At 31.4% G+C, this 57,671-nt stretch carries 46 protein-coding genes and 1 riboswitch (2 of these 47 running past the window's edge); of the genes, 26 read left to right on the top strand and 20 right to left on the bottom strand.

The window, feature by feature from the left end; translation table 11 throughout:
* Positions 1 to 1,087: the beginning of a putative LPS assembly protein LptD gene (locus V9L05_RS00695; RefSeq protein ID WP_338813975.1), read on the bottom strand. 1,586 nt of this gene lie to the left of the window's left edge; 1,087 of the gene's 2,673 nt are visible here — the first part of the coding sequence; its start codon is at positions 1,085 to 1,087; its stop codon lies beyond the left edge, outside the window.
* 367 nt (positions 1,088 to 1,454) lie between these two features.
* Here V9L05_RS00695 and V9L05_RS00690 point away from each other — a divergent pair, with 367 nt between their 5' ends.
* From V9L05_RS00690 to V9L05_RS00680, 3 genes are all read left to right on the top strand, one after another.
* Positions 1,455 to 2,480, top strand: coding sequence for a mechanosensitive ion channel (locus tag V9L05_RS00690; RefSeq protein WP_338791336.1), 1,026 nt, complete (start codon positions 1,455 to 1,457; stop codon positions 2,478 to 2,480).
* Positions 2,481 to 2,900: 420 nt separating this feature from the next.
* The gene (locus V9L05_RS00685) at positions 2,901 to 3,275 is read left to right on the top strand and encodes a hypothetical protein (RefSeq protein WP_338813974.1); all 375 of its coding nucleotides are present in this window, start codon (positions 2,901 to 2,903) and stop codon (positions 3,273 to 3,275) included.
* A 201-nt stretch (positions 3,276 to 3,476) separates the two neighbouring features.
* Positions 3,477 to 3,986 (top strand): hypothetical protein, encoded by a 510-nt coding sequence (locus tag V9L05_RS00680; RefSeq protein WP_338813973.1) that lies wholly within the window; start codon positions 3,477 to 3,479, stop codon positions 3,984 to 3,986.
* Between the two features lie 150 nt (positions 3,987 to 4,136).
* Here the strand turns inward: V9L05_RS00680 and V9L05_RS00675 are convergent, their stop codons facing one another.
* From V9L05_RS00675 to recO, 3 genes are all read right to left on the bottom strand, one after another.
* Positions 4,137 to 5,540, bottom strand: a complete 1,404-nt coding sequence (locus tag V9L05_RS00675) for a hypothetical protein (protein ID WP_338813972.1) — start codon at positions 5,538 to 5,540, stop codon at positions 4,137 to 4,139.
* Between the two features lie 40 nt (positions 5,541 to 5,580).
* Positions 5,581 to 6,597 (bottom strand): hypothetical protein, encoded by a 1,017-nt coding sequence (locus V9L05_RS00670; protein ID WP_338813971.1) that lies wholly within the window; start codon positions 6,595 to 6,597, stop codon positions 5,581 to 5,583.
* Positions 6,598 to 6,683: 86 nt separating this feature from the next.
* Positions 6,684 to 7,376 (bottom strand): DNA repair protein RecO, encoded by a 693-nt coding sequence (gene recO, locus V9L05_RS00665; RefSeq protein ID WP_338813970.1) that lies wholly within the window; start codon positions 7,374 to 7,376, stop codon positions 6,684 to 6,686.
* Positions 7,377 to 7,573: 197 nt separating this feature from the next.
* Here recO and V9L05_RS00660 point away from each other — a divergent pair, with 197 nt between their 5' ends.
* Entirely contained in the window at positions 7,574 to 8,830 is a 1,257-nt protein-coding gene (locus V9L05_RS00660) for a 7TM diverse intracellular signaling domain-containing protein (RefSeq protein ID WP_338813969.1), read from the top strand.
* Between the two features lie 68 nt (positions 8,831 to 8,898).
* Here the strand turns inward: V9L05_RS00660 and V9L05_RS00655 are convergent, their stop codons facing one another.
* The gene (locus V9L05_RS00655) at positions 8,899 to 10,539 is read right to left on the bottom strand and encodes an ATP-binding cassette domain-containing protein (protein WP_338791341.1); all 1,641 of its coding nucleotides are present in this window, start codon (positions 10,537 to 10,539) and stop codon (positions 8,899 to 8,901) included.
* A gap of 274 nt (positions 10,540 to 10,813) precedes the next feature.
* Positions 10,814 to 12,727 (bottom strand): GAF domain-containing protein, encoded by a 1,914-nt coding sequence (locus tag V9L05_RS00650; RefSeq protein WP_338813968.1) that lies wholly within the window; start codon positions 12,725 to 12,727, stop codon positions 10,814 to 10,816.
* 253 nt (positions 12,728 to 12,980) lie between these two features.
* Here V9L05_RS00650 and V9L05_RS00645 point away from each other — a divergent pair, with 253 nt between their 5' ends.
* Positions 12,981 to 13,325: a MazG nucleotide pyrophosphohydrolase domain-containing protein gene (locus V9L05_RS00645; RefSeq protein WP_338791343.1), complete on the top strand. Its 345-nt coding sequence runs from the start codon at positions 12,981 to 12,983 to the stop codon at positions 13,323 to 13,325.
* 12 nt (positions 13,326 to 13,337) lie between these two features.
* On the opposite strand, the gene V9L05_RS00640 is transcribed toward V9L05_RS00645, so the two are convergent.
* Both V9L05_RS00640 and rpsU read right to left on the bottom strand, forming a co-directional pair.
* Positions 13,338 to 14,114: a hypothetical protein gene (locus V9L05_RS00640; protein WP_338791344.1), complete on the bottom strand. Its 777-nt coding sequence runs from the start codon at positions 14,112 to 14,114 to the stop codon at positions 13,338 to 13,340.
* A gap of 162 nt (positions 14,115 to 14,276) precedes the next feature.
* Positions 14,277 to 14,474, bottom strand: a complete 198-nt coding sequence (gene rpsU, locus V9L05_RS00635) for a 30S ribosomal protein S21 (RefSeq protein WP_338791345.1) — start codon at positions 14,472 to 14,474, stop codon at positions 14,277 to 14,279.
* Positions 14,475 to 14,985: 511 nt separating this feature from the next.
* Here rpsU and V9L05_RS00630 point away from each other — a divergent pair.
* A complete protein-coding gene (locus tag V9L05_RS00630; protein WP_338791346.1) occupies positions 14,986 to 15,384 on the top strand; it encodes a DUF4296 domain-containing protein in 399 nt (132 codons plus the stop codon).
* A gap of 8 nt (positions 15,385 to 15,392) precedes the next feature.
* Here the strand turns inward: V9L05_RS00630 and V9L05_RS00625 are convergent, their stop codons facing one another.
* On the bottom strand, positions 15,393 to 16,082 hold the full coding sequence (locus V9L05_RS00625; protein ID WP_338813967.1) for a hypothetical protein: 690 nt from the start codon (positions 16,080 to 16,082) through the stop codon (positions 15,393 to 15,395).
* Positions 16,083 to 16,519: 437 nt separating this feature from the next.
* Between V9L05_RS00625 and rsgA the strand changes: the two genes are divergently transcribed.
* Both rsgA and V9L05_RS00615 read left to right on the top strand, forming a co-directional pair.
* Positions 16,520 to 17,443, top strand: a complete 924-nt coding sequence (rsgA, locus tag V9L05_RS00620) for a ribosome small subunit-dependent GTPase A (RefSeq protein ID WP_338791348.1) — start codon at positions 16,520 to 16,522, stop codon at positions 17,441 to 17,443.
* Between the two features lie 10 nt (positions 17,444 to 17,453).
* The gene (locus V9L05_RS00615; RefSeq protein WP_338813966.1) at positions 17,454 to 18,395 is read left to right on the top strand and encodes an aminotransferase class IV; all 942 of its coding nucleotides are present in this window, start codon (positions 17,454 to 17,456) and stop codon (positions 18,393 to 18,395) included.
* A 40-nt stretch (positions 18,396 to 18,435) separates the two neighbouring features.
* On the opposite strand, the gene V9L05_RS00610 is transcribed toward V9L05_RS00615, so the two are convergent.
* The gene (locus V9L05_RS00610; protein WP_338813965.1) at positions 18,436 to 18,942 is read right to left on the bottom strand and encodes a DUF4112 domain-containing protein; all 507 of its coding nucleotides are present in this window, start codon (positions 18,940 to 18,942) and stop codon (positions 18,436 to 18,438) included.
* Positions 18,943 to 19,056: 114 nt separating this feature from the next.
* Between V9L05_RS00610 and V9L05_RS00605 the strand changes: the two genes are divergently transcribed.
* Entirely contained in the window at positions 19,057 to 20,112 is a 1,056-nt protein-coding gene (locus V9L05_RS00605; RefSeq protein WP_338813964.1) for a saccharopine dehydrogenase NADP-binding domain-containing protein, read from the top strand.
* Positions 20,113 to 20,366: 254 nt separating this feature from the next.
* Here the strand turns inward: V9L05_RS00605 and V9L05_RS00600 are convergent, their stop codons facing one another.
* A complete protein-coding gene (locus tag V9L05_RS00600; protein WP_338813963.1) occupies positions 20,367 to 21,095 on the bottom strand; it encodes a LytTR family DNA-binding domain-containing protein in 729 nt (242 codons plus the stop codon).
* Between the two features lie 381 nt (positions 21,096 to 21,476).
* On the opposite strand from V9L05_RS00600, the gene V9L05_RS00595 reads away from it, so the two are divergent.
* Positions 21,477 to 22,520, top strand: a complete 1,044-nt coding sequence (locus tag V9L05_RS00595) for an IS630 family transposase (RefSeq protein ID WP_338813962.1) — start codon at positions 21,477 to 21,479, stop codon at positions 22,518 to 22,520.
* Here the strand turns inward: V9L05_RS00595 and V9L05_RS00590 are convergent.
* The 3 genes from V9L05_RS00590 to V9L05_RS00580 are packed head-to-tail and all read right to left on the bottom strand — an operon-like array spanning position 22,480 to position 24,633.
* Positions 22,480 to 23,415: a histidine kinase gene (locus V9L05_RS00590; RefSeq protein WP_338813961.1), complete on the bottom strand. Its 936-nt coding sequence runs from the start codon at positions 23,413 to 23,415 to the stop codon at positions 22,480 to 22,482. The genes V9L05_RS00595 and V9L05_RS00590 overlap by 41 nt on opposite strands.
* A gap of 3 nt (positions 23,416 to 23,418) precedes the next feature.
* On the bottom strand, positions 23,419 to 23,895 hold the full coding sequence (locus V9L05_RS00585) for a DUF2306 domain-containing protein (protein ID WP_338813960.1): 477 nt from the start codon (positions 23,893 to 23,895) through the stop codon (positions 23,419 to 23,421).
* Between the two features lie 54 nt (positions 23,896 to 23,949).
* On the bottom strand, positions 23,950 to 24,633 hold the full coding sequence (locus V9L05_RS00580) for a hypothetical protein (RefSeq protein WP_338813959.1): 684 nt from the start codon (positions 24,631 to 24,633) through the stop codon (positions 23,950 to 23,952).
* Between the two features lie 195 nt (positions 24,634 to 24,828).
* Here V9L05_RS00580 and V9L05_RS00575 point away from each other — a divergent pair, with 195 nt between their 5' ends.
* From V9L05_RS00575 to V9L05_RS00520, 12 genes are all read left to right on the top strand, one after another.
* The gene (locus tag V9L05_RS00575) at positions 24,829 to 25,656 is read left to right on the top strand and encodes a prohibitin family protein (protein ID WP_338791356.1); all 828 of its coding nucleotides are present in this window, start codon (positions 24,829 to 24,831) and stop codon (positions 25,654 to 25,656) included.
* 431 nt (positions 25,657 to 26,087) lie between these two features.
* A riboswitch (SAM riboswitch) is annotated at positions 26,088 to 26,197 on the top strand.
* 474 nt (positions 26,198 to 26,671) lie between these two features.
* Complete coding sequence (locus tag V9L05_RS00570; RefSeq protein ID WP_338813958.1) at positions 26,672 to 27,997, top strand: O-acetylhomoserine aminocarboxypropyltransferase/cysteine synthase; 1,326 nt, start codon at positions 26,672 to 26,674, stop codon at positions 27,995 to 27,997.
* Between the two features lie 159 nt (positions 27,998 to 28,156).
* Positions 28,157 to 28,618, top strand: a complete 462-nt coding sequence (locus tag V9L05_RS00565) for an OsmC family protein (RefSeq protein ID WP_338791358.1) — start codon at positions 28,157 to 28,159, stop codon at positions 28,616 to 28,618.
* Positions 28,619 to 28,869: 251 nt separating this feature from the next.
* Entirely contained in the window at positions 28,870 to 29,697 is an 828-nt protein-coding gene (cobA, locus tag V9L05_RS00560) for a uroporphyrinogen-III C-methyltransferase (protein WP_338813957.1), read from the top strand.
* On the top strand, positions 29,687 to 31,438 hold the full coding sequence (locus V9L05_RS00555) for a flavodoxin domain-containing protein (RefSeq protein WP_338813956.1): 1,752 nt from the start codon (positions 29,687 to 29,689) through the stop codon (positions 31,436 to 31,438). Before cobA ends, V9L05_RS00555 begins: the two co-directional genes overlap by 11 nt.
* Positions 31,439 to 31,586: 148 nt before the next feature.
* Positions 31,587 to 33,233, top strand: a complete 1,647-nt coding sequence (locus V9L05_RS00550; RefSeq protein WP_338813955.1) for an NADPH-dependent assimilatory sulfite reductase hemoprotein subunit — start codon at positions 31,587 to 31,589, stop codon at positions 33,231 to 33,233.
* A 134-nt stretch (positions 33,234 to 33,367) separates the two neighbouring features.
* Positions 33,368 to 34,885: a TSUP family transporter gene (locus V9L05_RS00545; RefSeq protein ID WP_338813953.1), complete on the top strand. Its 1,518-nt coding sequence runs from the start codon at positions 33,368 to 33,370 to the stop codon at positions 34,883 to 34,885.
* A gap of 118 nt (positions 34,886 to 35,003) precedes the next feature.
* A complete protein-coding gene (locus tag V9L05_RS00540) occupies positions 35,004 to 35,711 on the top strand; it encodes a phosphoadenylyl-sulfate reductase (RefSeq protein ID WP_338813952.1) in 708 nt (235 codons plus the stop codon).
* Positions 35,712 to 35,974: 263 nt separating this feature from the next.
* On the top strand, positions 35,975 to 36,871 hold the full coding sequence (gene cysD, locus V9L05_RS00535) for a sulfate adenylyltransferase subunit CysD (RefSeq protein WP_338813951.1): 897 nt from the start codon (positions 35,975 to 35,977) through the stop codon (positions 36,869 to 36,871).
* Positions 36,872 to 36,969: 98 nt separating this feature from the next.
* Complete coding sequence (locus V9L05_RS00530; RefSeq protein ID WP_338813950.1) at positions 36,970 to 38,214, top strand: GTP-binding protein; 1,245 nt, start codon at positions 36,970 to 36,972, stop codon at positions 38,212 to 38,214.
* A gap of 124 nt (positions 38,215 to 38,338) precedes the next feature.
* Entirely contained in the window at positions 38,339 to 39,397 is a 1,059-nt protein-coding gene (gene metX / locus V9L05_RS00525; protein ID WP_338813949.1) for a homoserine O-acetyltransferase, read from the top strand.
* An 11-nt stretch (positions 39,398 to 39,408) separates the two neighbouring features.
* A complete protein-coding gene (locus V9L05_RS00520; protein WP_338813948.1) occupies positions 39,409 to 40,740 on the top strand; it encodes a homoserine dehydrogenase in 1,332 nt (443 codons plus the stop codon).
* Positions 40,741 to 40,812: 72 nt separating this feature from the next.
* Here V9L05_RS00520 and V9L05_RS00515 read toward each other — a convergent pair whose 3' ends face one another.
* On the bottom strand, positions 40,813 to 43,116 hold the full coding sequence (locus V9L05_RS00515; protein ID WP_338813947.1) for a LysM peptidoglycan-binding domain-containing protein: 2,304 nt from the start codon (positions 43,114 to 43,116) through the stop codon (positions 40,813 to 40,815).
* 212 nt (positions 43,117 to 43,328) lie between these two features.
* On the opposite strand from V9L05_RS00515, the gene V9L05_RS00510 reads away from it, so the two are divergent.
* Complete coding sequence (locus V9L05_RS00510) at positions 43,329 to 43,937, top strand: ATP-binding protein (RefSeq protein WP_338813946.1); 609 nt, start codon at positions 43,329 to 43,331, stop codon at positions 43,935 to 43,937.
* Positions 43,938 to 44,183: 246 nt separating this feature from the next.
* Positions 44,184 to 45,704: a T9SS type A sorting domain-containing protein gene (locus V9L05_RS00505; RefSeq protein WP_338813945.1), complete on the top strand. Its 1,521-nt coding sequence runs from the start codon at positions 44,184 to 44,186 to the stop codon at positions 45,702 to 45,704.
* Positions 45,705 to 45,707: 3 nt separating this feature from the next.
* Here the strand turns inward: V9L05_RS00505 and V9L05_RS00500 are convergent, their stop codons facing one another.
* Entirely contained in the window at positions 45,708 to 46,814 is a 1,107-nt protein-coding gene (locus tag V9L05_RS00500; RefSeq protein WP_338791371.1) for a glucosaminidase domain-containing protein, read from the bottom strand.
* 400 nt (positions 46,815 to 47,214) lie between these two features.
* Here V9L05_RS00500 and V9L05_RS00495 point away from each other — a divergent pair, with 400 nt between their 5' ends.
* On the top strand, positions 47,215 to 52,380 hold the full coding sequence (locus tag V9L05_RS00495; RefSeq protein ID WP_338813944.1) for a hypothetical protein: 5,166 nt from the start codon (positions 47,215 to 47,217) through the stop codon (positions 52,378 to 52,380).
* A gap of 65 nt (positions 52,381 to 52,445) precedes the next feature.
* On the opposite strand, the gene V9L05_RS00490 is transcribed toward V9L05_RS00495, so the two are convergent.
* From V9L05_RS00490 to V9L05_RS00480, 3 genes are all read right to left on the bottom strand, one after another.
* A complete protein-coding gene (locus V9L05_RS00490; protein WP_338812234.1) occupies positions 52,446 to 54,116 on the bottom strand; it encodes an IS1182 family transposase in 1,671 nt (556 codons plus the stop codon).
* Between the two features lie 113 nt (positions 54,117 to 54,229).
* On the bottom strand, positions 54,230 to 54,808 hold the full coding sequence (locus V9L05_RS00485; RefSeq protein ID WP_338813943.1) for a hypothetical protein: 579 nt from the start codon (positions 54,806 to 54,808) through the stop codon (positions 54,230 to 54,232).
* Positions 54,809 to 54,979: 171 nt separating this feature from the next.
* Positions 54,980 to 55,696 (bottom strand): RDD family protein, encoded by a 717-nt coding sequence (locus tag V9L05_RS00480; protein ID WP_338813942.1) that lies wholly within the window; start codon positions 55,694 to 55,696, stop codon positions 54,980 to 54,982.
* A gap of 182 nt (positions 55,697 to 55,878) precedes the next feature.
* Between V9L05_RS00480 and V9L05_RS00475 the strand changes: the two genes are divergently transcribed.
* Entirely contained in the window at positions 55,879 to 56,811 is a 933-nt protein-coding gene (locus V9L05_RS00475; RefSeq protein WP_338813941.1) for a tryptophan 2,3-dioxygenase family protein, read from the top strand.
* 79 nt (positions 56,812 to 56,890) lie between these two features.
* Here V9L05_RS00475 and V9L05_RS00470 read toward each other — a convergent pair whose 3' ends face one another.
* A protein-coding gene (locus tag V9L05_RS00470; protein ID WP_338791376.1) for a cation diffusion facilitator family transporter crosses the window boundary here: on the bottom strand, positions 56,891 to 57,671 show its 3' portion. The gene runs 194 nt beyond the window's last position; the window shows 781 of its 975 coding nt (coding positions 195-975); its start codon lies off the right edge, out of view; the stop codon is at positions 56,891 to 56,893.

Genomic DNA, 57,671 nt, shown 5'->3' with positions numbered 1-57,671 from the left:
TTCGCTCATTAAATTGAGAAGTCATAATATTGACATTAGCAGAAAAAGAAGAAGAACCTCTTGATTTTGGATTGTGTGACCAAGTAAGACGAAAATCATTACTACTACTCTCATCAATTCCTCGTTCTTGCGCTCTAATAGTATTCATTCTAAAGTCAAAATTACCAGTATAATAATAGCGTTTTGCATAACGACTACGAAGAGAAGCACCATAAACACCCTTTGAATAGGCTTCTCCCAAGAAAGTAAGGTCAATATGGTCGCTAATGGCCCAATAATATCCACCATCTCTCAAATAAAAACCACGCTCTTGTGTTTCTCCATAACTAGGAATAATTATTCCCGAACTACGAGTTTTTGGAATAGGTAAAAGTCCAAATGGAAAACCAACTGGCGTTGGAATATCCATTATTTCTAGCTGAAAAGGACCTGTAATGATTTGTTTGTTTTCTATCACCTTTAATTTTTTCGAACGAATACGAAAGTGAGGATGAGAAGTATTAGTACAGGTTGTATACGAGCCTTCAACGCCATTAAAATTACCTTCAGCATCACGCTTTCCAGTTTCTAAAAGCAAGAAACCTTCTCCTTCTTTTTTTACAATATCAGTTACAATAGCTCTTTCGCTCACAAAATTATACCTTATTTTTTTTGCTTTATATTCGTCATCTCCTTGTTTGAAAATAGGTGTTTCGGTTAAACCTCCCAATGAATCTTTTAATCCTATGGCTGTCAGTTCGTTTGTATTCCAGTCTAAAGTAATATTATCTGATTTTAAATTAATGTTGGTATAATCAATTTCAGATTTTGTATAAAGAATAATTTTTTGGGTTTTGAAGTCATATTTTATCGAATCAGTAGCCGAATAAGTTACAATATCGGTAAAGTCTCCACTTGCAGCAGGACGATTTACTGTATCACTTTCTTCTAAGTCAATAGAATCAAGAGCAGCTTGTTGTTTCAATTCATTGAGTTTGTTTAAGCTATCCAATGAGATAGTAAGAGGTTTTATATCTTGACCATAAGCTGATGAGCCAAAAAATAAGGCAAGAAGGCAACAGAAAATAAATAAAATTCTAAAACGCATAAAACTGTAAAATAGATAAATCAGAAAGGAAAAAGATAATTTCTTTTGTTGTGTGAGTTTGAGTATGTAAAAATACATCAAAAAGACGGTGCAAAGGTAGCAAATGCAATCCTTTTACTCTATTTTAACTGCAATTTAATAGTATTTAATTCTTTAAAATTTATCCTTTTAGCTTTTTTAGATAAAAAAGCCTTTTATTTAAAAAATTTAAGGGGAAATCAACTCTATTTTCTTTGTGATTATTCATATCAAAATTACGATATAACATAGATGTAAAACAATTTACTTCAAAAACCCTTTATAAACTGTAAAATATATTTTCATAATTTAACTGTTCATTCATTTTTTAATCTTACCCTATTACTTTATGCTCTTACAATTTTTATTACAAGTTCAAGATACAACAGCTACAACTGCAAAAGGACAAATTGATTTATTGACAAAAGGTTATAACACACTTGTTGATAAACTTATAGGTTGGTTTGAAGCTCTTGCTGCTGCACTTCCAAATTTTATATTGGCAATTGTTGTTTTATTGGCTTTTTATTTTTTAGCTAAAGGGGCAAAATCATTAATCAATAAAGTACTTTCAAAATGGGTAGATAATAAAAATTTACTTGATTTAGCCTCACAGATTTTATTTACAATTATTATTTTAGTAGGAATGTTCTTTGCTTTGGGCGTTCTTAATCTTGATAAAACAGTTACTTCACTTTTGGCTGGTGCTGGTGTAATTGGTCTTGCGCTTAGTTTTGCTTTTCAAGATTTGGCTACTAATTTTGTTTCAGGTGTTTTTATCACAATTCAAAAACCATTGCGTGTTGGAGACTTGGTAGAAACAAATGATTATACAGGAATTGTAAAGAGAATTGGTTTGAGAGCGATTGATATTGAAGATTTTAATGGACGTTATATTATTATCCCTTCAAAAGAAGTTTTTCAAAATCCATTAGTCAATTATAACGAAACAAAATATAGAAGAATTAATCTTTCTGTAGGAGTATCGTATGGAGACAATATGAAGGAAGTCAGAAAACTTTTATATAACACTGTAAAAGCTGTAAAAGAAGTAAGTACCTCTCACGCTGATGTTAGAATTGATTTTGATGGTTTTGGAGATAGTTCTATCAATTTTATAGCTCGTTTTTTTATTGATAAAAGTGATGAAAAATCATATAAAATAGCTGAAGTAGAAGTTGCAACTGCCATAAAAGAAGCCTTTGATGCAAATGATATCATGATTCCATTTCCTATTCGTACATTGGATTTTGGAATACGTGGAGGCGAAAAGCTCAATGAAGTTTTTACACTCAATGATGAAAATAAAGAAAATGGCAAAGAACAGAAACAGAACGAGAATGAAAAACAAGCAAATAATAAAAATCAAAATTAATTTTTGATAAGTATAATAAAGTAATAATAGTTTATTTAGTTTTTGAGTTTATGCCATTGGTGACACACCAAAAATGGCAAGATGACTTCATAGATAAATTGAATTAATTCAAAAATAGTGTAAGCTCATCAATAAGTAATTCAATAGCGCATTAATTATTGAGCAACTGTAATTAAGTTCTCAAAACTACCCTAATTGACTATATAAAATGTTGATTAGGGTAGTTTTTTTCTAAAAAAATCAATCTAAACGTGTAAAAATATTTTTCCTTTTTTTTCGTGATTTAAAAGTTTTTTTGTTCAAAACATTTTCTACATTTGCAGCGTATTTATGATGTCTTTGAAGTTTTGAAGTTCTGAAAAGAATGATTGATTTGTATTTTTTCAAAATTTGTTTCCTTGTGCTTTATGCTTGTATAAAATGAAAAATAAGTATAGAATTTTAGGGGCAACATTTTTAGCAATCCTTTACAGCTTTGTACTTGGGTTTGTTGCTACTTCTACTATTGAGTACAATGTTCAGAGCAAAAAAACAACTGAACGAGAAAAGTATTTTTCAAGTATTTCGACAAATTATGCTTTTAGTTATGCTCCAGAATCGACAACTTCAGTAGATAGCATCACTACTTTTTCTGTTTTGAGCTTAAAAAACCTATTGCATCAACTTTGGGTAATCAGCAAGGCAACAGAACAACTTCTTGAAACTGAGTTTTCTCAATATACCAGTTTCTCTATAAATTTTCTGATTCACCATCGGAAAAAAGATATTATTTTTCCCTTCCATTATTTTTGGTAGTTCATTTTTTTAAGTTCTCAAAGTCATTTTTTAATAAACTGACTTTAACCTTTAACTTATTGGGTTTTGTTCTATTGAAGTTTTTTAAACTTTGTCAATAGTCTGTAATCAGACTTTGACAATAGTTTTGAGTACAAAAAAACAACTTCAATATACCTTGACCTAATCTAATAATTTATGGATTTTAAATAAACTAAAAATATGGAATTAGATTTTGGAACTATTGCGATTGGTGTTTTTTCATTACTTGCTTGTATATTGCCTTTTATTTTGGATTATAGAAGCCGAAAAAAGAAAGAAAATAAGTTGTTAGAACCTTTAAAAAAGATAGCTCAACAACAAAATTGTCAGATAAATGAGTACGAAGTAGGTAGAAATTTTGTCATTGGAATAGATAATATAGAGAAAAGTGTCTTTTTCTATAAGGAAGAACAAGGCAAAGTAATTTCGCAAGTTATTGACCTTGATATTATTCAGACTTGTAAAGTAATTACTTCGCATAAAACAATGAGCCATGCAAAGGGTAACTATAAAGTAGTTATTAAACTGGAATTGAGTTTTATTTCAAACACCAAAACAGAGCAAACATGGGAGTTTTACAATGCTGATGTTTTGCCTCAATTAAATGGAGAAGTTCAATTAACTGAAAAATGGTCTAAGCTCATCAATAAGCAACTTAATAATTCATTAGTTACTGAACACGACGTATAAGTAAGTCCTCAAAACTACCCTAATTGACTAGAAAAATGTTGATTAGGGGAGTTTTTTTAAGTAGAAATGACTGTCAAAAAGACCAAAAAATATCTACTTTTTTTTCTAAATTTTATTTACTGTTACTAACATCAAACTAGAGATAGTTATTTATCTGACATGCATCAACTCTCCTAAAACATACAAATCAGAAATAGATATTTCTTTTGTTGGTTGAGTAGATTTTACTAATTTAATTTCTATTATTTTGAAAAAAGTGTTATAATTTACACTTAGACCATCATACATACGAGAATAAAAAAAACTATATTTAGTTGGGCTTTCTAAAACTTCATAAATATCATTGCCTTCTAAAAAATAGTGTGAAGGAGGTAGATTCAATAATTTGCGATAAATACGTAATGTATCATTTTTCAAAAAACTGTTTGGTTCTTTGATTTGTATGTTATTAGCTTTCATATACATTGACTTTATTTTTCCACTTTCTTCAAATGCCTCTTTGGAAGAATAATCTCCGTTTAGAAAAACCACACCATTAGGAATAACATAATAACGATTATCTCTAACAAACCTTTTTTTAGTAAAAATTTTTATCCAATCTCCTTCTTTGCCTTTCCAAACTGTATTTGGGTCATTATCTATCAAATAATTTGTATTCGGAGCAGATGAAGCTATAGAATCTATTCCTGCTGTACCATAATGGTCCTTCCAAAAACGGACAATAAATCGACTAGTATTATCATAAGTAACTCCAATATAAGAGCGTTTTTTTAAATCAAAATTAGTTTGCTCAAAACTATAAATTTCATTTTCATTCTTATCAAGATTTTCTAAACCTTCTATTTTATATTCGCAATCATGTTTTTTGAGGTCTGATAAGTCAAGCTCTAAAGAAAATTTTCCCACAATTCCGTCTGACCAACTGCTTGAAGGAAATAAATCATAAACAAAATATCGTTTTGTAGTGGTAGGAACAAATCCCATTTGTCCTCCATAACTTCCTCTTTTTCTATTCAAAACAGCATATTTTATGGTTAGTTCCTGTATGCTATTTTTTTCAAAATCTAACTTCAAAACATACCATAACCTATCTACAGAAACGTCTTTTTCTATACTGTTTTTGTGTAGATACGTTTCATTGTAAATATTCGCTGTATATGCTTTTTCTTGTTTCCAAAAAACAATTTCTTTTTTCTCTCCATTTAGGTAAGGTTCAAAATAAGGAACATATTTTCTGAAATCATAATAAGGGACAATCTCAAATGGAACTCCATAATCATCTGCCCCCCAAGTACCATCATATAAGTCAATCGGAAATCCATAATGTACTTTTTGAGTTTTGCCTTTGTTTTTTAGAAAATAATGTACTTCTATATAGGTTGTATCATCAACTACTTTTATAAATAATTTTTCTTCTAAAAGCTCAATGTCAGCATTTTGTAATAATCTGATATTTCCTGTTTTTTTAAATCTACTTCCATCAATAGGTCCTCCATTTGCTAATGCAAAATTAGATATAGCCATAAAAAAAATGGATAAAATGATACGAATCATAGAATATAATTTTTGGTAACGTTACTAATAATTATTTTTTCTAAAAAAGCATTTCCAAACTAGTTTGCAAAACACTTCCCATGTTTCTTGCTTTCAAAAACTTATCATTTTTATAAAAATCGGCTAACTCTTCTCTAAGCTGAATTACGTTTTCTTTTGGCGAAATGGGTTCTTTTCGCATCGCTTTCAATAAATCTTTTACTGAATGTAACGATGCTTTTATTCGTTGTGCCATAAGCGAACGCTCTTCTTTTTGGTATTGCTGAACGGTAGCAGGTGTCATCATATCAATTCCCAACTGAATAATCGGATTATTTTCTTTGAAATATTGAGGCATATAGACAATTCTACGTCCTTCGAAAGACTGCTGGTCAAAATCTATGGCACGGATTCGATAATGTACTTCCTCAAAATCAGGTGTAATATCAATCACAAAATTATTGGAGTGCATATCTCCCAAAAGACGAACAAAACAACGCTCATTAAACTTTACAAACTCTTTTGCTAAACGAATTTTATTGAGTTCTGGGTCTTTTAATCCTTCTCTAATAAACTGATACCCAGGGATTCCTGCAATATGTTCTTCTATAAGTGTTTGATTATGAACCAAATAATTGATTCTATTTGGCGAAATCATATCTTCCAATTCCAATCCATACACACGAGAAGCATCAGCTTGTTTGATATAATAATAATCAAAATTATCATTGATTTGATTTACAATTCGGACACGAAATGGCTTTGTATTTCCATACGAACACAAATCTACTCTATCGATATACAAATGTTCCATAACCGAAAGGTCGCCATCTGCTTTGAGCATCGCATATATTTTCTTTAAGCCGTTATAAATTTCCTTCATGTCTTCAGAAGCATAAAAAATAGTTAGCCATAAAGTATCCTCACCTTTTTTGTCGTACAAATTTATCGAACTTGTAAAACGGGTAAGGTCAGAATAAGAAACAGGAATATCAATTTCTTTTTTATACTCTATCAAAAATTTACGCAACGGTTCATTGATAGGATAAATTATTTTTTTCTTTTTAATCAGAGTCATATAAATAAATTTAGAAGTCAGATTTTAGAAGGTAGAATGAATACAAATTTAGAGTCATTGAAATTTAATGCTCACTGGTTACTGATTCAATCCTCTTCAAATATTTCTTTCAGAACAGTCAGCGAACGAATATATCCAAAATCTTCTAAATGATTTCTGTAAAAAGCCAAAATCCAATATAAGAACATTCGACGCATTTTTCCATTCATGGGTAAATAATCGCTGTATTCTAGTTTCATAAGTGCATTTACATAATCAGTTGTCATTTTATTGACTTCAAATTGAGGAGGTTCTAATTCAAAAAATGCTTCTGCTGAATCCATTCCAAAACCCAAAAAAGGAATTAATTTTAATAAAAATTGAATGTGGAAATTTTCGTATTCTGTTTCTACATCATCTAAAAAAATCATGCTTTTTAATAGAAAATTAAACAGTTCTTCATTTGCTCCTTCTTCTTGTAAGGCTTTTCTAAGAATTTCTGTCAAAAATAAAGCAATACTAGATTTTTTTGGTTCAAAGGGAAGGCTTCTAAAAGGATAATCAATGGAAGAATCTGAAATACGCAATAATCCTTTATTTTCTTTGTAATAAATTACTAAATCTAAAATAGTGAGAGGTTGATAAAGAGCCATTTTTCGTGCGCTTGTTTTGCTTTTTTGTCGCACTCCATTTATGATATAAGAATTTAAGCCGAATTTTTTGGTGAATATTCGGCAAATGATAGAAGTTTCGCTATATCTTGTAAATCCTAAAACGATTCCTTGTGTTTTTTCTAACATGAAGCAAAATTATAAAATGATTTTTCTGATTTAATTATTCGCTATTTGGTAATTATTTGTAAGTTACGTTTTGTTTTATGAGAAAAAAATGCGTTTTTAGTAAAGCTAATAGCAAAACTACTACTTTTTCTATTTTAGTAAAATCTATTTTCTTTAAAATATCCTACACACAAATAATTTCTATTTTTACTCCTACTGTGCAAAAACTTGAATATAAATTTTTATTTTTTATTCCTCTCTTGTCTTTCTTATTTTTTATAGGAAATTCGACTCTTGTTTTTGCGCAAAATGATATTTATCAGCACCATACACATCAAGAAGGAGAACGAATTCATTTAGAGTTTTTAGAAAATACACAGTCAAAAACTAGCTTTGATGAGCTTACTATTTATGAAATAGAAAAACTAACTACTTATTTTGTTCCTATCCAATCTATGTATTTGAATCTTGGCTTTGAAGAAAATGCACAATGGATTCGTGTCAAGATTCCTCCTCATGTAGAGAATAAAATTTTTTATTTAGAACTAGAATATCCATTATTAGATAGTGTTTCACTTTTTTATAAAGATACTATTTCTGATTCTTGGCATGTTAAACACAGTGGCGATATGTTGCCATTCTATCAAAGAGATATTAATTATCACAATCTAATTTTCAAGATTCCTGTTTCGAAGGATAGTGTTTCGTACTATTTTCGTGTCAAAACAAAAGGTAGTTTGCAAGTTTCGGTAAAGCTGTGGAATGAGAGTAATTTATTTGAGGAAATATTAGGTGAACAATTTATTTTTGGAGGTCTTTTTGGCATTTTTATGGTTTTGGCAGCTTATGGATTTCTGATTGGAAGCCTTCTCAAAACTCGTTCTTATTTATACTATGCTATGTTAGTGCTTTCAGCAGCTCTTTTTTTGTCCGTTTTTAATGGTTATGCATTTCAATATTTGTGGGCAACTGCACCTGATTGGGGAAATCAAGCTTTGCCTTTTAGCATTGGGGTTCTTACTGTTTCAGCACTTAATTTTACACAGCTTTTTCTACTTACACGAAAACATGCTCCTGTTTTACAGAAACTAATGCAATTTTCTTCTCTCATTGGGGGTATTGTAGCAAGTATTGTGTTTATAGGATATTATAATCTTCTTACTCAAATTGTAGTTGGCAATGCTGTTTTTGCTGCTAGCTTAGTTCTTTATACGGCTGTTATTACTCGTGCTAGAGGTTTTGCTTATTCTCGTTTTGTAGTTTCAGGTTCGTATCTTTTTTCTATTGGGATTTTACTTGCTGTTTTGAAATCTTTCGGAATTGTAGATACTACTTTTATTACTAAACACGGAATAGAACTCGGTACAGTTTTTTATCTTTTATTATGTGCTGTTTCCTTAAATGACCGTTATACACTTCAAAAAAATACTAAAAAGGAAGAGACAGAAGACACAGAACAAGAATATAAAAAATAGTAAAAAGAAAAATCAGATAACCTCACGATTATCTGATTTTATTATATAACTTATAAATTGCTTACCAATTATTTTGCAGTTACACCTTGATACATAGTCTTACGAAGTTCTTTTATAGATTCGTCTGTGATGTATTCGTCATAGGTCATCATTCTGTCAATGAGTCCGTTTGGAGTAATTTCAATAATACGATTAGCAACAGTTTCTGTAAACTCGTGGTCATGAGAAGTAAAAAGAACGCTTCCTTTAAAACTCTTCAAACCATTATTGAAAGCTGTAATAGATTCCAAATCTAAGTGGTTGGTAGGCTCATCTAAAACCAAGGCATTTCCACGCTGTAACATCATTCTTGAAAGCATACAACGTACTTTTTCACCACCTGAAAGTACATTTGAAGATTTTAAGGCTTCTTCTCCTGAGAAAAGCATTCTACCCAAAAATCCACGTACAAAAGTTTCATCTCTTTCTTCTTCTGTCTTTGTATATTGACGAAGCCAATCTACAAGATTGAGATTATCTGTAAAATAATCATGATTTTCATTTGGCAAATAAGTTGGTGTAATGGTTACACCCCATTTTACAGTTCCTTCATCAGCTTTTAGTTCGCCCATCAAAACTTGAAAAAATGCAGTAACAGCCAAACTATTTTTTGACAAAACAGCTACTTTATCATGTTTGTTGATAGAAAGATTGATGTCGTGAAAAAGACGATCACCATCAGCAGAAGTTTTGGATAACTTTTCTATTTCTAGGATAATATCTCCAGCTTCACGTTCTTGGTCAAAAATAATCGCAGGATATTTACGTGTAGAAGGCTGAATATCTTCAATATTGAGTTTTTCCAACATTTTCTTACGGCTAGTTGCTTGTTTCGATTTGGCAACATTGGCAGAAAAACGAGCGATAAACTCTTGTAATTCTTTCTTTTTATCTTCTGCTTTCTTGTTTCTATCATTTCTCTGACGAAGTGCAAGCTGACTTGATTCGTACCAGAATGTATAGTTTCCTGTGTGCATTTGAATTTTTGCAAAATCAATATCAACGATATGCGTACAAACTGTATCTAAAAAGTGTCTATCGTGAGAAACTACAATAACTGTATTTTTGAAATTTGCTAGGAAATCTTCCAACCACATAACTGTTTCAATATCCAAGTCGTTGGTAGGCTCATCTAGTAAGAGTACATCAGGATTTCCAAAAAGAGCTTGCGCCAAAAGAACACGTACTTTTTCTGTTCCGTCAAGTTCATTGACTAATTTGTAATGCTTATCTTCCGTAATTCCTAAGCCACTCAAAAGATTGGCTGCGTCACTTTCAGCATTCCAACCATCCATTTCTGCAAATTTTGCTTCTAATTCAGCAGCTTTATTTCCATCTTCTTCTGAAAAATCAGGCTTTTGATAAATAGCATCTTTTGCTTGCATAATATCCCACAAAGGACGGTGTCCCATCAAAACAGTATGCAAAACAGGAATCTCATCATATTCGAAGTGATTCTGTTTCAAAACTGCCATACGTGCCCCTGGTTGCATAGAATAGCTACCACGAGTAGGGTCAATTTCTCCAGAAATAATCTTCAAGAAAGTTGATTTTCCTGCACCATTTGCACCAATGACACCATAACAATTGCCATTTGTGAACTTTAAATTTACTTCATCAAATAAAACACGCTTACCAAACTGTAAGCCTAAATTTGAAACATCTAACATAGAAGGAATTTATGATTATATAAAATGCTTTAATTACAATTATGAAATAATTTGATATAAAACATTTTTTGCGAATAATTCGATTGATTAAACTATTGAATATGAATAACTTACCACTGAAAGTAAGTCGTTTTTTCAAAGCACAAAGGTACAAAATTATTTTGATTTTTTTATTTTAGACGCTTACAATTTTATTACCCAACTTAGAAAGTTTATGATAACCCTTATTTGCTATTTTCTAAAATTCTGAAATGAAAATAATTTGGGGTTTCTACTACTGTTTTATGAGGGTAGTTTTATTTTCTTGTCGAAGCTCATTTTCAGAAGGAATATTTGCCATACCAATCATAAATACAATTTCTTTATTCAATTCCAAACGAGTAACATTTGCTAAAAGAGAAAGTTCTTTTTTACCTCTTGTAGTCGCTTTATAGACATGATACATTACTTTTTCGCTGTCTCTTTTGGCATGTTTATTAAGTCCACGCAAATCAGGCACAAATTTACTAATTGGATTTCCTAACAATTCTTCTTTATTAAACTCTAAAAGTTGTGCAAAAGAATAGTTAATTCTTAAAAGTCTTCCAGAAGGATCAACAAAAGCAAATGCTTGATTACTATTTTCAAAAATATGATCTTTTTCTTCTACTTGTGACTTTATTTCTACTAATTGTCTCTCCAACTCTTCACGAGTTGCCATTAGCTCCTCTGTGTTTTGGCGAAGCTCTTCCTCTTGTGCGCTCATTTGTTGTGCTGAATAATTACTCTTTTCTAGCAAATTTTTCATTTTTTCAGCATTTGCTACACTTGAAATAGAAGCCGCTAATATTTCAGCCGTACGTTCAACTAATCTAATTTCTACTTCTGTCAATGTATTAAAAGCAGCTATTTCTAATACCCCTAATACTTTTTCTTGAGCTTTTAATGGCACAACCAATACACTATTTGGCTTTGCTTCTCCTAAACCAGCACTAATTTGAGTATAATTATCTGGAATATCTGTCATAAATATTCGTTCTGCATCTTGAAAAACTTCTCCTAAAATTCCTTCATCACTTCTGACTTCTTTCTCTATAAATTTTTTCCTTCCATACGCATAAGCAGAACGCAAGATTAATGTTTTTTCTTGATTTGAAGGAAGAAATATTGCTCCTTGTTGTGCATCTATATATTTTACTAAATTGGAAAGAAGTTCATCACAAAGTACCTGCATATTTTCAGTGTGTTTTCGAATTACTTGCCCCATTTCTACAACACCTTGATTTTGCCAATTTCTTTCATATTCAGTTTTGGCTACTTCTTCCAAGCTAAGTTTCATTTTATGTAAGGCCTCGCCTAGTTCTGAATCAATTGGAAAAATGTCAATTTTCTTCTTAAAATTTCGTTTTCCCACCTCTTGAGCAAAGTCTTTTACTTCTTCTAGTCCTTGTGTCAGTTTTCGAATGTCAGTTAAAGTCTGTCCAAATTCGGTAGGGAGTATAATAACAGAAGAAGGTATTTGTCCTATTGAAAGTGAATGTATGTATTTGTGGGTTAGGTTTAAACCTTCCAATACCTTTTTTAAGGCTCTTCTACCCAAAAAATAAGTGGTAATGATAATAATAAGAAAAAGAGGAATAGCAAAGTAATTATTTTTTATAATTTTATTATTCAAAACTTCTCTTGCTTCAATTTCTTTATTTTTTTCATCTAAAATTAGTAGTTCTATACTCTTATTGATAGTTTTGATTAAACCTATCATATCTATCCGAAGATAATTTTTGAGAGGATCTCCTTTTTCTGAAAATTTTCTTAGGTGATCATACTTCGTATTGAGCTGATTCATTATAGGTTTGATTTCCAATACTGTTTCTACTTCTCCTTTTGATAATGTTTGGATAGAGTCAAAATGAACTACTGCATTATCAAAAACATCTAAAGCTGTCCGATAATACAACTCCTCATTATTTGGAACTGTATCATATTGTGCATAAAGTTGCAACAACATAAAAGAATAATTGATAGAATTTCGTAACTCACTAGCATGATATTTCATACTTCGCATTTTATACAAATCTTCATGCTCTTTAAAAAGAGAATTTCCTCTCCAAATGACAAGCAAAAGAGTACAGGCTAACATAATTATAATTAGTATGTACGAAAATTGAATAGTTCCTGAAAGTGATGAGAGTGAAAAGCGTTTTTGCATTAGTATATTAAATCACAAAAATTGAGACATGCATTTGCTACTAGTAAAAATTAAAAATAGAGCAAATTTCAAAAATATTTATCCAAATACACTACAATATACAATTAGTTTTTTAAAGTGCCTAAAATAATTTGTCTATCTTGCTATCTAAAATAAGCTGTTTTTAACTCCTTCAAAACAGTATCAACTAAAAATAGCATTTTAATAAAACTGATTGTAAATACAATTTCTAAATTAATTTTATTCTGAACTTATGCCAAATTTGCCACAAACCAACGATTTAAAAGATTTTCAAACTTATATAAAAGAACTTTGTGTTGAAAGAGGGTGGGACAAAAATTCGCCTTCACAGCTTTTTTTACTCTTGACAGAAGAAATTGGAGAAGTAGCAAAAGCAATTCGAAATCATACCAATTTGCATACTCAAAAAACACAAGACACAGAAGAAAAACAACAAAAAACAAAAGTAGAACTAGCTTCCGAACTTGCTGATGTTCTCAATTATCTTTTAGATATTTCAAATCATTTTGATATAGATTTAGCACAGGCTTTTTTAGATAAAAATAAAGAAAATGAAAATAGAGAATGGAATTCCTGACTTTGTTTATTTTTAGAACTGAATTCCTATGCCAGAGGTAACTTCATAATTCCATTTTTCGATAGGAATGACAGGTGCAGCATCGTAATAAGGAATAAAATGAAGGTTAAACGAAATATGTTTTGAAATTTTTGCTCTAAAATTAGCATCGCCAATAATACGGGGATGAAAAAATCTATCAAAACGAGCTTGATAATAAGCAATAAACATTAGCTCTGAATTTTTATTAAATTTTGCATGCAAATTTATATAATTGGTAGACTTTACAAGGCGAGTAAGTGCATAACTTTCTTTCAAATTCCATTCTTCCCATTCATACATTGCACCTGTTCCAATGGCAATATCTAAATTTTCTGAAGCTTTCAGAGACAAACGTGGCGTTGCGCCTAAAAGTCCACGATTTATAAGTCCTCTTGTTTCATTGTACTGATACTGTGTAAAAACCTCAGCCGAAAGTTTATTTTTTCTCCAAAAATTGGTTCTATGATGAAAATAACCTTCACTAATCACATTTTTGCCTTCTGATTTGATAAGATTAATATGTCCTATCCAAATATAAGCATGTTTTGGTGTCATTAAAAGTAAATAGTCATCATTATCAATTTGTAAAACGGTATTTTGTTGGCGTGTCAAATCAAAACCAAAAATAAAATTCCCTCTCCAAACTGTCGAATCAGTGGTCTTTATTTCTTGTCTTTCTTTTTCTATATTCAATATTTGTGCAGAAAGACTTGTTTGTAGTAGAATAAAGAAACAGACTGTAAAAACTATTTTTTTTAAGAAACTCATATACTAATTGTTTTTAACAGACACGAATGCCTGTTTTATTAAATTAAATAGAAAAAAGGCTTCTATTTCTCAACTTAGCAAGTAAGTTAAAAAATAAAAGCCTTTTTATATAAATTTATAATAGAACTTTTTATCATTTAGAATGATAGCTCTAAAAGAAATCTACATTTCTTCGTCTTGCATTTGCATTTTCTGACGATAAGCTGCACGGATTTTTTCAGTACGACGGCTAATTGATGGTTTTTCGAAGTAGTTACGGCTACGAACTGTACGTAATACACCTGCTTTTTCGAATTTCTTTTTGAAACGTTTTAGAGCCTTGTCAATAGACTCGTTGTCTTTTACATTGATAGATAACATATAAAATGAGTTTTATTAAATGAAATAAATGAGTTTTAAATTTTTTCTATAATTAATTATGCTTAATTAAGTAGAGAAAAATAATATTTTTTATTCTAATAATTCTAAAATAATTAGAATTAAATAGAATTTATAAAGTTTTATAGTTGTGTAATTATCTCCTAATAACTACTTTTTAAGTTGTTTTCTGTATTAAAACTTTTCATTAAAATAACTTGCAAATTTTATGCAATTATTATTTTAACGGATTGCAAAGGTAGTTTTTATCTCTCTTTTTTACAAATTTGTTGTGCTATAATTTTGTGTTTTTTTGCAAAAAAATAAGAGTGGAATTTTTAGTTCTATTCTTTTGCTAGAAATAGGATTTTCCTTACAGTTAATTGTTCTCTAAACCTGAATTTTTATTAAAAATTTCTTCTTTACCTAATTGATTCTTAAAAAATAGATTAGAAAGTAGATAAGTAGTAGATTTTATCGCATTTTTGTAAAAAATTACTTCAAACTATTTTACATGAAATCATTTCCTTTATTCGTTATTTTTCTATTGATTAGTATTTCTGTATTTTCTTCTTGTGGAAAGAAAAATAAAAGTACAGATTATTCTTTTGTGTCTTCAACTGTTCCTGACAGTATCTTGCCTAGAGAAACATTTGTACAAATAATTGCTGATATTCTAACAGCTGAATCTGCCGTAGTACAGCAATATGATCCTAATGAGTCCAAACTTATGCGTTTTGAAAAATATAGATATAATATCTATAAAAAATACGATTTAGATTCAATCTCTTTTAGGAGAAATTACAATTATTATATGAAAGTACCCAAACGTTCTGAACTTTTTTTGTTTATTGTAGAGGATACTTTAGAAGCTCGTAAAGCATCTTTGAGCGATTCTCTAAAATTGAAATAATGTTTTTTTTAAGCAGAACAATCAAATTTGGCTAAATTAAACCACAACATATACCATTTTCCGTTAATAGAAGTAAATCCAATTTCTAGATAATCATCTGTCAATACAACTACATGACTCACTTTTTTATCTGTTTGTTTAGCAAATTCTTTTTCTTTTTCTGAGTGGACTTTTTCAATGATATTCTCATTGATTTCTATACCTTTTTCTATTTCATTAAATGAAACTGTTTTTTGATAAAATGTTCCTTCTTTTGAAAAAACTTCACAGTCAAACTTTGGACTTTCTTCATTCTTTGGTTTTTTTCCATTAAATTGTTTGAAATAAGGTTCTAAGTGAGGAAGTTGTTCATATACTTCATCTAAATCTGTAAAATGTTCGACAAGAGAAATTGCCCCTGGTTTGTGATTAACATAAAAACCTAACTGGGGATGAATATATTCTTTAAGTTCGTTGTCTGATGAAATGGCTAAAAATTTTTCAAGCACTTGCTCAAATTCATTTTTTTTTACAGAAGTATTAGAAGAAGCTGCTAATAATACTTTTTCAGAATTTATCTGTTCCCAGCTATCATTTGTATCCGAACAGCTAGAAAAAGGAAGTATAGTTAGAATACAAAAAACAGAAAGAAAAAATCTAAATCTTCCCCTTATACCAAGGGAGTAAAATTTATACACAGGTTTGTGAAGAATATTCATAATTGTTTATTTAGGATAGGTTTTTTTCTACTGAACGTATATTACAAAAAAAAGTTTATAGGATTTTACAAAGCAAAAAAATATTAATACTTTTTTATTTATAAAAAGTGTAAAAAAATAAAAATAGAACTCTACTTACTAGGCAAATGGTTTTTAAAATACTGCATTTATTATAATTTGAATTGTGGTTTGCTTTTTTTGAAAAAAACTTTTTAAAAATTATCAAATTTTAATCCAGCCACTTAATTCTAAAATTGCTTTGACTTTTAATAAGTACTTCATAAAATATTTTCAACTATTTTCGAACTCTAATTACCAAATTAGAGTTTATTTGTTTTTAGATACTACAATCACAGATTAAAAAGGTAATTTTACAATAAATTATAAAACCCTTGCCGTTGTCGGTATTTCTACCGACTATTTTCAACAAAAAATTTATGAAAGGACTCATTTTGCGCTCAACAGGTTTATGGTACGATGTTTTGGCAGACGATAATCACAGATATAGAGGTCGTTTGCGAGGAAAGTTAAGATTAAATAATGATAGAGTAACCAATCCGATAGCTGTTGGCGATAGAGTACAAATCGTGTTGGAAGACAAAGATGAAAACACTGTTTTGATAGAAAAAATAGATAAAAGAACAAATTATATCAACCGTCAATCTCCTAAAAAAGATGGATTTGCTCATACCATTGCAGCCAATCTTGACCAAGCAATTGTAGTTGTTACCCTCGCTATGCCTCGTACTTCACCTGGATTTATAGACCGTTTTTTAGTGGCAGCAGAAGCATTTCGAATTCCGGGAGTTTTGATTTTTAATAAAATAGATTTACTTTCAGAAGAAGAATTATTTGTTCAATCCAAAATGATGCAGCGTTATGAGCAAATCGGATATACTTGTATGGCTATTTCTGCGACAGAAGATGAAGATATTACAAAAATTGAAAACATTTTGAAAGACAAAGTGTCTTTGGTTTCAGGGCATTCAGGAGTAGGGAAATCAACACTTTTAAATCGTCTTTCTCCAGAAATTACTCAAACCACCCAAGAAGTTTCGGATTATACAGAAAAAGGTCTTCACACCACTACTTTTTCAGAAATGTTTGAAATCTTTGAAAATACCTTTGTTATCGATACCCCAGGTATAAAAGAATTAGGTCTTATGAATATGGAAAAAGCAGAAATCAGCCATTATTTTCCAGAGATGAGAGAGCTTTTAAATCAATGTAAATATGACAATTGTCTTCATTTGAGAGAACCACAATGTGCTGTTATTGCAGCCGTAGAAAGTGGTGATATTGCAAAAAGTAGATACAATAGTTATCTTTCTATGATGGAAAATGATGATAACAGAAGGTAATTAAATCATTATGCTTAATCACAACGGAAAAATTTATCAAGACAAAAACACACTTCTTTTTTCTGCACAAAATAGAGCTTTTAGTTATGCTGACGCACTTTTTGAAACGATTCGAATTGTGAAAAGTATAGAAAATGAATCAATAAATTATTCTATTCCATTATGGGACTATCATTTCGAACGCCTTTCGAAAGGAATGGAAGCATTTGGATATGATAAATTAGAAAGTGATTTTTTGAAAGATGAGATTCTGAAAACTGCGACTTTAACAATTCCTATAAATACAGGTGAAAACAGAGTTGCTGATTTTAAAGCTCGTTTGACCGTTTTTAGAAGTGAAGGTGGACTGTATACACCAACAAGTTCAACACCTGAGTTTGTAATTGTATTACAAGAAATTCCTAAAATAAATTTTTTAAGTAAAAACAATAATGACTTAGAAACACTACAAAGAAGCTACGTTTTTTTTGATGAGTTACCACTTTTTCCTTCTACTTTTTCTCCTTTTAAAAAAACAGATGCACTTCCTTATGTTTTGGCAGGAAAATACAGAAAAGAGCAACAGGCAGATGAAGTTTTTTTATTAAATAATCAAAATAGAATTGCAGAAGTAGGAGCTGCAAATGTTTTTGTTTTGGATAGAAAGTTATCTAATGAAAGAAACAAGGAAAATAATAAACTTCATTTTATCACTCCTCCGTCTTCTGAAGGGGGCGTAATGGGAACAATGAGAAATTATATAGTAGATAGAGAATTAAAGAATTATAGTAAGACAAAATTTGAAATTTCTATTGAAGAAAAACCAATTACAAAGCAAGAATTAAATCAAGCAAAAATTATCTTTACTACAAATGCTGTTCAATCTATTCAAATTATCAAGATTACAACTCAAAAGCAGCTTGAAATAATGATTGATTGGATAAATGAAGTAAATCATATTTTTGAAATCTAGTTGAGTAAAAGTATCATGCAGTTTCTAATAGTATATTTTATTATAAATTTCCCAAAAAGCTACTCAAAACCTGCCAAGTCAGATAAACACTTCCTCCTACAAACCCAGCTAACAGCACTAAAAAGCCTATTGCAGCAAACCAAACCACATATTTACTAGATTCGGTATGTTTTCCAGAAGTATAATATTCTTTCAAAATATCTACATTTCTTCTGTTAGATTTGAAAGCAACATCAAGAAAATCTCCTAGAAAAGGAAACAAACCTACTAAATAATCAAAGGTAATATTTCCCAAAATCTTAGTCAAAACAGGTAAACTTACGCCATGACGAACAATCGCCAAAACCATAGAAACAGAAATAGCAAAACCCAAAAAATCTCCTACCACAGGCACAAGTCCTATAAGTGGATCAAGTCCAAAGCGAAAATTTGTCGCAGGAATTTTGAAAATATCATCTAAAGCTGTCGAAGTTTTATCTATCCAAGCAAGTTCTTTCGGAAGTTCTTTCTCCATTTTTGTCTGACTAAGCTGAGTTTGTTTTTTCATAAAAATTAGAAAATGATATAATTTGATTTTGAACAAATCTTTGTTAGAATAGATTTATCTTTATTAGATATTTTTCTAAAAATAACAAAAACTATTCAAATAGTAGTATTCATTATGAAGACCAAATCAAACTTTTTAATATACGGTGCTTACGGTTATACAGGTGAGCTTATTTCAGAATTAGCTGTCAAAAACGGACTCAAACCTATTTTAGCAGGAAGAAATGTGGAAAAAACACAAGCCTTAGCCAACAAATTAGGTTTAAAATGGATTGCTTTCGAAGCTAAAGACAAAACGGCTGTCAAACTTGCACTGCAAAATGTAGATGTCTTGCTCAACTGTGCAGGTCCTTTTACACAAACAGTAAAAGAATTTGTTCCTGCTTGTATTGCTACAAAAACACATTATTTAGATATTACAGGTGAAATTGATGTTTTTGAGTATGTCAAAACACAAGACCAAGCAGCCAAAGAAGCAGGAATTATGATTATGTCAGGAGTTGGTTTTGATGTTGTTCCATCAGATTGTTTGTCTAAATTTTTGAAAGATGAATTGCCAACAGCTACACATTTAGAGCTTGCCTTTATGGGCTTAGGAGGCGTTTCACAAGGAACAGCACTTACCATGGTAGAAAATGCAGGTGAAGGAGGAATGATTCGTGAAAAGGGAAAAATCAAAAAAGTAAAAACAGCTTATGAGGTCAGAACAATAGATTATGGAGTTAAAAAAATGACTTCCGTCACTATCCCCTGGGGTGATGTTTCGACAGCTTTTCATTCCACAGAAATTCCAAATATAAAAGTCTTTATGGCACAACCTCCAAAGGCTATCAAAGCAATGGAAGTAAGTGGTTATTTTTCGTTGGTGCTAAAAAATGATTTTGTGAAAAGTTTTATTAAAAAGAAAATCAAAGCAGGAGAAAAAGGACCTAATGAAGAAAAAAGAAACTCTAATAATAGTTATTTGTGGGGCAAAGTAATGGATGGGATAAATACGGTGGAAGCTAGGTTAATTACACCAGAAGGTTATAAACTCACTTCGATTACTTCTTTATTAATTACTGAAAAGATTTTGAATGGAGATTTTAAAATAGGTTATCAAACTCCGTCTAGTGCATATAGCAAGAATTTAATTTTGGAAGTAGAAGACACAGAAATGACTGTTGTTTAGAGATTGTATTTTTTTTGTCTGTCATAAAATAGAACAGAAATTCATAAGGAGAGACTGATTAGAAGCATAATAGTTGCATTTGGAAAAAACATAGTATGTTCAGTTTAGCTTTGCTGAGGGCTACGTCGTTCTCAGCGAAGCTAAAACGAACGCACACTATTTTAATAATTTCGCTAAATTGTCGGAAGAGCCATAAATTTTAACCTATCTTGATTCGCTTTTAGTGTACTTGAAAGCCAATAGTTTCCTTATTTTTATTTTTTCAAAAAACTATTTTGAGTTACTTCATTAATAATTTCTTGCGTATTTTTTCTACTGATTGCTATTTTCTTGTCTTTGATTATTATTTGATTACCTTCGATACTCTCAACAGCATTTTTGGAAATAATAAATGACTTTTGAACACGTAAAAAATCTTTTTTGGGAAGCTCTTCTTCTGCTTTTTGTAATGTTAGATAAGTCACAAACACTCCTCTTTTTTCTGTCTGAATTTCTATATAATTACGTTTTGATTCAATAAAAAGAATTTCCTCAAAATTAATTTTCTCTAATCGATTATCTATTTTGATAAAGAAAAAAGTAGCTAATTTTTGATTTTCTATTTTATAAGCATCATCAATTCGTTTTTGTAACTTGTGAGCAGATTTCAAAAAACGTGAAAACGAAATAGGTTTAACTAAATAATCTAACACATCAAGCTGATAACCTTCTAATGCATATTCAGAATAAGCTGTGTTCAGAATTACAAAAGGACGTTTTTCAGTAGGCACAGAGCGTAAAAAATCAATTCCTGAAAGTTCTGGCATATTTATATCCAAAAAGATAACATTTACAGAAAGAGAATTTAATTTTTCTATTAATTCTAAAGCAGATTCACACATTCCAACAAGTTCTAAAAACGGAGTTCTTTTTATATATTCTGCTAGTCCTTCTCGTGCTAAAGGCTCATCATCTACGACTAAACAAGTGATTTTTTTATTCATTTTTGAGTAAGTTGAAAGTGTTCAATGGGGACATCACATCGACAAGAGTAAGATAAGAATTTTGTTATAAAAGTTTTTAAATACCGTTGTTGGTATTTTAGTGAAGCGACACCAACAACAGCATTCGATAATTTGCTATACATCTTAATACCATTATCTGTTTAAAAGTTATTTTCCAAATCCAATTCCAAAATTGAAATATAGGTATTTGAATTTTGTTGAAAAGAAAGACAGTGTTTTTTTGGATAAAGTAATTCTAATCTTCGTGCTAAATTTTGTTGCCCTATTCCTCCCTTCTTTGAAATTTCATTTTGTGTTTCTAATTTATACTCATCCGTAATTAGATTTCAAAAATATCTAAATTTTGATTATTTTTAGCTTATGAATTTTCAACTTAGTATTTCTGAACGAGATATTTTAAAAGATTATCGTAAAAGTTCTTCAGGAAAGAAGGACTATATTCGTTGTACTGTTCTTTTAGGTCTTGACCAAGGTAAGTCAGCAAAGGAGTTGTCAGAGCTTTTAGGTGTTGATTTAAGTAGTGTTTATAATTATGTAAAAAGTTATAATTCCTGTGGTCTTTCTAGTTTTATTTCTTCTAATTATTTAGGTTTTTGGGGTAAGTTGGATAGTTTTGATTTGGCAGCTTTAGATAAAGAACTTCGTTCTCACTTGCATAAAAACTGCCAGTCTATTGCTTATTGGATAAAAGAAAATTTAGGTATTGATTACGCTATTAAAAGTCTTCCTAGTTTGATGAAACGTCTAGGTTTTTCTTATAAAAAGACAAAAACAGTTCCTGCTAAAGCTGATAAAGAACTTCAAACTCACTTTATAGAAGATATAGAGGCTTTGATAGAGCGTTTAGATTCAGAAAATGCTGTTCTACTCTACGCAGATGCTGTTCATCCTCAATGGAATACCCGAAGTAATTATGCTTGGATTCCAATAGGAGAGGAAAGAGAAATTAAAAGTAGTAGTGGTAGAAAGCGCATAAATTTGACAGGTACAGTAAACATTCAAAATCCAAGCGATATACTCATTAGTGAATCAGAAACAGTTGATTCAGAGAGTGTAAGAGAATTTTTAGATAAAGTAGAAGCAGCGTATTTAGATAAAAGCAAGGTGTATATGGTCTTAGACCAAGCCTCCTATTTCAAATCTTATTTGGTGCAAGACTGGGTATATGGCTCTAAAATAGAACTCATTTACTTGCCTGCCTACTCGCCTAATTTAAACTTAATTGAAAGACTTTGGAAGTTGATGAGAAAGAAAATAATTGATTATGAATACTACAATACATTTGAAAAATTTAGGACTAATGTCCTTGCATTTTTTGAATATATCGTTGATTATAAAGATGAGCTAGAAACACTTTTAGCCCCTAATTTTCACGTCCAATTTTCGAAAACCAATTTCTATTGAGTATAACATCTGAACGGCTATTTTCTACTGAAAAGAATAAATTATTTTCTTTGATTTTTAAAATAATAGTAATGAAATTTTGTTTTTCCTTTTCCATCGAAACCCACTTACATGCATTTTCAACCAAAGGCAAAAAAAGTAATGGCGCAACTAAAATGCTTTTATTTTTTACATCTAAGTGAGTTTGAATTTTGACTCTTTTGCCTTTTCTTAAACTTTCCATAGCTAGATAATTTTTGAGATAATGTATCTCTTGCTTTAGTTCTACCTTTTCAGTTATGCAGTCATAAAGTTGATAGCGCAACATTTCAGAAAAGATAAGTAATGATTCTTGAGCTTCTTCTTGTGATTTTGTTACTTGAAAATAAATACTATTGAGAGCATTAAATAAAAAATGAGGATTAAGTTGAGCCTTTAGAAAATGAACTTCGTTTTGTAGTTTTTCTTTTTCTAATTCTGTGTTTCGTTTTTCTGCTTTTCGTCGTTCTTGTAAACCTTTCCACGCCATAAAAATAGCCATAATCCAAAAAGTAGAAAGAAAAAATTGTTTAAACCAATTTCTAGGAAGCCAAATCCAACTATAATTTTCTTGGTTAAATTTTAAAGCCAAAAACATTCCTAAAGAAATTATACTACTAAAAAATAACAAATTAACGAGCGATAAAAAAAATAGTAAAACATACTTTTTAGTCTTAAAATAACGAGGTAACAAAACATAAATTCCTATGTATGAAGCTGCTGCATGTCCAATTAAAAAAGAAAAATTTATCAAAAATAATTGCCAAAAAGGAGCTTCTTTTTCATAACTAACTATCGCCCAAAAGACAGAATACACTACCCAAAAAAGAATATGCCCTTTGTGTTTTTTTAGAAAATTGATAGTCTTTTGATTCATTTTTTAAAATTTTTTTATAAAATTCTTTGCATTTTTTTCTATTAAATAGCCTCCTACTATAGAAACGAGTAGTGTTCCAATCATTACAACTACCCAAAAAAACTCAAAACGGATAAAACGAGTAAAAACTTCTGCCACAAAAGCAGCATAAAGTCCCACAACTGACCAGCTCATAAAACGATAATGAAAACGTATTTTGTTAGACCATTTCAAAATCATGGGCAACATTCCAAATGTTAGACTCATTAAACTGATTACAGAAAAGAAATGAAACATAGAAAAAGAACCAAAATTATAAATTCCAAAAGCAGTTCCGTTGAGAAAAAGCATAGCAACTACATAAATGTAACCGATTTTTTTATGAGAGGTATTTCCTTTATGTCCTTTCAAAATAACAAAAAGTCCTGTTATCATAGCGATAATAGCAGCAATTAAATGAACTGTTCCTACTGGACTATGAATAATATTTGTAAAAATCATACTATGTAAAGTTTAAATGTTATTATTTTTATCAACTGTGAGACTTCATTTCTCCTATTCCAAACCAAAACTAAATTGTAAAAATAAGTTAGAAAGGGTAGAAGAAGGAGCATTCTCAAACGAACGATTAGCAATTTGCCATTTTTGAGAAGGAGCATATTGATAACCAACTTGAAAACCCATGACACTTCTTTGTGCTTTGTATTCAAATTGTAAGACCGTTTTGAGATAAAAACTACCTGTCTTTAGTTGTAGCGTTTGAGGTTGTTCTAGTGCTTGTGAAAAATTTGTAGCTACTAAATTATTTCTATTTGATGATAAAATAACTGATTCTCCTCCTAATCCTATTAAAGGCAAAATATGTATTTTAGAGTTTGGATTGAGTAAATAACTTGTATAAATATTTCCTCCAAAGCCTTTTAAATCAGTATTTTTGTTATTATCTGCATTTGAGTTTTGGATATAATTTCCTTCCCCTCCTACTTTAAAACGACCAAACCAACCATAACCACCTGCTCCAAAAACGTGTGTTATTTCTTTGGAAGAAGCAAAATCAGAAAAATTAAGTTGGGAGTTTATTTGAGAAAAATTTTGATTTCTAAAACCTTGCAATAGATACAAACCTCCTGCTCTTTTTCTATTAATTGATGTAGCATTTTGAGAAAATGAAATTGTTATACACATTCCATAAAAAACTAAGGTAAGAACATACCAAATAGTAAATTTTAGTTTTTTCATTATTGTCTGTTTTTTTAGAGTGATTGAATAACTTACTCTAAATTCTGACTTTCTATTTACTTAGACTAATATTTTATACCAAAAGCTATTTTGAGAGGACGAAAAGTAAAATACTAACCCAAATCAGTTATTTTCCGTTATATTGCTTAAATAATAAATCAAAATTACCTTTTACTAAAAAACACCTTAATATATATGGCTAATTCAAGAAATAAATCCTCAATATCTCCCAAAACAGTCTTTTTTGGAATCGGAACTTTTGTTGTTATTATAGTTGCTCTCGTGTTTTTATTCAGAACTTTTGTAGTTGTTGAATCTGGACAAATTGGTGTAGTGGCTAATTTTGGGGCAGTTCAAGATATTTTACTTCCCGAAGGAATGCATGCTGTGAATCCTTTCGTTTCGACGGTTATTCAGCTTGATGTACGTGTTCAGAAAATGGAAGCATCTGCATCTGCTTCTTCTAAAGATTTGCAACCTGTTACTTCTAAAGTAGCACTTAATTTCTTTTTATCTAAAGAAAAAGCAAATGTTATTTATAGAGATTTAGGACTAGATTATAAGCGAACCATTATTGAACCCGTTATCCAAGAATCTATAAAATCGGCTGCTGCTCGTTATACAGCTGAGGAATTGATTACAAAAAGACCTGCTGTAAAAGAAGATGTATATGAGTATATCAAAAAACGTCTTGCTCAAAATAATATTATTGTTACTGATTTTTCAATTATAGATTTTAATTTTTCACCAGAATTTAACTCGGCTATTGAATTAAAACAAATTGCAGAACAAAAAGCATTAACTGCTCTCAATGATTTGGAGCGTATTCGTACAGAAGGAGAACAAGAACGAGTTAGAGCGCAAGCACAATCTGACGCACAAAAATTACTTCAATTATCATTAGATGACGAACTTTTGAGATTGAAAGCTATCGAAAAATGGGATGGAAAACTGCCTGTTATTTCGGGTGGTGGAGAAACTTTTGTAGATGTCGCAGATATTTTGAAGTCGAATCGTAAATAAATAGAGTTTATAAAATAGTATGTTCAGTTTAGCTTCGCTGAGGACTACGTCGTTCACAGAACTGAATAAAATGTTTCCTCATAAGTCTAATGTTTTTATAAATAATACTTATGAGGAAATGAATAAACAAAGACGAATTCATATTTTTTTGTGAAAATGCCCTGTTTCAATATAATAAGTTCAGAACAATTTTATTGTAAAGAATTATTTTATCAGATTATATATTTACTCTATTATTTTGAATTATTAATCAATAAATATAAATTTAATACTATTTATTTGTGTTTTTTGATTAAAAAAGTGAGTTTAACAATTATTTAACATTGAATTTGTAGATTTATTTGGATAATAAAAAAACTCATCGTATCATTGTATCACACTTCAACTACACTTAGTCAAATCAGACTTATATGATTTACCAAAGTGTATGAGATTTATAAAGAAGTACAGAGAGAACAGGCTCAATGATGTACTGGCAACCTGCTAACAGCAAGGTGCTAATTCCTGCCTAAATCAAATTTTTTCTTTTTGAAATTAAGATTAATTCAAAAAGAATTTAGGACATATAAATTCTAACTATCATGTTTATACAGATTCTACAAAATGCCTTCTCAAGTTCACTACTTGAGCAAACCAATACCACAACATCATTAAATGCAAAGGTAATTTCTATTGCCTCTAATTTTCTTACTTATTCTTTTTCTCATATAGCCACTCCAAAGGTTATGTGCTGTTGTTGTTGCTGTTAATTTCTTCCTTAGGTTCTATTAATTTTCTTGTTTTTTGTACTTTCCCTAAAAGGAGAATGTTTTTTGCAACTCTGCAAAACTAAATTATTTTATTTTAGCTTGAAATTTTACAAAATCTATTAAAAAAATAATTGTACCTACAATTTTTATTAAAATATACTTATTTATACAAAAAAAGAATAAGTATATTTTATACTACTTAATCTAATCTTTATTTTTCTATAAAGCGATAATATTACAAATTGTCACTCTAAAATCTACAAACTATGTCAAACAAACCATTGCATTTCGATACACTACAACTTCATGCAGGACAAGAAGTTGATCCAACAACAGGCTCTCGTGCCGTTCCAATTTATCAAACTACTTCTTACGTTTTTAATAACGCAGAACACGGAGCTAATCTGTTTGCTCTCAAAGAGTTTGGTAATATTTACACCCGTATAATGAATCCTACAACAGATGTTTTTGAGAAGCGAATTGCTGCCCTTGAAGGTGGTGTTGCTGCTCTTGCTGTTGCATCTGGACAAGCTGCACAATTTACAGCACTCAATAATATTTTGGAAGTTGGAGATAATTTTGTTTCTACTTCTTACTTATATGGTGGTAGCTACAATCAATTTAAAGTAGCTTTCAAACGCATCGGAATTGAAGCTCGTTTTGCAGAAGGTAGCGAAGTTTCTGCATTTGAAAAACTTATTGACGAAAACACAAAAGCTATTTATTTAGAAACTATCGGAAATCCAGAGTTTAATATTCCAGATTTTGAAGCAATTGCAGCTTTAGCAAAAAAATATGATATTCCATTAGTTGTCGATAATACATTTGGTGCAGCAGGTTATCTTTTCCGTCCTTTAGAGCATGGCGCAAACGTAGTAACAGCATCAGCTACAAAATGGATTGGTGGACACGGAACAAGTATTGGAGGAGTTATCATTGATGGAGGAAATTATAATTGGGGCAACGGTAAATTCAAACAATTCTCTGAGCCATCAGAAGGTTATCACGGACTTAATTTTTGGGAAACTTTTGGAGAAGGAAACCCACTAGGATTGCCAAATATTGCCTTTGCTATTCGTGCTAGAGTAGAAGGTTTAAGAGATTTTGGTGCAGCAATTAGTCCTTTTAATTCATTTTTATTACTTCAAGGTTTAGAAACTCTTTCACTTCGTGTTCAACGCCACGTTGAAAATGCTCTTGCGCTTGCAAAATGGTTAGAAAACCACGAATTAGTAGAAAAAGTAAATTACCCAGGATTGGAAAGTAGTCCATATAACGAATTAGCAAAAAAATATTTGAAAAATGGTTTTGGTGGAGTTTTATCTTTCCAAATCAAAGGAGGAAAAGAAAATGCTGAAAAATTTGTAAATAGCTTAGAGCTTGTTAGTCATTTGGCAAATGTAGGTGATGCAAAAACGCTTATTATTCATCCAGCTTCAACTACACATCAGCAACTTTCCGATTCAGACCAATTAAAAGCAGGTGTACATCCAACTTTATTGAGAGTTTCGGTAGGTATTGAATACATTGACGACATCAAAGGCGATTTTATCAATGCGTTTGAAAAAGTGTTTGCTCCTGTTTTGGCTTAGTTCAAGCCGTTCAAACCTATAAGGTTTTTGAAAACCTTATAGGTTTGCATAAAAAAACCTTGTTTTGGCTAGAAAACAAGGTTCTGATTATCATTTGCATAAAACGAGGTTGCAGCCTCTTGTGTTTTACTTATTTCAATCTTTCAAATTTACGAAAAAATGTCTATACTTTCTTTCTCATTTCAAGGAGTCAATAAAAGCTCAGCAAAATTCACAGGAAAAAGCCGAGAATTCGAACTCACCATCGACGAGCCTATTGAATTAGGTGGAACAAATGAATACCCAAACCCTGTCGAATATATTTTGGCTGGCTATGCAGGTTGTCTGAATGTGGTAGCTCATATAGTAGCTCAAGAACTTAATATTGTACTCAAAAAACTAGAAATAAATGTTTCTGGAGAGCTTAATCCTTCTAAACTTTTAGGAGAAAATACAACAGAACGAGCAGGCTTTCATCGCATTGAAGTTAGTCTGAAACCTCAAACTACTGCTACTGAAACTGAATTATTAGGATGGTTATACGAAATTGAAAGACGTTGCCCAGTAGGAGATAATTTGCAAAATCAAACGCCTGTTTCTTTGCAGATTGAAAAAAATCTTTTTGTAGCTTCTTTGAATTAAAAAATTGCACAGACTAGGAAGTCTGTGATACAAAAACAATCAACCAGCTATCAGAAAAATAGTGTTAAGTGTCAGATAATCTATCTGACTTTGACTTCTATTTTCTAACCTCAAAAAACTTTCAATCCATCATTTTAGAAAAAGCAAAAATTACAAAAGGATTTTCAAGAATCTTCTTTTGTTGAGGCTCTTTACTACTGCCTTTATTGAACTTTTTTCTAAAAAATAATTCAAAAATAATCAGAAAAACTATGATTAAAGGATACGTAACTCTAGCAGGAGCAGGTTCGGGAGACCCTGAACTCATCACACTAAAAGCTCTAAAAGCACTACAAAAGGCAGACATAATCTTGACAGACCGTTTGGTTTCACCTTTTTTGATTGAAAAAGAAGCACGAAAAGATGCTCAAATTATTTATGTAGGAAAGCAGTGCAGCAAAGGAATTCATACACCACAAGAGGAAATTAATTTATTGATGGTAGAATATGCCTTGCAAGGAAAACAGGTTTTGAGATTAAAAGGAGGAGATGCTTCTTTGTTTTCTAATATTTTAGATGAACTCAAAATATTGAAAAAAAATGACATTCCCTATCAAATTATTCCGGGTGTTTCGGCTGCTTTTGGAGCTGCTGCTTATTCGGCTATTCCTCTGACAGCTCGCAATCATTCAAGAGGTGTTCGGTTTCTGACTTTGTATAATCTCAATCATATTACGCAAAAAGAATGGACGGATTGGGCAGAAACAAAGGACACACTTGTCTTTTATATGAGTGGTTTGAAATTGGAAAAGCTCACAAATCAGTTTTTGAAAAACGGAATTGATACATCAAAAGGCATAGCCATTATTCAGCAAGCTACTACGCCAGAGCAAAAAACAACGGTCTTTTCTTTTGAAGAATTGAAGTACAAAACGCTACCAGAATTTGAGCATGTTCCTACTCTAATTATTGTAGGAAAAGTAGTGAATTTGCATCACGAATTTGCTTGGTTAGAAGAAAAACAAACGCCTTTTCCTGCTTCTTCTTTTGTAGAATCTTATTTTGACAATCACAAAAACACTTATAAATATGCTGTCTGAATCTAAATTATCGGTATTACAAGAATTTGTGCAAAATGTTTCTCATGAGGAACTGATTTGGACAAAAGGATATTTGGCAGGTTTTTCAGACCGTCAGAATGTTTCTCAAAATACCATTGAAAATAAACCAAATTCACTTCCTGTCAAAACACTAAAACCATTAATTCTATATGGAACAGAAACAGGAAATGCCAAAAAAGTGGCTACTGGGTTACTTACTTCTTTCAAAAAGTCAAAAATTAAAGCCAAAGTGGCTGACGTATTTGGCTACGATATAAAAAAACTAGCAAAAGAAGATTTTGTTTTGTTTGTCATCAGCACACAAGGTGAAGGCGAATTACCACAAAATGCAAAGGCTTTTTATGACAAATTGAATAGTTCAAAAGAAAATTTTTCTCATCTAAATTACGCTGTTTTTGCGTTGGGAGATTCTTCGTATCCTCTTTTTTGTGAAGCTGGAAATTTGATAGATACACTTTTTGAAAAAAAACAAGCTCAAAGAATTTTATCTCTAGTAAAGTCAGATGTAGATTTTGTGCCAGTTGCTAAAAAGTGGGAACAAGACTTACAATTTTTTTTTCAGAAGTGGCAAAATAATTCAGTTGTAGAAAATGAGATTTTATCTGTTCCCTCAACAGCAGTTTCATCAGTTAAGAAGAATTATAAAGGCAAAATTTTTCATAAAGTAATTTTAAATGATAGAGGTTCGAACAAAGAAACGTATCATATCGAAATTGCAACTAATGAAAGAGTTGCCTATCAATCTGGAGATGCTTTGGGAATTATTGCCAAAAATAGTAAAACAGATATTGATAAAATCCTTACTTATTTTCAAGAAGATGCAAATCATTTTTTGACTCTTAAAGGAGAAAACAAAACACTTTACGACTGGCTCAAAATCAGAAATATAAAAGGATTGAGTAAAAATTCTATTACCAAAATTTTGAAATTAATAAATGTAGATAATTTTGAAATGCAAAGTGATAAAACGGATTTGATTGATATTTTGACACAAATTCCTGCTTTTTCAAGTCTCAAAATTGATTCAATATTAGAAATTTTATTGCCGATTGCACCTCGTTTGTATTCTATTTCTTCTTCTTCAGAAGCACATCAAGATGACGACGATGATATTAATAAGGGGGAAGTTCATTTGACAGTTACTTTAGATAAATTCAAGGTAGAAAATGACTTCAAAACAGGTTTAACTTCGCAATTTTTGGCAGATTTTCCACTAGAAACTGAATTTGATTTTTACGTTCATTCCAATTCTAATTTCCGTCTTCCAACCAAAAATACACCCATTATTATGATTGGTGCAGGAACAGGAATTGCTCCTTTTCGCAGTTTTTTAGCTCAAAGAGATGCAACAGGAGATGAAGGCAAAAACTGGTTATTCTTTGGAGAACAGTATTTTACATTAGATTTTTATTATCAAACCGAAATTCAAGAATGGATTGCAACAGGTTTGCTTACAAAGTTTGATGCAGCTTTTTCAAGAGACCAAGCCGAAAAAATTTATGTACAACATCGCTTACAAGAAAAGGCAAAGGAAGTCAATCAATGGCTAGAAGAAGGAGCAGTTTTGTATGTATGTGGACAAAAAAATCCGATGAGTCAAGATGTAGAAAATACATTGATTCAGATTATTTCTGAGCAAAGAAATGTAGATACACAAACAGCAAAACAGATTTTGCAAGATTTGGAAGAGCAAGGCAAGTATCAAAAAGATGTGTATTGAGTGCGTTCAGTTCCTCAGAACTGAATGAAACGCTTCCTCAGAAGCGTGATTTGACTAACACAAGCATGACGCTTCTGAGAAAGCGTATATGTTCGTTTCTGAGGAAACGAACACACTGCACATTAAATCACTAAAACAATAATCAAAAATGAGCAATAAATTATCTCCATTAGAAACCATAAAGACGGGTAGCGACGGACTTCGTGGAACAATAAAAGAAAGTTTGAAAGACAATTTTACTGGAAATGTTCGTCCAGATGACGAAGGTTTAGTAAAGTTTCATGGAATGTATGTCCAAGACGACCGAGACCGTCGTGTCGAACGAGCAGCTAAAAAACTAGACAAACTCTATTCGTTTATGATTCGCTTGCGTATTCCAGGGGGAGCAATTGATTCAAAAAAATGGCTTGCTATTCACGAAATTTCGGAGCAATATGGAACAGGCGTTCTCAAAATTACAACTCGCCAAACATTGCAATTACATGGTGTTTTGAAAAATCAATTACAGCCAACTCTCCAAGCCTTTAATTTGGCAAAATTAGATTCTATTGCAGCTTGTGGCGATGTAAATCGTAATGTGATGGTCAGCGCACATCCAAAAGTTTCTCCTTTGCATCAAGAAATATATGAATATGGTAATAAAATTTCTACGTTATTATTGCCAAAAACACAATCGTATTATGAGGTTTGGATAGATGATGAAAAAGTCTATGAGCGTTCTAAAGAAGCTGACCCTTTGTATGAAGACCGTTATTTGCCTAGAAAATTCAAGATTGCGATTGCCATTCCTCCTTCAAATGATGTAGATGTTTTTTCGAATGATTTGGGACTGATTGCACACATTGAAGACAATGAATTGAAAGGATTTAATGTGGCAGTTGGTGGTGGTTTGTCGGCTACTTTTGGAAATCCAAATACGTATTCTCGTTTGGGAACTGTTTTAGGATTTTTGGATAGCGAAGAAAAAATATTGAAAGCTACTTATGAAGTGCTAACGATTCAGAGAGATTTTGGTAATCGTTCGGATAGAAAACAAGCTCGTTTGAAATATACGATTGACAAAATGGGAGTAGAAAATTTCAAAAAAGAACTTGAAAAGCGTATCGGTTTTGAATTTCTACCAGCAAAAGAATACAAATTTACAGAACGTTCAGATTTGTATGGTTGGCAGCAAAATCATGAAGGTAAATGGTTTTATACACTTTTCGTAGAAAATGGAGGAGTAAAATCGTATCAAAAAGAATTTTTGCATCAAGTGGCTCAATTAGATATTTCGAATTTCATTTTTACGTGTAATCAAAATTTGATTTTGGGAGAAATAAGTGAAGCAAACAAATCTAAAGTTGAAAATCTAATCGAAAAGTTTGCAATAGAAAAGCAAGATAGTGTTTTGCGTAAAAATTCTATGGCGTGTGTTGCCTTGCCTACTTGTCCTTTGGCTTTGGCAGAAGCACAGCGTTATTTGCCAAAATTAGTTTCGAAAATAGAACCTTTATTGGAAAAATATGGACTTCAAGAAGAGGAGGTAAGTATCAGAATGACAGGTTGTCCAAATGGTTGTGGGCGTTCGTATGTTTCCGAATTAGGTTTTATCGGAACTGCTCCAGAACAGTATAATTTTATGCTTGGAGGCGACCGTTACGGGGAAAGATTAAATCAACTCTACAAAGAAAAATTGAGTGAATCTGAAATTCTTACCGAAATAGACAGCCTATTTTCTCAATATGTAAACGAAAGAAAACCAAATGAAAATTTTGGAGATTTCAGTTACAGAAAATTCTTTTCTGCTAATTAATTGTTTTTTCAACCGTCAACGAGGCTTTGCCGTCGTTGAGGTAGCTAAAATTAAAATCTCGTTGACGGCGAAGCCTCAACGACGGTTAAATCAGACGATTTTTGATTCCAATTATCCTATCATTTTTACCATCTATGTCAAATACACTTTTTCCTATTTTCTTGAAAACAGAACGCTTACGATTTTTGCTTGTTGGTGGTGGAAATGTTGGTATTGAGAAAATAAGGACACTTCTCAAACAGAATCCAACAGCACATATTAAGCTCATAGCTACTGAAATTTTTCCAGAAATGTATGAAATATTGGCAGCTTATCCACACATTGAATATGCAGAAAGAGCATTCGAACCGAGTGATTTGGATGATGTTGAGCTAGTTATTTCTGCTACAAACGATTCAAAAATTAATGCACATATAAAATCCTTAGCCAATGAGCGAAAACTTTTAGGAAATGCAGCCGACCAGCCAAATTTATGTGATTTTTATTTGGGTTCGATTATCCAAAAAGGAAATCTAAAAATTGCCATTTCTACCAATGGAAAATCGCCTATTCTTGCTCGTCGAATGAGAGAATATTTTGAGGAAGCACTTCCAGAAACGATTGATGAAACAATTTTGGAATTGCACGACTACCGAAATACACTCAAAGGAGACTTTCAAAATAAACTCTTCCAACTTAGCAAAATAACAAAATCTTTGAATGCACTTCCTGCTCAAAGTGAAATAGAACCAAACAATCCAAAAATAGAAACAGTAGAACCTATTGAAACGCTTGAAATAACTCCTCAGTCAAAAAAATATATACGACTCACTTGGGTAATTTCTATTGCTTTTCTGACTTTTTTTATTGGCTATGGACTTTCAGTTTTTGTGTCTGCGAATGAGTTACAAACTTTTGTTTTTCAGATTCCGACAGAGTTTTTTGAGATGATAGCGATTGGATTTTTGGCGCAACTTGTCAATGGAAGTCTTGGAATGGGTTATTGTGTGGTTTGTGCTACGGCTATGATGTGGGGAGGAATTGCCCTTCCAGCCATTAGTAGTAGTGTAAATATGTCGGGCGTGTTTTCGAATGCCATCAGTGGATATTCGCATTATCGTTTCGGGAATGTCAATAAGAAAATGCTCTACTGGCTTGTTGGTTTTGGAATGATAGGAGCGATTAGTGGCGCACTTTTACTCATTTATTTGGGAGATAAATACAATCAACTGGCTTATTTGCTATTGGCAATTTATACTTTATTTGTGGGTTTGCGCTTGTTAGTTGTTTCTTTTAGGTCGGATTCTACAACTAAAAAATCCAAACATTTAGGGCTTTTAGGTTTAGTAGGAGGATTTGCAGCAGCTTTTTCTGGAAGTGGTTGGGGACCAATTGTAACATCTTCCTTAATGAGTAAAAGAAAAGGAGTGAGTTATGTTGTCGGAACATCTAGTTTAGCTAAGTTTTTTATCAATTTTATTTCTTCGACAGTGCTTTTTTTCAGTATTGGAGTGAGTCATTGGTACGTCATTGCAGGTCTGATTTTGGGAGGTGTTGTGGCTGCACCACTAGGAAGTAAGCTCACTAAAAAAATCCCTCGCAAACCTATGATGATACTTGTAGCCCTATTAGTGATTTTATCAAGCATCAAAATCTTGATGAAATATGTATAGCGTTTTTAAAGTCCTCAACGACGGCAACGCCTCGTTGACGGTTAAAAAGTAAATAAATAAACCGTCGTTGAGGCTCAAATGCAGCCATCAACGAGGAAAAAAATAATCTTTCAAAATTATGACAAAAAAAGAAATTTTAGCTTTTGCAGAATCTGAGCTTCATAGAGAATTATTTCCTTTAGAACTACTTGAAATTCTAGCCGAAAAGTTTCCTCAAAAAGTATGTTTTTCGACAAGTTTGGGAATTGAAGACCAACTAATCACTCATTTTATATTTAAAAATGAAATTCCGATTGATATTTTCACACTTCAAACAGGAAGATTATTTGAAGAAACAGAACAGCTTTTAGAACAAACTCAAAATAAGTACAACCAAAAAATAACTGTTTTTGAGCCTAATCAAACTAAAGTTGAAGAATTAGAAAACGAAAAAGGCAAGTTTAGTTTTTATGAATCTGTCGAAAATAGAAAAGAATGTTGTTTTATCCGAAAAGTAGAACCTCTCAATCGTGCTTTAGAAAATTATACGATTTGGGTAACAGGAATTCGGGCAGAACATTCAGAAAATAGACAAAACATGCCTCTTTTTGAATGGGACGAAGCGCATCAAATGCTTAAAGTTCATCCTTTGCTACATTGGAATTTTGAAGATGTAGAAAAACGAATTAATATCTATCAAATACCTTACAACCCTCTGCATGATAAAGGTTTTGTAAGTATTGGTTGTAAACCCTGTACTCGTGCCATTAAAGAAGGCGAAGATTTTCGTGCTGGGCGTTGGTGGTGGGAAAACAGCTCTAAAAAAGAATGTGGATTGCATCAATAAAATTACGAATGTAATACACTTATGGTAGAAGATTACAATTCGGGATATTCGTTTTAATCATTTAATAACATTTTCGGTAAGGACAACTATACTAGTTGGGAATGAGAATTAGATAAACTATTACTTTTTTAATTGATTGATAGTCAATGAATTAAAATTGTAATTTTTAATTCGTAATTGTTCCTTAACTATTTAAATAAAAAAATAATGCCGTTGTCGGTGTCCTCACCGACGACAACTATACCATTTAATCAAAAAATAAAATGAATTATTTAGATCAATTAGAATCCGAAGCGATTCATATTTTGCGTGAAACAGCAGGACAATTTGAAAAACCTGCTTTATTATTTAGTGGTGGAAAAGACTCTATTGTCTTGGTACATTTGGCTCTTAAAGCCTTTCGTCCTGCTAAATTTCCTTTTCCTTTAGTCCATATTGATACAGGACATAATTTTCCAGAGGCACTTGCTTTTAGAGATGCTTTTGCAAAAGAAATAGGAGAAAAACTTATTGTTAGGAATGTAGCTGATACTATCAAAGCTCAAAATTTAGCCGAACCAAAAGGCAAATTTGCAAGCAGAAACGGCTTACAAACTTATACTCTCTTAGAAACGATTGAAGAATTTGGTTTTGATGCGTGTATTGGAGGAGCAAGGCGAGATGAAGAAAAAGCTCGTGCAAAAGAACGTGTTTTTTCAGTAAGAGATGAGTTTGGACAATGGGAACCCAAATTGCAACGCCCAGAACTTTGGAATACCTATAATGGAAAAATTAGTAAAGGCGAAAATGTACGTGTTTTTCCGATTAGTAATTGGACAGAATTAGATATTTGGAATTATATCAAAAGAGAAAATATTGCTCTACCTCCAATTTATTTTTCACATTTGCGTGAGTGTGTTTTTACATCAGAAAAGCAGTTAGTAGCCGTTTCGGATTTTATTCAGATTGATGAAAATGACGTGATTGTTACAGAAAAAGTCCGTTATCGTACCGTAGGAGATATGACTTGTACGGCTGCCGTTCCTTCAGAGGCTGTAACACTAGATGATGTAATTAATGAAATTATCGCTTCAAGAATTAGTGAAAGAGGCGAAACACGTATTGATGACAAAGTTTCAGAAGCTGCGATGGAAGACAGAAAGAAAAATGGGTATTTCTAAAAATGTTATGCTTTACCGAACTGTTCCCTCAAAGGGAACAGTTCGGTGTAAATGAAGAATTACTAAAAAAATTACAATTATCTAAATTCAAAAAAACTATGGATATTTTACGATTTATTACGGCAGGAAGCGTAGATGATGGAAAAAGTACACTTATAGGTCGCCTTTTATACGATTCAAAATCTATTCTGACAGACCAATTAGAAGCCATTAGCAAACAATCCAAAAACAAAGAAAATGGAGAAATAGATTTAGCAATTCTTACGGATGGTTTGCGTGCCGAGCGTGAACAAGGAATTACGATAGATGTAGCTTACAAATATTTCTCAACTCCAAAACGCAAATTTATTATTGCTGATGCCCCTGGTCATGTGCAGTACACACGCAATATGGTTACAGGAGCTTCCAACTCTGACCTTGCTATCATTCTGATTGATGCACGCAAAGGTGTTATCGAACAAACTCGTCGTCATTCTTTGATTGCTTCCCTTTTGAATATTCCTCATGTGGTTGTAGCTATCAATAAAATGGATTTAGTGGGTTTTAGCGAAACTGTTTTCAATCAAATAAAAGAAGATTATCAAGCCATACAGGAATCTTTAGGACTTTCAAATGTAGAATTTATTCCTATTTCTGCGCTGAGTGGAGAAAATATTGTTGATAGAAGTGCTGTGGTTATGAATTGGTATCAAGGCGACACATTGCTAGAGTATCTTGAAAATGTAGAAATTAAGCAAAACAAAAATCTTACTCATCCTCGTTTGTCAGTTCAATATGTTTTGCGTCCTCAAAGTGAAGAATTTCATGATTATAGAGGCTATGCAGGAAAAGTAGGAAGTGGAATTTTCAAAAAAGGAGATACTGTTTTGATACAACCTTCTGGAATTCGTACCAAAATAAAAGCAATTGAGCATAACTTAAAGGAAGTACAAGAAGTTTCGGCAGGGCAAAGTGTTGTTTTACATCTTGAAGATGAGATTGATATTAGTAGAGGAGATACGATTGTAGGAGAACAAAATGCTCCAACTGTTACTCAAAATATAGAAAGTCTTTTTTGCTGGATGGATACCAAAGACTTACAAGTTGGAGGGAAATATTTATTACAACACAATAGCCGAACGGTACGTTGTGTAATAAAAAATATTGATTATAAGCTCAATATCAATACATTAGAGAAAGAAACAGGCGCAAAAACAATTCAATTAAATGAAATTGGAAAGTTAGAAATCAAAACAGCGTCGCCTTTAGTTTTTGATTCATACAAAGAATTAAGAACCAATGGAGGAGCAATTTTGATTGATGAAACTACAAATCTAACGGCTGCTGCATTGATTTTACAATAAAAATTACTGTATTCGTAGGGCAAAGGTTTGCCTTTGACTGTATTGATATTCTTGTAAACAACTCAAAATCAAGCCTTTAACCTGCTTTTGAAAATTCTGTCTTTTGTTTTTATAAAATTATTCTATGCTAAATTATTTTGATTCTGATTCTGAATTTGCCTTAGAAAGTGGGCAATCTTTGCCTTTGCTTCGGCTTGCTTATCATACTTTTGGAAAGCTCAATGATAAAAAAGACAATGTCGTTTGGATTTGTCATGCGCTGACGGCAAATAGTAATCCGTTGGAATGGTGGGATATTTTAGTAGGAGAAAACAAGACAATTAACAAAGAAGAACATTTTATTATCTGTGTCAATATTTTGGGTTCGTGTTATGGTTCTACCAATGCACTTTCAGAAAATCCAAAAACAGGACAACGGTTTTATCATGATTTTCCTTTTTTTACCATTCGTGATATTGTAAATGGTATAGATTTACTTAGAAAAGAATTGCAGTCAAAATTAGGGTTTGATAAAATTTGGCTCTGTATCGGTGGTTCTATGGGAGGACAACAAGCGATGGAATGGGCAATAAAAGAACCCAATTTAATCGAAAATTTGGCTCTCATTGCTACCAGTGCAAAACATTCAGCGTGGGGAATTGCCTTTAATTCTACTCAACGTCAAGCAATAGAAAATGATGTTACTTGGGCAGCATCAAATCCAAAAGCAGGATTAAACGGAATGAAAGTCGCCCGAAGCATTGCACTTTTATCGTATCGAAATTATGAAGCCTACAATTTGACGCAAACAAATGATGATGGCAGAACGCAAAATTTTAGTTCAGAATCCTATCAAAAGTATCAAGGCGAAAAATTAGCCCAGCGTTTTGATGCTTTTGCCTATTACAATCTTTCCAAGGCAATGGATTCGCATGATGTTGGAAGAAATAGAGGAGGAGTTGAAAAAGCTCTTTCAAAAATTCAAGCAAAAACAGTTGTGGTAAGCATTACAAATGATGTTTTGTTTCCTTCTGAAGACCAACAACTTTTGGCAAAATATATTCCTAACTCAAGCTATTTTGAAATAAAATCTCCTTACGGACATGATGGTTTTTTGTTGGAAGGAGAAAAACTAGGTGAAATTTTATTAGATAATATTATTCTCAATAAAACCCTAAGAGGCTTCAACACCCTTAGGTTTTAAAAAATACTAATATGAAAAAAACATTAAAAATTGGTTTGTTTGGATTTGGTTGTGTCGGAAAAGGACTCTATGACATTCTTCAAAACAACACCGAAAATACAGGATTTGAAGCACAGATTTTGAAAATTTGTGTAAAAAATAAAGAAAAAAAACGTGAGATAGATTCATCTTTCTTTACCTTCGATAAAAATGAAATTCTAGAAAATGATGAAATAAATCTTGTTGTAGAGCTTATTTCTGATGCAGAAGAGGCCTATCAAATTGTCAGAAAAGCATTGCTAAGTGGTAAAAATGTAGTTACAGCAAACAAAAAAATGCTTGCTCTGCATTTGGAAGAATTAGTAAAGATTCAAAAAGAAACAGGAACTTCTCTTTTGTATGAAGCTGCTGCTTGTGGAAGTATTCCTATTGTCAGAACGTTGGCTGAATATTATGATAATGAGCTTCTATATTCTGTAAGTGGAATTTTTAATGGTTCTTCGAATTATATTTTATCAAAAATTGCTAATGAAAATCTGACTTATGATGTCGCTCTGAGACAAGCACAAGGTTTAGGTTTTGCCGAAGCTGACCCAACACTTGATGTAGCAGGTTTTGACCCAACCTATAAACTTTGTCTTTTGGCTGCACAAGCGTATGGAATTTTTGTAAATCCAGATGAAATACTTAGAATCGGAATTAATAATCTCAAGAAAGAAGATATTGATTTTGCTGCAAATTATAGTAGAAGTAATGATAATAATCAAAAAACTACGAATTTCAAAGTAAAATTAGTAGCTAATATTTTACGTATTCAATCATCAAAAAATAGGAAGATTGAAAATAACCAACTTTTACTTTATGTTTTGCCTACTTTTATTGATGCTGAAAATCCCCTCTATAATGTAGAAAATGAAAATAATGCTGTTTTGGTAGAAGCTGCATTTTCTGATAAACAAACTTTTATAGGAAAAGGAGCAGGAGGACATCCAACAGGCTCAGCAGTTCTTTCAGATATTTCTGCGCTGCGTTATGAGTATCAATATGAATATAGAAAAGTAAAAAATGTCGCTGGCGAGACACCAACAACGACTGAATTTTCATCAACTAGAAAAGCTTTAGCAGAGGTTTATTTGCGTTTTGATGAAAACTTGAGTAAAAAAGAACTTCTTCAAAATATTGATTTTAAAGAAATTTTGATAGAAAATGAAAATTATATTATTGGCAAAATTCTTTTATCAGAACTTTTTGAAAAACGTAATTTTATAGAAGAAAATCAAATTTTTGTGGCAATTAGTGGAAATGTAGAAGCTACCAATGAAGAAAAACAAGAAAAAGAAACAACAATTTCTGAGAGTTATTGAAAATAATTTACCAAAAAAAATAGCCATTTTGTTATAAACAAAATGGCTATTTTTTGTACAAAAACTTGAGAATTATTTTATTCCTATAATCAATTTTTCTCCTTCATAGACCAAATCGCCTTGACGATTATTCCATTCTCTTACTTGTGCCGTTGAAAGATTGTATTTCTGAGCAATAGAAAAAAGTGTTTCTCCTTTTGCTACACTATGATAATCATAATTTACTCTCGTTGTAGCATCAGTAGTTATATTTTGTTTTGTCTGTGAAGAAATTGCAGTATCGTTATTTGCCATTTGCAAAACTCCCTCATTCACAATCATTTTCTTGCCCACAGGAAGGTCAATTACAGTTGTTTCTAACTTATTCCACTTCCAAATATTAGCCACAGGAACACCATATTTTTCACTCAAATTATATACATTTTCATTTGGCTGAACAGCATGAAAACCTGCACCATAATACTCTACTGGATAGACTGTTGCTGTTGCTTGATTTTTTGTTTCTTCTACAACAGTTACAGTAGTTTTTGGCTTCGAAACAAAAAGTGTATCCCCTTTATAAATTGTTCCATTTGCAGGAATTTTTGGATTCCACGCCATCATTTCTTTTGTAGTTATATTAAATTTTTGAGCAATTTTGCCAAGCATATCTTGTGGCTTTACCACATAAATTTCTGCTTTTGTTTCTATCTCTTCAATTTTGGTTTTTATTGTGTCTGTATTTACCATTGCAACCTCAAATCCCATAGCATCATAACCTTTTGTGCCTGCCTTGTCAGGATTTCCTCCAATCTTTATAATTTCTTCTCTAGTAAGTGTAGAAGGGTTTGTTTTAACTTGACTAGAACCAGTATTTACTTGATTGACTCCATTACTAATTGCAGGGTCAATCAAAGTAGGGTCTTTAAATTCTGAGCCTCCTGCTGCTGTTGCATTATTTCCACTAGAATTATTAGTAGAATTATTTTTTTCTATTTCAACTCTAGAACCTGCTGGAACTGCCAAACTAGATTTAAGAATAATCTTATCTCCTACATCAATATTATCTCCTACAATAAATCCATTCCAACGAATTACATCTTTTGGATTCAAATTATATTTTCTTGCAATCGACCAAAGAGTTTCATCTTTTTCTACAATATGATAATCTGAATTTTTAGTAGTGAGAGAAGGCTCAACTGGACGAAAATCTTGCTGAGGAGTAGGCAAGAGTACACCTGAAGAATCTAAAAAAGTTACAAATTCTCCATTTGCATTTTGCTTGACGACTACTTTCTTGTCTGATGAATTAGTTGTTTTTGTATCTGTTTTTTCGGTAACTAAACTTCCCTCATAGACTTTATCTTCTTTGCTGATATTTGGCTGACTAACAATAAGTTTTTGCCCAGTATAAGTAGTATAATCAGGTAAATTATTCCATTCTTTTAGTTTTGACATTACTACATTATATTTTTTAGAGATGTCATACAAACTTTCTGCTTCTGCTACAGTATGATACTTCACAACATTAGTAGTAGTGGTTTCTGCATTTTTCTTAGCGTCTGTTTTTTCTGTAATAATAACTCCGTCTGTGCCTTTATCATTATCAAATTCAGCGAAAGAACCTTGCTCTGAAGTAGTGGTTTTAGTTGGATTATTATTTTCAGTTTTTACAACTGTTGTAGTGGTTGCATTATTTTTCTCATTATTATCTACTCCAGCTAATTCTGTCTTTTTGAGTTCTTCCCATTCTGCCATTAGTTCTGGGTCTGCTGCTGTTTCTTCTTCCTCGCTTTCATCAAAACTTGCCACAATTGGAGTAACATCTCTTACTTCGACAGGAATTCTTTTAGGTCTTTTAGTCTGAATCCATAGAACTCGTCCTACTTTTACTTTATCATCTTCATCCAAACGATTATATTTCAATAAATATTTGTAACGCATTGCATATTTTTGAGAAACATCCCAAAGAGTTTCTTTATCCATCAATACATGTGTAGCAACATCTTTAGCTCTATTTCCTTTTTCTTGAAGATAATAAACTTGTCCTGTTTTGATGGCATCAGTAGGTTTCATGTCATTCCAATCCAAAAAGTCAGTAACCTCTATGCCAGCAGCATGAGCCATTTCACTTAAAAAATTACCTGAAAGAGCTACCATTCCTTTACGTTCATTAATGGTTGCAAAAACATATTTCTTGCCTTCAATAAGACGTTCTTGTCTGTCTACTATTTTTGGATAAATATCTTTCTCAATAACTAAAGTAGTATCTAAAGGAGAAGAAGCCCAAGAAAAAACAGGAAAACTGCTACCTACAAAAATAATCAAAAACAAAATAATTAGAGTTTGATGTCTATAGGGATTTTTTAAAAAATAGTTTGAAAAATAATACTGCATAAGACTTAAATTTATAGTTTTATTTAGTGAATGGCTAAGGAGCAAACTAATACTGTAAGTAAAAACTATCAGTTTGGCTTTTTGTTAATTTGGTTTTACTCTTTAAAAAAAGATGATTTTTTGAGAAAAATCCATAAAAATAATTTAGTATTTTTATTGAGATTCAATTTGGTTATAAACTCAATAAAATAAAAATAGATTCAACAATTTACATGAAAGATAATCAATTTAAACAAAAAAGTACAACAATTACTAGACCTAGTAACGAAAATCCTAAAAGTATAGTTGTTTTTGGGGCAGAATCTTCTGGAAAATCTACATTGACAAAAGAACTAGAAAACTATTATGGGGTATTTTCAAATCCTGAATTTTCAAGATTATATTTAGATATAAAAATGAAATATGCAAAGTATGAGGATACAAATTCACTTACTTTTGATGATGTAGAGCCGATTGCAATAGGGCAGCTTTGTAGTGAAAATCAAATAAAAAATCTAGCTATTTCGCACAACAATTCTTTCTATTTTTTAGATACAAATTTGCTAACTACTTATGTATATTCAAAATATATTTACAAAAGAGTTCCTTTTTGGTTAGATAAAGCTATTCAAAATCAACTCTATTCACACTATCTTTTATTAAAACCCAACACAAAGTGGGAGTTTGATAAACAAAGAGCAAACGAAGAAGGAAGGCAGTTTTTTTATAAAAAAATGAAGCAAGAATTAGAAAAAAGAAACATTGAGTACTCTGAAATTGGAGAACTTAATGATAAAAGACTTGAAGAAGCTATTAAAATTATTGATTACTATAATAAATAACATAATTTAATACCTAATTTTTAGTAGAGATAAAAATAGAAAATACTAGTTTTATTGGTTTATAGTATATATATCAAATGACCAGTAAAAGCAATATTTTTTTTAAAACAATGTATCTGATATACAGATTTATGCGTTATTTTACTATTACTCTTACTTTTATGTAAATCTGCATATCTTTGTAACTTAGAATAATTCAAAAAACTATATTTAATTAATTAAGTTAATTAAAATACCATTCCAACTATGAAACTATTTTACTACTTATTACTTTTTATTCCTTTATCTTTAATTTCTTCACAAGTTTCTGCTCAATGCACAGGTTGTGATAGAATCATTTCAACAAATGTTAGTTTTTCGGTTGCTTCTGGTGAAAAAGTTTGTCTTACTTTTACTGGTACTTTTACTGGAAATATTGATTTTTCTGGGAACGGAACTCTTTGTGTCTCTTCAAATACAACAGTTTCTAATTCAATAAATATGAATTTGAATGGAACTAACAATAGTTTTGAAAATTATGGAACTTGGAATAAAAATTTAAACCTAGGTAATAATAATAGTTTTAATAATTTTGGGAATTTTTCAGTAGGCTCACTTACTGTTGGAAACAACAGTGTTTTTACAAGTACAACTGATGTAACAGTTACAGGAAATACACAAAATGATAATAATGGAACTATCAATATAACAGGAGATTTCTCTACTGGTAATTATACAGGAGGAAATAATTCAGTTTTGAATGTAGGTGGAGATATGGATGCCATAAATATAACGACAGGTGGAGATGTCGTAATAGGAGGAACAACTTCTGCTGTAAATGTAACTAATAATAGTGGTGGCTCTATTGTATTTGGTTCTGGAGGAACAATTTCTGGAGCCGTACAAAATAATGGAGATATGGAGTTTGGTGGAGATACTACTATTGGAGGAAGTTTTACTAATAATGGTAATGGCAATATAACGGTTGACAACTCAGTTGTGTCAGTAGGAGGAGCTTTTGCAAATAATGGTGATATAGTAGCTCTAGGAAGTTGTGGTAGAATCAATATTGCAGGTTCTTCAGTAAATAATGGCAGTGGAAATGTAGGCACAGATGGTAGTAATGTAGATATTTGTGATACTTCATCTAGCAATGGAGGAAGTTTTGATTCAAATGGAGGAAATATAGGACCAAATGTATCTAACTGTACTTGTGTGCCAACAATTTTACCAATTACACTTAGCTCATTTACAGCTAATAAAGAAACTAATAACAGTATTTACATAAACTGGGAAACAGTGTTTGAATTGGATAATCAATATTTTCAGATAGAACGCTCATTTTCGGGAACTGATTTTAAAATAATTACTCAAGTTTCATCTCAAAACAATAATCAAGAACCCAACAAAGAGAGGAAATATTCTTTTATAGATAATCTTACAGATAATACTTTAAGTATAATCTCATCAAATAAAAATATTTATTATCGTTTGAAACAAATAGATAGAAATGGCAATTTTACTTATTCTCCTGTCGTGGTTGTACAGGTAGAAAAGAATGATACTAAAGAAATAAAACTTGTGTCTTTTCATAATGAATGGAAATTTGTCTTACAAAATCCAGTTCAAGTAAAAATTTATTCTAGTATAGGTGTTTTGAAGGGAATACATAATTTGAATCAAAATCAGAATATAATTTCAGTTTCTAGTCTTTCAAAAGGAATGTATATTTTGCATATTCAAGATAGTAAAACAAGTAAAATGACTGTTTTGAAAGTAGTTAGATAAAAATTAATAATCTAATAAATCAAGATTATATCTCTTGATAATTTTCTTCAAAAGCTCACCATAAATAGGAGAGGTTGCATAACCTACACCCCCATATTTGGTAGAACCAATTTTGTCAGCCCAATCTTCATAGTTTTTTCCTTTTGTAAATAAGGGAGAATAACGTTTGCTTTCATTCAAAAAAATGGAATGCGCTCTAAATGATTCCCAAGGCGAAGTATAATCAGCAAAGCTATCTTTTATCAGACATTTATAAAGTGTTTTTCCATCTTTCTGAATAATTTTCGAACTTACTATCTTACTTTTATTGGCTTTATATTCTGCTGCTGTATAATATTCTGTTGTAGTTATAGCTTTTGTTTTTCCTCTTTTATCTTTTATTCCAAAATAATTATTATTCACAATTCGCTGTCCATAAGCTGTTTCTAAGGCAGATTGAGCCAATTTTATAGAAGCAGGAACGTGGTATTTTGCTTGTTCCATGAGTGCTGTTTCAAATTTTTTAAGATCTTTTGTTCCTGTAAAGTATGCCATTACATGAGGCTCTACCTTGGTTTGATTAAAAACAACAGTAATAAATGCTTCACTCAGTTTCTGATTTAATTCTATCATTTTTTTATCACTAAGTTGTTCTAAGCGAGATACTTGATTGTCTATAAGTGCTTCACTAATTAGGGTGTGTTTTACCTTCAAAAAATTCTTTCGTTTGTCTTCTGTTTCTGTTTTTGAAATAGAATTACTTTTTGATAAATGCTTATAGCCATAATCTACAACATCATTATATTCTACATCATCATTGTCTATATTATCAGTATTTGTATCTGAACTAGTCTCTTTATTTAATCCTTCTCCTTCTAAATATTCTTTTGTAGCATTTTCTGTAAGTGTGCTAGTCTGAGCAAGTTGTGTGTCATCTTTTCCTGACATCAGAATAGAAACTTGTAAAACAGCTATAATACTAAAAATACCAATTAATGCAAATACTAGTCTATTGTTTAATTGAATAACAAGTGTAAGTATATTATTTTCCTTTTTAAATGGAATTTTTATTTGAATGGATTTAGAGTAAACAGGACGAGTAGCCCATTTTTTAAAAGGTGTTGGTAACATTTTGATATAATTTTTAAGCTATTGGTTGAATTTGGTTTTTAACTATTACTATTGGTGTAGAAGAAATATACTTTCATACTTTCAGGTACTCTATAATTATCATAGTAATCATAAATATCACTTGCTAATCAAACATATAATAATCAATTAGACTGTAAATTTAACGAAAAGATGTTAGTTTTTCGTTCCTTTCTAAAAGACAAAGAAAGATGAACAAAACTAAATCTCTGATAAGACTTCAATTACTTTTAACAAAAAAAAGCCTTTCGTATCTTTGGAAGAGTTATTTTTTTCTAAAAAAAATACGTATTTTTCATATTCTTGCCAAACTAATAATTACAAATCCAAATCTATGCTAATTTTAAAAAAATTACTACTACGAGCTGAATCAAACAATAGAATGCGAAAACCAGTCAGTTTGTCTGTTTTTCTGCTTCTGACAATCATTTCTTTTGCAAGTCAGGCACAAAGACATTTTAATGATGAGAAGAATTTTGTGCAAGACATGCGACAAGTTATTGAAAGAAAATCCCAACCTACTACTTTAGAAATTGCTGATGGAGTGGCTGCGCTTTGGGAGAGTGGAATGTCAGAAGAACAAAAAAATTTGTTATTCAAAGTGGCAAAAGATATGTATAAACGAAATTATCCTACAAACCCAACTTCAGAAGATTTCTATGCCTGTATTGTGTATGGAAGAAAAAATGGAAGACTGACTGATGAGCTTCTGACTTCTTTTTTGAAAGTTGCTGACACAACTGTTTTGGAAGCTTCGATAGGTGTAGCAACTAATTTTTATAGAATAACACGTCTTTATCTAACAGAAAATAAATTATATAAATATAGAGAAACAAGTGGAGTAACTGTAGAAGGAAATAATAATTTTTCTTTTGGATATGGAAGAGAAGCTGCTGTTCCTGAAAGTGCCGTCGAACTGCCTGCTGATATAACAGAAATTATTGAAAGTAAAACAGACACAGAAACAAAACAAGAAGAGAAAAAAGAAACAGCAGAAGATTTAGGTTGGGGGGAAACTGAAACCAAGACAGATAATGATGGTTGGGCAAATGATGGTTGGGATACAAGTTGGGAAGAAGAAAATACAGGAGATGTAAAACCTGACCCAAATGTTTGGGGAAGTCCTGATGAATGGGGTTCTGGAGGAGATTGGGGAGATACAGGAAGTGAAACCGACCAAACAAAGAAAAAAAATGATATAAAACTTGAAGCAGCTGTAAAACCTAATGTGGTTTATGATTATAATGCTGTTTCTGAAAAACTCCCTCTTGCAGGTCCTTATATGAATTTGGATAACATTACTTTTACTATCCAAACGCCAAATGATACAGTACAAATAAAAAATACAACAGGACAGGTAGTGTTTGCAGAAGCAGCTTTTACAGGTGAAGGAGGACGTTTTGATTGGGGCGTTTTGCCTGATGTTTATGGAGAATTTACTAAGTTTAGTTTTGTAGTACAAAAACCAGAAATAAAAGCAGAAGAATTCAAATTACATTATGGAAGCTATGTCGATTCTGCCGTGGTAGGACAGTTTGATTATTTTGCTTCTCGTACAAACAACAAGGAAAATCCATTATATCCAAGGTTCACATCTTATAAGAGTGATATTGAAGTAAAAGGATTTTTGAAAGATATTATTTATCAAGGAGGCTTTTCACTAATAGGAAAAAAAATAATTTCTAAATCGCTAGGTGGAGGAGCATCTTCTATACGATTAGAACAAGAGGGAAAAGTGCGTTTCAAATCTACTTCAAGAGAAAGTTATGTTTTTAGTGAACACGCTGTTACAAATCGTCTTTCTCAATTAGTCATTTATACAACAGACAAAGACTCCTTAGCACACCAAGGTGTAAAGCTACGTTATGATGATGAAAGCGAACAGCTTTTAGCTCGTAGAGATAGACAACTTTTCAAATATGCTCCTTTTATAGATTCTTATCATGATGTGAGTATTTCGGCTGATTATGCAAGTTGGGATATAAAATCAGATACCATGAATATGTATAGTTTGGCAGGTCGTGGTGCTGTTATGTCAGCTTATGAAGCTGCTAGTAGAAATGTATCCAAGAGAGATTCTATTCTCAAACAGATTGATTTTGTAACCGTTACTTCAAATGCTTATTTCAATGAATATGAGCTTAGGTCTGTTCAGGGAATGTATCCTTTCAACCCTTTAGTGATGGCTTGGGCATATATTACACAGAGAAAACCATTTGGACTTTCTTTTACAAGTGCAGATTTGGCAAATCATTTTAAACAAAAACCTGTGCATGTAAAAAGTTCAATGCGTGATATGGCAGGTGCTGGTTTTGTAGAATATGATGAAGCTGCCGATTGGGTTACCATGACTCAAAAAGGAGTGCTATACGCAAGAGCTAATTTGCCAACAACTAGCCGATTACGTTCTGATTATGACCAAATTAGGCTCTCTTCTTTAGGTACAAATAGTGATAACCTCACCTATTATTTTGAAAATAATGAACTTAAAGTAAGAGGGGTAGAAGAGGTATTATACAGTAATGCAAAGGTAGATTCAGTAAATTACTACGCTGTAAAAGCAAAACCTGTTGATAAGCAAGTAATTATTAAAGAAAATAGAAATATGACTGTCAATGGACAAGTGGCAGCTAAAAACTTTATCTTTAATGGAGAAGGATTCGAATTTGATTATAAAGATTTTAAGTTTGATATGGAAAAAATTGACTCTATGCAGTTTTTTGTTGATGGAGATACCATGCCAAATAGTTTTAAAGATGTATCAGGAACATTTTCGATCAACCTTCCTTACAACAAAGCAGGAGTATATGACCAACAACGATTTAAAGATTCTCAGCGTTATCCTCTTTTTAATACTACTTCTGGAGGAACAGTTCGTTTTGGTGGAAGTGAAGTAATGGGAGGAGCATATAGCGATTCGACAGTTCGTTTTGATGTAGATAACTTTACGTTAGATAGTTTGGCAAAAAGAAAACCAGAAGATTTACGCTTTGGTGGAACATTCAATACACCAATTTTTGATAAATTCAAAGAACCAATACGAGTAATGCCTGACAAATCACTTGGTTTTACACACAATGTAAATGACCCACAACATGCAGATGGAATGTCTTTGTATGGAGGAAAAGGAAAGTTGCTTACAGGAAAGGTAGTAGTCAGTAATAGTGGTATTCGTGCAGGTAGTGAGCGATATATTCAAGATATTGAAGAAAACTCTAAGAAAAATGTCAAGACAAAAGACTTAACAGAAGAAGAAACAATAGATAATACACCAGCCAAAATAACATATCTAGCTGCCGAGCTAAACTCAAATGATTTTATCTTTTTTGCTGATTCTGCTACTTCAAAAGGAGAGTTTGCAGCAAAATTAGCTACTTCAAAAGGTAAAATAAATGCTGTTACTATTGATGATGCTATGTTTCCACAAGTAGAATTAGAAAATTATCGAATGAAATGGCTACCAAAACAAGATAGTATGATGCTTTCTACAACAGACCAACCTTTCCGAATGTATAAAGGAGAAAGTGGAACGCTAAAAGAAGCAAATTATACAGGAACATTAGCTCTTACTCCATTAGGCTTGAAGGGATATGGAACAGTAGAAACACAAGATGCCATCATTGAATCCGAATTATTTGCTTTTGAAACCACTCGTGTTTTTGGACGTGAATCAGATTTTCAGATTAAATCTTTAACTGATACAACCATGCCAGCAGTTGCAGCAAAAAATGTGAAATTTGAGTATGATATTTTAGCTACTCCTCGTACTGCTACCATTACTTCTGAAGTTTTGGGTGAGCAAGTTTTTGATTTTCCAAGCTTAAAATACAAAACTTCACTGGCAACAGGATATTGGAATGCAGATGCTCAAACAGTAGCTTTTCGCTTAGACGAAACAGGAGATATTAGCAAACAATATTTTGTTTCTACTGCTCCAGAGCAAGACAGTTTGAATTTTAGAGCTGCTTTTGCTAATTATCATATTCCTAGTGGTAACTTAACGATTGGTGGAGTACCTTATATTTTGGTAGTAGATACAGAAATTTATCCAAGAGAAGGAAATGTTACCATTCGTGAAAATGCTAAAATGGATAAGCTAGAAGATGCCGAACTCGTAATTAATTATATCAATAAATACCACAAACTGACAGAAGGTAATGTAGATATTCTTTCTAAAAATGAGTATCAAGGTGAAGCTATTCTAAACTATGACAACGGAACAGATAAAATTCAATATCTACGACTGAATAATTATGGTAAACAAGTAATTAAAGAAGAAGATTTGCCTGATAGCTTACGCAAAACAGATATTGCAGAAAAACTTATTGGTACAGAAGGAACTATCTCAGTTACAACTATCGAAGAACAAGATGATGTCATTGATGATACTGATTTTATCTATTCAGAAGGTAAGCAGTTTAGAGGAGAAGTAACTCTAAAGGCTTGGCTTTCAGAATTAGAATTCAATGGACAAGCAAGACTTGTAATTGATGGTGTGCCTCAAACAGGTTGGTTTCCTTTGGTAAGTGCAGCTTATGTAGATGCAAAATCTAAGAAAGCACAAAAAATTGCAGCAGCAGGTTCATCAGAACTAATTAAAGACCAAAAAATTGGAGGTCAGCCTGCATTTACAGGAATTTATTTGAGCGAAGAAGGTTTATTTGTTCCTGTAATGCAGGAAGATATTCCTAAATCAGAACCTATACTATTAGGAGAAGGACAAGTAAAAGTAAAACCTGAAGAAAAATCAATTTTGATTATTTCTGAAGAAAGAGCCAAATCATCTGAAATTGAAGATGGAAACTCTTTTAAAGCCAGCAAAACATTAGGAACAGCTGAGTTTGATGGAAAACTATTGTTGTTTAAAAGCAATCAAAGAGCGCAAGTAGATGTTTCAGGTGTTGGAAAAGCAAACTTCCAAAACAAACAATATACAATTGATGCAATGGCAAGTATTAATATAGAATCAAAAGGAGATGCACTTTCATTTATGAGAGATGATTTAAATTCGTTTGTAGAGGAAAATAGAGAACGCCTAAAACTTGAGCCTACTGTAAACAAATCAAAAAACACGCTTCTCAAAATTGCAGGACAAGCAGGCGCAAAAGAAGCTCAAAACTTCCAAAAACGATTTGCTCCAAATGATTATGGTATTGCAGACGTAATCAGTAAAACAATTGTTCTCTCAGATGTAACAATGAACTGGTCGCCTGATGAACAGACTTTTTATAGTGTAGGTGATATTGGTTTGGCTGCCATCTTAAAAGAAGAAATTGATGTCAAAACAACAGGTTATTTTGAAATTCCACAGACAGGCAGTAGAGATGAGTTTACACTTTATTTTGAACTTGACCCAGATAAATGGTATTACTTTCAGTTTGACGGACGTACACTCAAAACACTTTCTTCAAATGAAGAATATAATACTCTAATTACAGATCCAAAAGCAAAAGATAAATTTGATTTGGCTGATAGAGCAGAAGTAGATGAGTTTATGGCTCGTTTTAGAGGTGTTTATCCAGCAACACCTTCTATTCCTCTAAAATAGATTTTAAATAACTTCTTTGATAAATAAAGCAAAAAAAGAGGCTGTCCGAAAAGGTCAGCCTCTTTTTATGCAGCTATTTTTTGTAATTCTTCTTTTTGGTTGATTTTTTTGATGATGCAAACAAATTTTGTCTTTTGGTGATTTTTTTGAGTATAAAAAAAGGTGCAAAAAGATGATTTTTTAGAATTGAAAGTATTTTTTAGCTTATCGGCAGTTTTTGCCACCATTTTTCTAAAATTATGTCCAAGAGCCATCAATAGAAACTCCATTTCTACTTTTACTAATCCCTTAAAAGTAAATCGATTAAACTTATTATTATATTTGAGATGCCCAAAAACAGCTTCTACTTCTATAGGGCGTTTACTGCGCTGCTCTAATCCTTTCTCACTAGTTAGTAAATTTCTAGCTTTCTCTTTTAGTTGGTTTAAACGATGATTCACTTGTATTATTCTATTGCCTTCAGCTTTATGACATAAATTGCGAAGAGGACAATCTTGACACCTTTTTGCTTGATAATAAGATACTTGCGATTCGTATCCATTACTTGAAGTACGTTTTCCATCTCTTATTTTCTTCATTCTTTGCCCCATCGGACAGACATAAAAATCTAATTCTTTGTTGTAAAATAAATTCTGAACTAAAAAAGGATTATTTTTCATTTTCCTTTTTTGCTCTTTATGGAAATAATTGTACTTAACGTAGGCAGTAATTTCTTTTTTTTCAAGTAATTCATAATTTTCTTCACTTCCATAACCTGCATCAGCTACTACTTCTTTACTTTGTTTATTGTACTGATTTTCAAATCCTTCTAAATGAGAGGATAAAGTGGTGGTATCTCCTGCCGTTTGATGAATAGAAACGTGGGTAATAAATTGATTTTCTGTGGACACTTGAGCATTATAAGTAGGTTTGAGTTGTCCATTTTTCATGTGATCTTCTTTCATCCGCATAAAAGTAGCATCCGTATCTGTTTTACTATACGAGTTTCTACAACCTAAAATTTTCAGAGACTCTTCATATTTACTTAATCTAGGAAGATATTCATCTTGCATTTTTTTTAGTTCTCTTGCCTGTTGTTTACTCGGTTCTTTTAGTTTTTTATTGATTTGAGCGAGTTTTTCTTTTAATAATTCTGAATCTAATGGAGTAGATACTTCTTCTTTATTTTCTTCTTGATTATCTGATTGAATACTACTTTCAATATCAGATAAAATTTTATTTACTTTAGTTTCTAACTTTTCTTTATTTTTTTCAATACTACCACGCCAAACAAAAGTATAACGATTAGAACAAGCCTCTATTTTTGTTCCATCAATATATTGAACATCAAGACTTACATAACCCATTTCAACCAACATTTTAACAACTTCTCCAAATAAACGATGAATGTGTGCCTTCAAAATTTTACCTCTAAAGTCATTAATTGTTCTAAAATCTGGTGTAGAATTGCCTGATAAATACATAAAATGAATATTCTCCCCAAGAGCTTTAGCTATTTTACGACAAGAATAAATATTGGATAAATAAGAATAGAATAGCACTTTAACGAGCATTCTTGGATGATAAGCTGAACAACCTCCACCTTTGTATTGAGAAATCAAATCGCTAATATCCAATGAATCAACCACCTTTTCAACTAAACGAACAGGATGGTGAGCTGGAATTTTGTCAAATATATTGACAGGAAAAAGTTCGGGCTGCTTACCACTTTGGTTTTTGAAAACTACTTTTGCCATAGGCTATATAACGTTAGTATAAAAGTATATATACCTCGAAAATAAAAAAAATTAACCATAAAAAAAAGGCTGTCCGTACTTTTCGGACAGCCTCTTTTTTTATTATTAAAAATTTATTCAAAATCTTTTACTTTTATTTTACACATCTGACCGTTTTTTAGATTGTGCCAAACAATTCCTTCAATTCCTGTATCATTTTTTTGATTACCGAATTTAGTTTTTTGATTAGGAAGCCATTTTTTTAACTCTTCAAAAGAAGTTGGAGCATCTTTATAGACCACTTTTTCTAGCCAATTTTCTAAGGAAAAAATAAATAAAGTATGCCCTTCCAAATTCAACGGATTGCCTTGTATTTTTTCTCCTAGTGCTTCTGCACTCCATTCTCCATCAGGAACAACTGAAAAATCAGTATTTTCTACAGCTTCAAAAATATATTTATCAGCTTTATCTTCTTTGCTTGCATCTACATACCAAGGGTCTTTTATTCCATTTGTTTTTTGTTTTTTGTCTGGATTTCTGCGCTTTTCTACTCTCACAACTGTATTATTTCTGACAGTTACACGCACATTTGTTCCATCCAACTTTTCGGTAGCAATAGCATTTTCAAAATCAAAATCTGTAACAACGAGTTTATTGTTTACTTTTCGGTCAGTTTCCCAGTTTCGGTCGAAAATGGTTGGTATTTTTTCCATGTTTTTTAGGGTTTATAAAAATAGTATTCTTTATCTAACTTATATAATTTTATTTTTGTTCTTTAAAACAATACACAAAATATTTTGTAAAAGCATTTTTTAACAATTTGTTTGTTTTGTAGGTTTCGGTCTTTGTAATATGAATCTTCCAATACGATTAGTCATTCACAATTATTTCCTTTTCTCTACTAATTCTATTCTCAATATTCTATCAAAAATGTGAGTTTGATTGGCAAGAACGATAATCACATGGACAATATTTGCAATCAACAGCCCAAAGCCTAACAGACTTCCTATAACTCCACTTGCTCCTGTAACTGCTTCTAAAAAAACTACAAGACTAATTGCAGCAAAAAGACAAATCCAATAAAATACATTTCTAAATAGAAGAACAAAAGGAGAAGCCTTTTTTTGAGTTTGTGTATGTATAAAATAAAGTCCCATTATTCTTTTTCCTATACTAGATTTGATACCTATAATATCCCTAAAGAGCATATAGGCAATTCCTATCAAAAAAGGCAAAACATCAAAAAAGTTATTATTAAATCCCATAAAAGCAAAAAAAGAAATTGTTGCTAAAACAATAGCTACTAAATTATCTATCAAATAAGCAAAAATACGATTATTAGTGTCAGCCTTTCTAAAGTCATAAACAATAGGCTTAGAAAGTTTTAGTTTGGATTGAACAGGAAATTTTTTGAGTGTAAATGTCTGTCCACAATGTTTTGAGTTCATGTATTCCCAGCTTTCTTTCAAAAAAGCAGATTTACAAGAAGCACAAAAAACTATTTCATCTCCTACACTAAATTCATCTCCTGTCACTGGGTCTTGACGGTTTTCTTTTAGAAAAAAAGTTTCTTTTTCGGTAAGTGTTAAAGCATTTTTCATTTTAAAGAGGACGGTTATAGCAAACTTTTAATATTCTTTTACTATTTCTTACTCTAAAAATAAGAATTTGGTTGTAAAAATAGTAAACAAATATTCTTAAAATTGATTTTAAAAACTCATTCACTAAATCATTTGATTCTATATGCTTAACTTTGTAAAAAAATACAAATCAATTAAAAACAATGACACAAGAAGAAATCATAAAAGCTATCAATGAAAAGTATCACAATTTAGGTGAAAATCCAGATACGTATTTAAAGGGATTGTTACAAGCCAAACCAATTAATTACTGGGATTATATTGAAGTTGATACATTACTTTCCCTTCAAAAACCTCGTACCGACTTTAAAGATGAAGAAATATTTATTATTTATCATCAAATTACTGAGCTTACTTTAAAGTTGATGGTTCATGAATTAGAACAAATTATTGAAGAAGAAAACATTACAGAAGAATTTATTAGTACCAAAATTCATCGTCTGAATCGTTATACTTCTATGCTTATTAATTCTTTTTCAGTAATGAGTGAAGGAATGGATTATGATGATTACAATACATTTAGAAGTACTCTGACTCCTGCTAGTGGTTTTCAGAGCGCACAATTTCGTTTTATTGAAATTTATTGTACTAGGGTAAAAAACTTAATTAATCAAAAAGGAATAGAGCGTTTGTCTGAAGTTGAGAGTCCAAAAATTGAAGATTATTTTGAGCATATCTATTGGAAAGATGCAGGACAAAACCGAAAAACAGGAGGTAAAACTCTTACTTTAAGACAGTTTGAGGAAAAATATTTAGATAAATTCATTCTTCTTGCCAAAGAGTTAGAAGGAAATACAGTAGAAGATAAATTGATAAAATTAAATAAAATTTCGCCTATTTCGGCAGAGTTACAAAAGCTATTGAGAGAATTTGATACGCTTTATAATGTTACTTTTCCACTTGTTCATCTCAATACAGCAAAGCATTATTTGGATAGTAAAGGCGAAAATAAAGCAGCTACTGGAGGCTCTGCATGGAAAAAATATCTACATCCAAAATTCCAACAACGTAAATTTTTCCCTACGCTTTGGACAGAGGAAGAAAAAGAACATTGGGCAGAAACAGAAAAAGAGTAGAAAAAAAATGTGGTACAGAAGTATATAAATAAATTATATGCTCTGTACCACAAAATATTTTAGTTTCTAAAAACCATTTTTATTCTCCCACAAATCCTCCTTCAATCTCATCATCATCCTCTACATTATCTATAAAAACATCATCAGGATTGAAAGCTGATTTTGCTTCTACAAAAATCCGTTTTACTTCTGGATGGGCTGTTCTGATTGTAGATTCTAATCGCACAATAGCCTTCGAAAGTTGAGCAACAGTAAGGCTAGGACTAAATTTTACATCTAAAGCCAAAAATACTTCTTCAGGACCTAAGTGCATAGTAAGAGGTTTTGCACAATCTTTTACTTCTCTATCTGAATTGACAATAGCATGAATTTTTTTAACTAAACGAGGGTCTGCACCTTCTCCTACCAAAAGCCCTTTACTTTCATACGCCAACATAACAGAAACAATTGATAAGACAACACCAATAAGAACAGAAGCAGCACCATCAAAACGAGGCTCATCAAATGTATGACTCAAGAAAACACCAATAAATGCGATTATCAGACCTAAAATAGCAGCCGTATCTTCAAACAAAACAGCAAAAGTAGCTGGGTCTTTACTGTCTTTTACAGTCTGCCAAAGACTTTTCTTTCCTCTTCCCATATTGATTTTGCGATATGCTAAAAACCACGCAGCACCCTCAAAAATTGCTGCAATGATCAAAACAATGTAGTTTACAGTTGGGTCAGAAGACTCAGTAGGATTTTTTAGGTGAGCTATTCCTTCATAAATAGACATTCCTCCACCAATCGCAAAAATTAATATGGCTACAATAAGTGTCCAAAAATAAAGCTCTTTACCATACCCAAAAGGATGTTCT

The sequence above is a fragment of the Bernardetia sp. Wsw4-3y2 genome (assembly GCF_037126295.1).
GTDB lineage: Bacteria > Bacteroidota > Bacteroidia > Cytophagales > Bernardetiaceae > Bernardetia.
The sequence above is the reverse complement of the archived record's forward strand: the minus strand, read 5'-3'. Positions and strand labels throughout refer to the sequence as shown.

Bases quoted from the DNA above. Each gene is read 5' to 3' on its own strand.
- V9L05_RS00565 (WP_338791358.1), top strand. From the start codon at position 28,157: ATGTCTATACTTTCTTTCTCATTTCAAGGAGTCAATAAAAGCTCAGCA.
- V9L05_RS00575 (WP_338791356.1), top strand. From the start codon at position 24,829: ATGGCTAATTCAAGAAATAAATCCTCAATATCTCCCAAAACAGTCTTT.
- V9L05_RS00580 (WP_338813959.1), bottom strand. From the start codon at position 24,633: ATGAAAAAACTAAAATTTACTATTTGGTATGTTCTTACCTTAGTTTTT.
- V9L05_RS00490 (WP_338812234.1), bottom strand. From the start codon at position 54,116: ATGGCAAAAGTAGTTTTCAAAAACCAAAGTGGTAAGCAGCCCGAACTT.
- V9L05_RS00485 (WP_338813943.1), bottom strand. From the start codon at position 54,808: ATGGAAAAAATACCAACCATTTTCGACCGAAACTGGGAAACTGACCGA.
- V9L05_RS00475 (WP_338813941.1), top strand. From the start codon at position 55,879: ATGACACAAGAAGAAATCATAAAAGCTATCAATGAAAAGTATCACAAT.
- V9L05_RS00645 (WP_338791343.1), top strand. From the start codon at position 12,981: ATGCCAAATTTGCCACAAACCAACGATTTAAAAGATTTTCAAACTTAT.
- V9L05_RS00675 (WP_338813972.1), bottom strand. From the start codon at position 5,540: ATGATTCGTATCATTTTATCCATTTTTTTTATGGCTATATCTAATTTT.
- V9L05_RS00600 (WP_338813963.1), bottom strand. From the start codon at position 21,095: ATGAATAAAAAAATCACTTGTTTAGTCGTAGATGATGAGCCTTTAGCA.
- V9L05_RS00545 (WP_338813953.1), top strand. From the start codon at position 33,368: ATGTCAAATACACTTTTTCCTATTTTCTTGAAAACAGAACGCTTACGA.
- recO (WP_338813970.1), bottom strand. From the start codon at position 7,376: ATGTTAGAAAAAACACAAGGAATCGTTTTAGGATTTACAAGATATAGC.
- V9L05_RS00680 (WP_338813973.1), top strand. From the start codon at position 3,477: ATGGAATTAGATTTTGGAACTATTGCGATTGGTGTTTTTTCATTACTT.
- V9L05_RS00515 (WP_338813947.1), bottom strand. From the start codon at position 43,116: ATGCAGTATTATTTTTCAAACTATTTTTTAAAAAATCCCTATAGACAT.
- rsgA (WP_338791348.1), top strand. From the start codon at position 16,520: ATGAAAGGACTCATTTTGCGCTCAACAGGTTTATGGTACGATGTTTTG.
- V9L05_RS00670 (WP_338813971.1), bottom strand. From the start codon at position 6,597: ATGACTCTGATTAAAAAGAAAAAAATAATTTATCCTATCAATGAACCG.
- V9L05_RS00520 (WP_338813948.1), top strand. From the start codon at position 39,409: ATGAAAAAAACATTAAAAATTGGTTTGTTTGGATTTGGTTGTGTCGGA.
- V9L05_RS00640 (WP_338791344.1), bottom strand. From the start codon at position 14,114: ATGAGTTTCTTAAAAAAAATAGTTTTTACAGTCTGTTTCTTTATTCTA.
- V9L05_RS00585 (WP_338813960.1), bottom strand. From the start codon at position 23,895: ATGATTTTTACAAATATTATTCATAGTCCAGTAGGAACAGTTCATTTA.
- V9L05_RS00480 (WP_338813942.1), bottom strand. From the start codon at position 55,696: ATGAAAAATGCTTTAACACTTACCGAAAAAGAAACTTTTTTTCTAAAA.
- V9L05_RS00630 (WP_338791346.1), top strand. From the start codon at position 14,986: ATGAAATCATTTCCTTTATTCGTTATTTTTCTATTGATTAGTATTTCT.
- V9L05_RS00500 (WP_338791371.1), bottom strand. From the start codon at position 46,814: ATGTTACCAACACCTTTTAAAAAATGGGCTACTCGTCCTGTTTACTCT.
- cobA (WP_338813957.1), top strand. From the start codon at position 28,870: ATGATTAAAGGATACGTAACTCTAGCAGGAGCAGGTTCGGGAGACCCT.
- metX (WP_338813949.1), top strand. From the start codon at position 38,339: ATGCTAAATTATTTTGATTCTGATTCTGAATTTGCCTTAGAAAGTGGG.
- V9L05_RS00530 (WP_338813950.1), top strand. From the start codon at position 36,970: ATGGATATTTTACGATTTATTACGGCAGGAAGCGTAGATGATGGAAAA.
- V9L05_RS00625 (WP_338813967.1), bottom strand. From the start codon at position 16,082: ATGAATATTCTTCACAAACCTGTGTATAAATTTTACTCCCTTGGTATA.
- cysD (WP_338813951.1), top strand. From the start codon at position 35,975: ATGAATTATTTAGATCAATTAGAATCCGAAGCGATTCATATTTTGCGT.
- V9L05_RS00540 (WP_338813952.1), top strand. From the start codon at position 35,004: ATGACAAAAAAAGAAATTTTAGCTTTTGCAGAATCTGAGCTTCATAGA.
- V9L05_RS00590 (WP_338813961.1), bottom strand. From the start codon at position 23,415: ATGAATCAAAAGACTATCAATTTTCTAAAAAAACACAAAGGGCATATT.
- V9L05_RS00570 (WP_338813958.1), top strand. From the start codon at position 26,672: ATGTCAAACAAACCATTGCATTTCGATACACTACAACTTCATGCAGGA.
- V9L05_RS00690 (WP_338791336.1), top strand. From the start codon at position 1,455: ATGCTCTTACAATTTTTATTACAAGTTCAAGATACAACAGCTACAACT.
- V9L05_RS00615 (WP_338813966.1), top strand. From the start codon at position 17,454: ATGCTTAATCACAACGGAAAAATTTATCAAGACAAAAACACACTTCTT.
- V9L05_RS00505 (WP_338813945.1), top strand. From the start codon at position 44,184: ATGAAACTATTTTACTACTTATTACTTTTTATTCCTTTATCTTTAATT.
- V9L05_RS00610 (WP_338813965.1), bottom strand. From the start codon at position 18,942: ATGAAAAAACAAACTCAGCTTAGTCAGACAAAAATGGAGAAAGAACTT.
- V9L05_RS00685 (WP_338813974.1), top strand. From the start codon at position 2,901: ATGAAAAATAAGTATAGAATTTTAGGGGCAACATTTTTAGCAATCCTT.
- V9L05_RS00595 (WP_338813962.1), top strand. From the start codon at position 21,477: ATGAATTTTCAACTTAGTATTTCTGAACGAGATATTTTAAAAGATTAT.
- rpsU (WP_338791345.1), bottom strand. From the start codon at position 14,474: ATGTTATCTATCAATGTAAAAGACAACGAGTCTATTGACAAGGCTCTA.
- V9L05_RS00495 (WP_338813944.1), top strand. From the start codon at position 47,215: ATGCGAAAACCAGTCAGTTTGTCTGTTTTTCTGCTTCTGACAATCATT.
- V9L05_RS00555 (WP_338813956.1), top strand. From the start codon at position 29,687: ATGCTGTCTGAATCTAAATTATCGGTATTACAAGAATTTGTGCAAAAT.
- V9L05_RS00510 (WP_338813946.1), top strand. From the start codon at position 43,329: ATGAAAGATAATCAATTTAAACAAAAAAGTACAACAATTACTAGACCT.
- V9L05_RS00605 (WP_338813964.1), top strand. From the start codon at position 19,057: ATGAAGACCAAATCAAACTTTTTAATATACGGTGCTTACGGTTATACA.
- V9L05_RS00650 (WP_338813968.1), bottom strand. From the start codon at position 12,727: ATGCAAAAACGCTTTTCACTCTCATCACTTTCAGGAACTATTCAATTT.
- V9L05_RS00655 (WP_338791341.1), bottom strand. From the start codon at position 10,539: ATGTTAGATGTTTCAAATTTAGGCTTACAGTTTGGTAAGCGTGTTTTA.
- V9L05_RS00550 (WP_338813955.1), top strand. From the start codon at position 31,587: ATGAGCAATAAATTATCTCCATTAGAAACCATAAAGACGGGTAGCGAC.